Consider the following 57,671-nt stretch of genomic DNA (forward strand, 5'->3'; position numbering starts at 1 on the left):
TGAATACATCGATTACTACAACCATGATCGAATCAAGATGGGGCTGGCCGGCCTGAGTCCCGTGGCATACAGGAATCAGGCCGCAGCAGCCTAATCAAAGATTGTCCAACAAATGGGGCGCACCTCACCCTGTGGGAGCGGGTTTACCCGCGAAGAGGCCCGCTCAATCAACACAAGAACAACAAGAGACCGCCCATGCCCCAGCCAAGCTACTCCCAGGGCAATCAGGACAAACCCCTGCTTACCCAGTGCATCGGCGACGCCTTCGACACCACCGTCGCACGCTTCCCCGACCGCGAAGCCCTGGTAGTCCGCCACCAGGCCCTGCGCTACAGCTGGCGGCAACTGGCCGCAGCCGTCGACCAGCACGCCCGCGCGCTGATGGCGCTGGGCGTGCAGCCCGGTGACCGCCTCGGCATCTGGGCGCCCAACTGCGCAGAGTGGTGCATTACCCAGTTCGCCAGCGCCAAGGTCGGCGCAATCCTGGTCAACATCAACCCGGCCTACCGCTCCAGCGAACTGGACTACGCCCTTGGCCAGTCCGGCTGCCGCTGGGTGATCTGCGCCGACGCATTCAAGACCTCCGATTACCACGCCATGCTGCTGGGCCTGGTCCCGGGCCTGGCCAGCGGCCAGCCGGGCAACCTGATCTGCGAGCGCTTCCCCGAGCTGCGCGGCGTGGTCAGCCTGGCCGCCGCGCCACCGCCGGGCTTCCTCGCCTGGCACGGCCTGCAAGCCCGAGCTCACGCCGTCAGTCGTGAAGCCTTGGCCGAGCGCCAGGCACAATTGCGCGGCGACGACCCGATCAACATCCAGTACACCTCGGGCACCACCGGTTTCCCCAAAGGCGCCACCCTCAGCCACAGCAACATCCTCAACAACGGCTACATGGTCGGTGAAAGCCTGGGCCTTACCGAGCATGACCGGCTGGTGGTACCGGTGCCGTTGTACCACTGCTTCGGCATGGTCATGGCCAACCTCGGCTGCATGACTCACGGCAGCACCCTGATCTACCCCAATGACGCCTTCGACCCGCTGGCGACCCTGCGTGCGGTGGCGGAAGAAAAGGCCACTGCGTTGTATGGCGTGCCGACCATGTTCATCGCCGAACTGGACCACCCGCAGCGTGGCGAGTTCGACCTGTCGAGCCTGCGCACCGGGATCATGGCCGGTGCCACCTGCCCGATCGAAGTGATGCGCCGGGTTATCGGCGAGATGCACATGGCCGAGGTGCAGATTGCCTACGGCATGACCGAGACCAGCCCGGTGTCGTTACAGACCGGCGCCAGCGACGACCTGGAGCGCCGCGTGACCAGCGTCGGGCGTACCCAGCCGCGGCTGGAGAACCAGGTGATCGATGCTGACGGCAACACTGTGCCGCGTGGCGAGATCGGCGAGCTGTGCACGCGGGGTTACAGCGTGATGCTGGGCTACTGGAACAACCCCAAGGCCACGGCCGAAAGCATCGATGAAGAAGGCTGGATGCACACCGGCGACCTGGCGGTGATGGATGAGCAGGGCTATGTGCGCATTGTCGGGCGCAGCAAGGACATGATCATTCGCGGCGGCGAGAACATCTACCCGCGCGAACTGGAGGAGTTCTTCTTCACCCATCCGGCGGTGGCCGATGTGCAGGTGATTGGCGTGCCGTGCAGCAAGTATGGCGAAGAGATCGTGGCCTGGGTGCGGCTGCACCCGGGGCATACGGCCAGCGCGGAAGAACTGCGCGAGTGGGCGAAGGCGCGGATTGCGCATTTCAAGGTGCCCCGGTACTTCCGCTTTGTCGATGAGTTCCCGATGACGGTGACCGGCAAGGTGCAGAAGTTCCGCATGCGCGAGATCAGTGTCGAGGAGCTGTCTGCCGGGTGATGTGTTGCCTGTACCGACCACTTCGCGGGTAAACCCGCTCCCACAGGTACTGCACAGGCCTCAAGAGCAGTGGAGAACCTGTGGGAGCGGGCATGCCCGCGAAGAGGCCAACACAGGCAGTAGATGACCTCAGCCTTGCAACAACTCCGGGCTGTTGAAGTTGCTCAACCTGCGATCATTGTCGGCACATGCCAGCCCCTGCACGGCCTCACGCAGCAAGGCCTTCTGCAAACTCCGCTCACCCGCCGCCCAGGCCTGCTCCAGCACCGGCAATACCCGGCGTGGCAGCACACTGAACATTGGCTGCCAGTACCCACTCTGGCGCACCATGGCCGCACTGTCACTGGCCACCGCCAAGCGCAGCAGGTCCTCGATCAACTCCCGGTCAACCAGCGGCGCATCACAGGCCAGCAGCACCACCCATTCATGCCGCGCCACCTTGAGCCCGGCAATCACCCCCGCCAGCGGCCCGGGGTAGTCAGCCTCGGCATCGCCCACCAACTGGTCGGCATACGCCCGGTAGGCCTCCTGATTACGGTTGCAGGAAATCACCAGATCATCGCTGAGTGGCCGTACCACGCGTTGCACATGCGCCACCAGCGGTTCGCCCTGCCAGTCGAGCAGGCCCTTGTCACGGCCGCCCATGCGCTGGCCGCGGCCACCGGCGAGAATGAGGATGGAGCAGGAGGGCAGGGCATCAGGCATGAAAAAGGGTTCCGGGCAGTCATTGCCGGGAACCCTCCCATTTCACGCGGGGCTTGTCCAGTCAGCTTTCGCGGGTCACGGTCTGCGTGTCGGCATTACCCGCCTGGTATCGCTTGGCAAGGCGCATCACCACCACGAAGAACACCGGCACGAACACCACCGCCAGGGTGGCGCTGAGCATGCCGCCGATCACGCCGGTGCCGATCGCCTGCTGGCTGGCCGAACTGGCGCCGCTGGCGATGGCCAATGGCACTACGCCCAGAATGAACGCCAGCGAGGTCATCACGATCGGCCGCAGGCGCAGGCGCGCGGCCTGCACGGCGGCATCGACGGCATCGACACCCTGGTCGGTCAGGCTCTTGGCGAACTCGATGATCAGGATGGCGTTCTTCGCCGACAGGCCGATCAGGGTGATCAGGCCGACCTTGAAGAACACGTCGTTGGGCATGCCGCGCAGGGTCACCGCCAGCACCGCACCGAGCACGCCGAGCGGCACTACCAGCAGTACTGCCGTGGGGATCGACCAGCTTTCGTACAGCGCTGCCAGGCACAGGAACACCACCAGCAACGACAGCGCCATCAGCATCGGTGCCTGGCTGCCGGACAGCCGTTCCTGCAGCGACAGGCCAGTCCATTCCAGGCCGGCGCCGGCCGGCAGCTGAGCTACCAGGCGCTCGATTTCGGCCATGGCTTCGCCCGAACTGTAGCCGGCCGCCGGCTCGCCGGAAATCGACACCGCCGGGTAGCCGTTGTAGCGGGTCAGTTGCACCGGGCCGCTGACCCACCTGGCCTGGACGAATGCGCCCAGTGGCACCATCTTGCCGCTGTCGTTGCGCACGTGAATCTTCAGCAGGTCTTCGACCTGACTGCGCTGGTCGCCTTCGGCCTGCACCACCACCCGCTGCATACGGCCCTGGTTGGGGAAGTCGTTGACGTAGCTGGAACCTACGGCCACGTCCAGCACCGTGCCGATATCGGCAAACGACACGCCCAGGGCATTGGCCTGGCGGCGGTCGATTTCCAGCTGCACCTGCGGGCTTTCCGCCAGCGAGGCTTCGCGCACGTTGGTCAGCACCTTGCTCTTGGTGGCATTGGCCAGCAGCTCGTCGCGGGCGGCCATCAGCTCGGCATGGCCCATGCCGCCGCGGTCCTGCAGGCGGAACTCGAAGCCGGTCGACTCGCCAAGGCCATCGATCGGCGGCGGCAGCACAGCGTAGGCCACGGCGTCCTTGAGCTGGGTGAAGGCCATGGTTGCGCGGTCGGCGATCGACTGGGCGCTATCGTCGGCACCGCGTTCGGACCAGTCCTTGAGCGTGGTGAAGGCCAGTGCCGCATTCTGCCCGCTACCGGAGAAGCTGAAACCCAGGATCAAGGTGGTGTTGCCCACGCCCGGTTCCTCGGCGTTGTGCGCCTCGATCTGTGCCGCCACCTGTTCGGTGCGCATGCGGCTGGCACCTGGCGGCAGCTGGATGTCGGTGATGGTGTAGCCCTGGTCTTCGGTGGGCAGGAACGCCGTGGGCAGCTGGCTGAAGCCATAGCCCAGCACCGCCAGCAGCAGCGCGTATACCAGCAGGTAGCGGCCGCTGCGCTTGAGCGCCTGCATCACCCAGCGCTGGTAGCCGTTGCTCATGCCTTCGAAGCGGCGGTTGAACCAGCCGAAGAAGCCCTTGCGTTCATGGTGCTCGCCCCTGGCCACGGGTTTGAGCAGGGTGGCGCATAGCGCCGGGGTCAGGCTGAGCGCCAGGAACGCAGAGAACAGGATCGATACGGCCATCGACAGCGAGAACTGCTGGTAGATCACCCCCACCGAGCCTTGCATGAAGGCCATGGGCAGGAACACCGCCACCAGCACCAGGGTAATACCGACGATCGCGCCGCTGATCTGGCCCATGGCCTTGCGCGTGGCCTGCTTGGGCGGCAGGCCTTCCTCGGCCATGATCCGCTCGACGTTTTCCACCACCACGATGGCATCGTCGACCAGGATGCCGATGGCCAGCACCATGCCGAACAGGGTCAGCACGTTGACCGAGAAGCCCATGGCGAGCATCACGGCGAAGGTCCCCATCAGCGCCACCGGCACCACCAGCGTCGGGATCAGGGTGTAGCGCAGGTTCTGCAGGAACAGGAACATCACCGCGAACACCAGCAGCATGGCTTCGAACAAGGTGTTGATGACCTGCTCGATCGACACTTTGACGAATGGCGAGGTGTCGTAGGGAATGTCGTACTTGACGCCTTCCGGGAAGTAGCGCGCCAGGTCCTGCATCTTCGCCCGCACCAGGGTGGCGGTTTCCATGGCGTTGGCGCCCGGCGACAGCTGCACGCTGAAGGCGGTGGCCGGCTTGCCGTTCAGGCGCGTGCCGTACTGGTATTCCTGGGCACCGATCTCGACCCGGGCGACATCGCCGATGGTCACCGTGGAACCGTCCGGGTTGGCGCGCAGGACAATCGCAGCGAACTCCTCGGGGCTGCTCAGCTGGCCCTTGACCACCACGTTGGCGGTGATTTCCTGGGTGCTACGGCTGGGCAGGTCACCAATGCTGCCGGGGGCCACCTGGGCGTTCTGCGCGGCGATGGCCTCGGCCACGTCGTTGGGCGTAAGGTTGAAGCCGATCAGCTTGCGCGGGTCGATCCAGATGCGCATGGCACGTTCCGAACCGTACAGCTGGGCCTTGCCGACGCCCTTGAGGCGGCGGATCTCGTCCATCACGTTGCGCGCGAGGATATCCGACAGGGCGGTTTCGTCGAGCTTGCCGTCTTCGGAGGTGAGGGTGGCCAGCAGCAGGAAGCCGGTGGAGACCTTTTCCACCTGCAGGCCCTGCTGGGTCACCGGGCGTGGCAGGCGCGACTCGACCACCTTCAGGCGGTTCTGCACGTCAACCTGGGCCAGGTCCGGGTTGGTGCCCGGGGCAAAGGTGGCGGTGATGGTGGCGCTGCCCAGGCTGCTCTGCGACTCGAAGTACAGCAGGTTGTCGGCACCGTTGAGCTCCTGCTCGATCAGGCTGACCACGCTCTCGTCCATGGTCGCCGCCGAAGCGCCCGGGTACACGGCGTAGATCTCCACCTGCGGCGGGGCCACGTTGGGGTACTGGGCCACCGGCAGCTGCGGGATGGCCAGGGCACCGGCCAGCAGGATGAACAGGGCGACCACCCAGGCGAATACCGGGCGGTCGATGAAGAATTGCGGCATGAGTCAGGCCCTCACTGGCCAGTGTGCTGTGCGATGGGCGGTGCCCCTGATGCGTTGTCGACCTGCACCTGGTCACCGGCCTTGACGTGTTGCAGGCCCTCGACCACTACCTGCTCGCCGGGGGCCAGGCCTTCGCTGACGATCCAGCGGTCGCCCTGGGCGCTGCCCAGTACGACCTGGCGGTCGCTGACCCGGGCCTGCGGGTCGACCACCAGCACCTTGGGCACGCCGGCGCTGTCGCGCAGGATGGCGCGCTGCGGCACGCTCAGGCCCTTAGGCTGAACAGCCTGCTCCAGGCGCACGCGCACGTAGCTGCCGGGCAGCAGGTCGAGGTCCGGGTTGGGGAACTCGCTGCGCAGGGTGATCTGGTTGGTGCTGGGGTCGACGCTGATGTCGGAGAACAGCAGCTTGCCCGGCAGCGGGTAGGTGCTGCCGTCGTCCTGGATCAGCGTGGCACGGGCCTGGCCGTCACCGACCTGCTGCAGCTCGCCTGCACGCAAGGCGCGGCGCAGGGCGTTGAGTTCGCGAGTCGACTGGGTGACATCGGCGTGGATCGGGTCCAGTTGCTGGATGGTCGCCAGCGGCGTGGTCTCGTTCTGCCCGACCAGCGCACCTTCGGTGACCTGGGCGCGGCCGATACGGCCGGAAATCGGCGCGGTCACGGTGGCGTAGCCGAGGTTGAGGCGGGCGCGCTCCAGGGCGGCCTTGGCCTCGGCCACTGCGGCATCGGCCTGCAGGTAGCTGGCCTTGGCGTTGTCGTATTCCTGGCGGCTGACGGCCTTGTCGTCGACCAGCTCGCGGTAGCGCTGCTCTTGCAGGCGCGCCTGGTACAGGGTGGCCTCGGCCTTGGCCAGGGTGGCGCGGGCACTGTCATGGTCGGCCTTGAACGGTGCCGGGTCGATCAGGAACAGCACATCGCCCTGCTTGACGTCGCTGCCTTCGCGGTACACCCGCTTGAGCACCACGCCCGCGACCCGCGCGCGCACTTCGGCGGTGCGCGGCGCGAGGATGCGACCGCTCAGCTCACTGCTGATGGCCAGTGGCTGCAGTTGCAGGGTTTCCACCCGCACTTGCGGGGTGGGGGCTTGCTCATCCTGTTCGGCGCTGTCGTCGCAGCCGGCCAGGGACAGGCTCAGAAACGCCAGAAGCGCCAATGGGCGCAGGCGTGGGGGGAGGGTAGTAGACATACGGATCTTCCGATGATGACCGCCTGTATGCTACGGCAGGCGTTCCTTGGGTGGCTGTTAATACCTGTAGGACGAGTGTGAAAAAGTGTGAAGAACAATCCTGTCTACCTGTAGTGTTCTATATCCTGAGTATTCCTGTGCCGGCCTCTTCGCGGGTAAACCCGCTCCCACAGGGACCGCACAGCATCTGGAACCTGTGTGGTCCCTGTGGGAGCGGGTTTACCCGCGAAGAGGCCGGCAAGGCCTACCTCAACCCAGATTCCCAAGCGCCTATGCCGAATATTTTCCTGGTCGAAGACGACAGCGCCCTGTCCGAGCTGATCGCCAGTTACCTGCAACGCAACGACTTCCATGTTCAGGTGATCGCCCGTGGCGATCATGTGCTGGACGAGTATCGTCGGCAAAAGCCTGACCTGGTCATCCTCGACCTGATGCTGCCGGGCATCGATGGCTTGCAGCTGTGCCGCCTGCTGCGCCAGGAGTCGCAGGGCCTGCCGATCCTGATGCTGACCGCCCGCGATGACAGCCACGACCAGGTCCTGGGCCTGGAAATGGGCGCTGACGACTACGTGACCAAGCCCTGCGAGCCGCGTGTGCTGCTGGCCCGCGTGCGCACCCTGCTGCGCCGCAGCAGCGTCAACGAGCCGCGCCTGGACAACGACCTGATCCTGATCGGTGGACTGCGCATCGACCTGGCCGAGCGCACCGTGAGCTGGCGCGGCGAAGAGGTGGAGCTGTCCAGCGGCGAGTACAACCTGCTGGTGGTACTGGCGCGCAATGCTGGCGAAGTGCTGAACCGCGACCGCATCCTGCAGCAGCTGCGTGGTATCGAGTTCAACGGCACTGACCGCTCGGTGGATGTAGCCATCTCCAAGCTGCGGCGCAAGTTCGACGATAACGCCGGCGAAGCGCGCAAGATCAAGACCGTGTGGGGCAAGGGCTACCTGTTCAGCCGCGTCGAGTGGGAGTGCTGACCGCCCATGCTGAAGATACTGGTGCGGCTGTACCTGGTGATCATCGTCGCCTATGCCGGTGCGCTGTTGTTCATCCCTGACACCATCGTCGGCCTGTTCCAGGACCGCTTCATGGCTTACAACCTGGACCAGGCCAAGGGCGTGCAGTCGTTGATCGTGCGCCAGTTCCGCCAGGCCCCGCGCGAGCAGTGGCCGGCAGTGGAGCAGGAGCTGGCCAGTGATTTCGCGCCGCTGGAACTGCAGCTGCTGCGCATGGACCAGGCCGACTTGAGCGAGGATGAGCAGGCGCGCCTGGAGCACGGCCTGTACGCCGTGCGCATTGCCGAATGGGGTTATTACGAGACGGTGCTGGCGCCGCTGGACAAGGAATGGCTGGTGCGCCTGCACTCACCGCCAGACCCGCTGGACATCAACGTGCTGTCGTGGGGCGTGACCGTACTGATCGGTGCGGCCATGCTCGGCTGCCTGCTGCTGTGGGTATGGCCGCACTGGCGCGACCTGGAGCGCCTCAAGGAAACCGCCCGGCGCCTGGGCCAGGGGCAGATGGCCGAGCGTACGCACATTTCGCCGCACTCCAACATCGGTGAGCTGGCCGGGGTGTTCGACACCATGGCCAGTGACCTGGAGCGCCACGTCAACCAGCAGCGCGAGCTGCTCAATGCGGTGTCGCACGAGCTGCGCACGCCGCTGACCCGGCTGGACTTCGGCCTGGTGCTGCTGTTCGACGAAGTGCCGCCGGCCAGCCGCAAACGCCTGCTGGGGCTGGTGGGGCATGTGCGGGAGCTGGATGAGCTGGTGCTGGAGCTGTTGTCCTACAGCCGGCTGTACAACGCCGACCAGGCCCGCGAGCGGGTCGAGGTGTCGTTGCTGGAGCTGGTCGACAGCGTGCTCGGTGGCTTTGCCGAGGAACTCGATGGCCGGGGTATCCAGTGGGAGGTGCGGGCCGAGGGTGATTTGCCGCGTTTTGTGCTGGACCCGCGGCTGACGGCACGGGCGGTGCAGAACCTGGTGCGCAATGCCATGCGTTACTGCGACGAGAGCCTGTTGCTGCGCTTGCGCCTGGAAGAGGATGGTGCCTGCCTGGTAACGGTCGAGGATGACGGGATTGGTATTCCGGTGGAGGAGCGCGAACGGATTTTCCAGCCGTTCTACCGCCTGGACCGTAGCCGCGACCGCAATACCGGCGGGTTTGGCCTGGGGTTGGCGATCAGCCGGCGGGCGATCGAGGGGCAAGGCGGCACCTTGACCGTGGCGCAGTCGGCGCTGGGTGGGGCACAGTTCCGGATTCGCTTGCCTGCCGGGTGATGGGTTGCCTGTGCCGGCCCTTTCGCGGGTAAACCCGCTCCCACAAGGACCGCACAGATTTCAACCACTGTGGCGCACTTGTGGGAGCGGGTTTACCCGCGAAAGGGCCGGGCCTGCTAACCCTGCTCTGCCAGCTGGCTGGACCACAGCACAAAGCGGTCCTTGCCGCTGTGCTTGGCCTCGTACAGCGCCTGGTCGGCGCGCACCAGCGCCGTTGTCAGGCTGTCGCCCTGGTCCACCCGGGCCAGGCCGATGCTGATAGTCACCGGGTGCTCGCCAACGTCCTCGCGCACCCGTTGGCACAACGCCGCCACCCGTTGCTCGGCGCCTTGCTGGTCCAGCCCGTGGAAAAAGATCGCGAACTCCTCACCGCCCAGTCGGGCAAACTCGTAACCGGCCATGCTCGCTTTGATATGCAGGGCCACGCGCTTGAGCACTTCATCGCCCACGTCATGGCCGAAACGATCATTTACCCGTTTGAAGTTGTCGATGTCGATCATCGCCAGGTACTGCTCGGCCGTTGCCAGGCGCATCTGGCGGCCGGCCTGGGCCATGAACGAGCGGCGGTTGGGGATTTCGGTCAGGGCGTCGACATAGGCCTGTTCCAGCAGCACCTTGGACAGATAGAAGTTGTGCAGCTTGGCCTTGCGCATCTGCAGGTAGCTGTAGATGACCAGGCCGCTGAGGAACACCGCGTAGCTGAACAGCATGGCGCCTTCGAGCGCGTCCGCTTCGATACGGGTGTGGTAGAACGGGTTAAGCACCAACCAGGTGATGGCCATGGCACAGAAGAACGACCAGCGCCGAACCGGGAGCACCGACACCGCATACAGCACGGTGGAGACCCCGAGTACCAGCCACACCGGGCGCAGGGTCACCGGGATGCCATCGATCACCAGGCGCATGCCCACAGTGATGGTGGCGATGAACAGCAGGTTGAGCACGTCGAAGTGATGGCTGCGACGGGTAAAGCGCAACACCACGGTGAGGCTGATGAGCAGGGTGATGAACAGATAGGACAGCCAGGTGAAACCCTGGCCGCCGAGGAAGCTGACGATCAGGTCGAAGACCAGCCAGATCAGGATGCTGACGCTGAATACCAGCAGGCAGAACGGGCGCATGGCTTCGAATTCGTGCTGGCGGAATTCGGCGCGCAGGGCGGCGGGGGCGACCTGTTTGCGAACGTGGGCTTCGATGGTCTTGAACATCGCTGGGCTCCTGAGAGTACTGCTTTACCAGGCCTGGCCCTTTCGCGGGTAAACCCGCTCCCACAGGCCTCCCACAGCACTGGAAATCTGTGCGGTCCCTGTGGGAGCGGGTTTACCCGCGAAGAGGCCGGGCCTGGAGACTCAATTGGTGGGCAGAACACCCCGGGCCCATGGCCGGTAACGCAGGTCGAACACCGCCTCGGCATGGCACCCGCCGGTCAGCTTCGGTTGGGAAGGCTCAGCCCGAAACGCCTGCCCTGGCGCGCTCACCTGGCGGAACGCCTCGCGTACCACGCCCACCCGGCACGGCAAGGCCTGTTCGTAACCCTGACTTACCAGCACGGGCAGGCGCCTGGTCCCGGCGCCATCCTGCCACCACACAGTCAAGCCCAGCCCGGCCAGTTGATCCAGCCAGGCGGCATTGACTCGCGGCGACAGTTTGCCGGCGCTGAAGGCACTGATGTGCAATGGCTTGTCCAGCTGCCGGTTGAAGGCCTGCAACTGGCTGTGCAGGGCATCACGGCGTTCGGCCTCGCGAAAATGATGGTCGTCCAGCTCCATGGGCAGGTACCAGCCGTCCACCGGCAACTGCCACCCCTGGCGCAGTTGCTGGTACTGGCTGAGCGAGCGCCCCAGCTGCGCTTTCCAGTAGCTGTTCAGGCCTTCGCCATCCAGCTCGTCGAGGCGCTGGTAGTAGGCCGGGTCCATGTACAGCCCCAGCACCAGTTGCAGCCCCTGGGCACGCGCGCTGCGCAGGCTGTTGGCCAGCCAGCCCTGGGCGCCGCCGAAATCGCTGTCGCCATAGGCGCTCCATTGCACGATCAAGGTCTTGCCGCCCTGGGCCACGGTGGCGTGCCACAGTTGCTGCCACTGGGCGGGGGTGACATTGGCATCGCGGTTGAGGGGTTGGTAGAACAGGCGCTGATCGGCGCTGGCCGGCAGGCACAGAGCAAGCAGGCAGAGGGCCAGGAACGTACGCATCAGAAGGTCATCTCCGCACCGACCAGCACGCCGTTGGCGCGCTCGTATAGATTGCCGCCCAGCGATTGCTGGTACTCGGCACGCACTTTCAGCGAACCGCGGTAGGCGTTGTAGCGATCGTCATCGAACCACCATTGCCAGCGCACACCAACCCCGGCCCGGGTGTCCTGGCGCCAGTCGTTGCTCGGGTCCTGGCTGGAAAACTCGACAAAGCCATAGGGCATGATGGTTTGCGGTGAGCTGCCCGGCAGCTTCCAGGCGTGGCCCTGTTGGTAGCGCGACAGCCAGGCGTGGTCGCCGGCACGGGTCCACCAGGCGGCGTCGAGGTAGAGGAAGCGCTCGTTCCAGTCGTCTTCATCGACGCGCCAATCGTTGCGCCAGTCGCCCTGGTCGAGAAACGAGGCGGTGGCACGCAACAGCAGGTCGTTGCTCGATTCGGCGTGGTGACGCAAATCGCCCCAGTTGCCACCGACCTTGGCCGGGCTCAGCAACTGGCCCAGGCTCAGGCCGCGGTAGTGCTCTTCGTCGATCTGTCGCTGGTGGTACAGCTCGGCATACAGGTTGAGGTTGGCCTGGCCGAGTGGCTTGTAGCGCAGGCCGACGCCGGTACCCATGCTTTGCGCATAGTCGGTGCGGCTTTGCCCACCGAACAGCACCCGGCCATACACCGACAGGGTGCTGCCGTTGCGGCTGGGCTCTTCGCCCAGGGCGTGGTCCCACATGGCCAGTTGCACGTTCTGCGATTGCGCGCGGCGCGAAGTGCCGCTGCGCTGGCCATTGTCGAGGAACTTGTCGTTGGTCGAGGTGCCGGCCGGCGACCAGGTGCTGGCCAGGGTGATGGTGTCGCGTCGCGACAGGCTTTCGTGGGCGCGGCGCTGGCGGTACTTGCGGGCCTCCAGGCTGCCGTATTCGTCGTCGCCGTCGACCAGGTCCTGCTCCACATCGAGGATGCGGCGCAGTTCCCGGCGCGCCGAAGCGCTGTCTTCGGCTTCGTCATAGCGCAGGGCCAGCGTTTCGCCAAGGCGGTAGTCCTCGGGGAAGTCGTGGGTGGCGCGTTCCAGGTAGGGGATCGACTGGCGGCGCTGGACCTTGTCCGTCGAGCCGGCCAGGCGCATGCCGTAGTCGGCGCGGTAGCGTGGCTGGTCGGGTGCCAGGCGCACGGCTTCGGCCAGCCAGGCGCTGCTCTGGGCACTGTCGCCGGCCAGTAGCGCGGTGCTGGAGGCGGCGTAGTAGTGGTCGGCCCGCGGGTTGTGCGCCAGGGCCTGGCGCTGGAAGCCCAGCGCGGCCTGGTAATCGCCCTGGCGCTGGGCGATGGCGGCACCCAGGGCCCAGTCGTCGGCGCCATTGTGCGCGGCAGCGTCCCAATAGCGCCGGGCCGCTTGCGCGTCGCCAGCGTTCAGCGCGCCACGGGCGGCGGTGAGGCGGGCGTTGTCGGTCCAGGCGCTGTCGGGCAAGCTGCGCCAGATGGGCAGGGCGGCCTCGGAATCCCCGGCTGCCTCGAGGGCGTACGCCAGTGGCAGGCGGTTGCCGCTGTCGCCCAGGCGCTCGGCGGCCTGGTAGTAGACCACCGCTTCGCCGGGCTGGTCGGGCATGGCGCAGCGGCCCAGGGCGCGGTACTGGCCAGGTTCGCTCGGGGTAGCCGGTACGGCCTGGCGCACGGCATCGCACTGGCCAGCCTCGGCCAGGCGGCCGAGCAGCTGGGCACGAGTACCGGCGTCGACCCGAGGGATCAGGCTGAGCATGCGGCGGCTGTCCAGCGGCCCGTCGTTACGCGCATACAGGTTGCCCAGGCGCTGCAGCAGTGACGGCGCAAGGCGGCCCTGGTGACGGTCGTAGGCTTGCTCCAGCAGTTGCCGGGCGTGTTCGCCGTGGCCCTGTTGCGTCAGCAGGAAGGTGGCCTGCTCCAGCGCGGCCAGGTCGCCGCTCTGCCGATAGCGTTGCTCCCATTCGGCGGCGGTGCGTGGTTGAGGGGGCTGTGGCGGGTCGCCGTACAGGCGTTGCCTGAGCACGGCGTAGGCCCTTGGGTCGGTGCTGGCGGTGCAGCCCTTGAACTGCTCGCGCGCCAGCTCCGGGTCGCGGCGCGACAGCCAGTCGACGGTTTCCAGGCAGGGGCGTTGCAGTTGGTTGCTCAGGCGCTGTACCAAGGGGGCGTCGTGGCCTTCGCGGGCCAGCTCCCACAGTTGCTGGCGCTGCTCTGGCTGGTTCAGCTGCGCGGCCGGCAGTGCTTGCAGCCAACGCTGGGCCTGCTGGTTCTGGCCGACAGCGATGGCGCGGTTGGCCATGGCCAGGCGGGCCTGGTTGGCTGCTTCAGGGGAAGGGGCGCTGGGCAGCAGCGCGTTCAGCCCTTTTTCATCCACCTGCTGGATATAGGCATTGGCCAGGCGCTGCCAGTCCTGCGCGGGCAACTGGCCTTGGTCGGCCAGCGGCTGCAGCTGTTCGATGGTTTCCTTCCAGTTGCGCAGTTGTTCGGCGAAGTTGGCCCGGGCCAGGCGCAGCACCTGGCCGTCCCTCTGTGGTGGCAACTGGTTGAGCCAGTCCAGCGCCTTGGCGGCGCCACCGAATTTCGCCAGGCTCAGGCTGTAGGCCTGCCACAGGCGCACCCGATTGGTGCCATCGCTGGTGGCCAGCCATTGTTCCACCTGGCTGGCCGGCGGCGGGTCCTGTTCGATCCAGGTCAGGCGCAGTTCAAGCAGGGCGTTGGCGTATTCGGGGCTGCCGTCCAGCTGTTCGGCCAGGGCTTCGGCCTCCTTGTAGCGGCGCTGGTGAGCCAGGGCCTCCACCAGCAGCGTGCGGGCTTCGTCGTTGTTCGGTACCCGGCCCAGCACGTGGCGGGTCAGGCGTTCGACCTCGGCCCAGTTGTCCTTCTTCGCTTCGCGGTAGCTGCGCTCCATGAACGGGTAGCTGGTGAACCGCTGGAAGTCGGTCATCGGCGCCGAAGCCGAGGCGGGCAGGGCGGCGGAGCATAGCAACAGGCCAGTGAAGGTGAGGGAAAAGCGCGGCTTCATGCCACCTCCCGGGTCAGGTCAAAGGCGGCCTGCTGTTCGCTGGCCTGTTCGGTCAGGGCCTGCTGCAGCACCTGCTCGGTGATGATGCCGCGAGCGATCAGGTGCTCGCCGAGGCTCTGGTGTTCCGGGTCGAAGTCGATCAGCGCCTGGTTGAACAGGGTGACCGGGACCATGCCGCGCACCTGCAGCAGCGCGCCGAGCATTACCTGGTGGTGGCTGACCCGCTCCAGCAGCGCTTCGTCATCCTGGTGGCGTGCGAGGATGGCCAGCATCTCGCGGGTTTCCGGCTTCTGCCAAGGGCTTGGGTAGTGGTAGCGCAGGCCCAGGGTCACCCGGCCCTGGGGCGCCAGGCGGGCGCTGACCGGGCGCTTCAGGTGGCGGCTGATTACCCCCAGCGACACCTGGCTCACCGGGCTTTCGCTGGCCAGCACCAGCGTGTCGCCGTCTTCGGCCACTGGCAGCACGCCATAGTGCGTCGCCAGCTTGCGCGGCAGTTTGGCGATGAGTTGCGGGTCGAGCTTGAACGGGTTGAGCGGTGCCCAGGGCAGGTCCAGTTGCTCGGCCAGGGTGGCCACCAACTGTTCGCTGTTCAGCCAGCCGCGCAGCAGCAGCTCGCGGCCCAGGCGCCGGCGTACCGGGCTGGTGATCGCCTGTTGCAGCTGTTCGTCGCTGATCAGACCCTTGGCCACCAGGCGCTGGCCCAGCGGCGTGCGAGCGGGGGCGGCGATGGCGGGGAATTCGTGGGTGGTCTTGTCCCAGGCCACACGCCGCGAGTCGCCCATTTCCATCACCTGGCGCAGGGCACGCAGGTTGGCGAAGAAGTTGACGAAGTTGCTCCACATCATCCGCGGCGCCGACAGCAAGCCTTCGCCGATGCCATAGAAGCGGGTGACGAACCAGGCGCGCTGGAACAGGCGGTTGAACAGCATCAGCCCGTTCAGCCACAGCAAAGTGGTCAGCAGCCAGCTGTCGCTGAGGATCGACATGAAGCGCCACGACTCTGGCGCAATCACCGTGACCAGCCACATGGCCAGCAACACCAGCAGCAACAGGTTGACCAGGAAACTCAGCAGGTAGGCGAACAGGCCGCGGCGGTCACGCCAGAGGAAGTAGTTGAGCGCGCCCTTGCGGCTCCAGCCCAGGTTGCTGGTGCCCTGGAAGACGATGCCGACAATCCACCGCGACTTCTGCCGTATGGCATGCTGCCAGTCGCGCGGGAAGTGCTCGCGCACGCAGATCACCTGGGCGAATTCACGGCTCATGCCCGGGCGCCATTCCTGCTTCAGGGTCAGCGCCGGGTCGGTGATGGAATAGCGGGCAAAAATGCACTTCATGCCCTTTTGCTTCAGGCGAAAACCGATGTCGTAGTCTTCGGTGAGGCTCTGCACGTCGAAGGCGATGCCGTCGCCGTCCTCGAGCAGCGCACTGATGGCGCGGCGGCTGAAGCAGGTGCCGACCCCGGCGCTGGGCACCTGGCCGGTCAGTGCCTCGCGCACGATCACGTCCTTGCCGTGGTTTTCGGCGAACTCGTCGACATAGTGGCCGGCGGTGAAACCTTTCCATTCCGGTGCATAGGGGTACACGGGGATCTGGATCATGTCCTTGTTCGGCAACAGGTAGTTGAACAGGCGCAGTTCCATGGGCGAGATCACATCTTCGGCGTCGTGCAGGATGAAGCCGGCGAACTCGATGCCGGCGTCCTGCTGGAAGCGCAGCAGCGCGTCGATGATGTTGTTCAGGCAGTCGGCCTTGCTGGTAGGGCCGGGGCGGGCGCAGACCACCTTGTGCACGTTGGGGTAGTGCAGGCACACCGCGTCGACATCGGCCTGGGTTTGCGGGTCGTTGGGGTAGGTACCGACGAAGATCTGGTAGTTCTCGTAGTCGATGGTCGAGGCAGCCAGGCGCGCCATCTCACCGACCACGCCCACTTCGTTCCAGGCTGGGACCATGATGGCCAGAGGCTTCTCCGGTACCTCGTACAGGCGTTTTTCGTCGGCTTTCTCGTACTTGTCGTAGATGCGAAAACGCCGGATAAGCTTGCGGCCCCAGTAGCACAGGTCGATGAACAGGTCATCCAGGCCCAGCAGGAACATCAGCGAGGCCAGGACGATCGCGAGGATCTTCAGGCCGAACAGCACGTAGGTGAGAAAATCGATGAATGCCAGGCTCATGTGGCGGACACCGGCAGGAAGGGGTGGGCCATCGTCTTTATCCTCGTTCGATTCCCTGGACGAAGTTGTACGACTTGTCGCCGTTTGTACTGGATAGATACAAGCAGCCGAACGCAGGCTTGTCCAAATTTCTGGCTTTTTCTTGTGGGCCACTTCTTGTAGCTTTACAGGTCGTTGAACCAGGGAGCTGAACATGCAAGGCAAGGCACGCAAGATTGTCCAGGCCATTCTTTACGAAGCCATCGCCGTCGCCTGCGTGGCGCCCGCGCTGGAGCTGGCGTTCGGTGCCGGCATGGCGCAGTCGACCGTGCTGTCGGTGCTGATGTCGGGCATCGCGATGAGCTGGAACATGGGCTACAACTGGGTGTTCGAGCGCTGGGAAGCGCGCCAGCTCCAGCGCGAGCGCACGTTCCTGCGGCGCCTGCTGCATGCGCTGGGCTTCGAGGGCGGGCTGGTGCTGATCCTGCTGCCGCTGGTGGCGTACTGGCTGGATGTCAGCTTGTGGGCGGCGTTGCTGACCAACCTGGCGTTGTTCATGTTCTTCTTCGTTTACGCGTTTGTCTTCCAGTGGGGCTTCGACAAGGTGTTCGATGTGCCGCTTTCGGCGCAGCAGGCGAAGTGTTGACTTTGTGCCGCACTACCGGCTAAGTTCCTACCCCATGAATACTTTCCCGCACGTCAACGCCATTATTATTACCGCCATTATCAGCTTGGCGGGCTAGCGCGTACGTGCACCGAACCCGCCCTGGAGGCGGGTTTTTCTCTCTGACTCCTGGGCAACGTGAACACAGCCAAGGAGTCACCGATGACCAGCTTCGTCAGCCCTCGCTCTACCGTCACCCCTCAGCAACTGCTGTCGGAGCAGGTGCGGCGCATTCTTGCCGCCCCGGTGTACGACCTGGCCATCGAAACGCCCCTTCAGGCTGCGCCCGCGTTGTCTGCAAGCCTGGGCAACCAGGTGTTGCTCAAGCGGGAGGACCTGCAGCCTACCTTCTCGTTCAAGATCCGCGGTGCCTACACCCGCTTGTCACGCCTGAGTACCGTGCAGCGCGAGCGCGGGGTGATCACCGCCTCTGCGGGCAACCATGCCCAGGGCGTGGCCCTGGCGGCATCCCACCTGGGCATGAAGGCCACCATCGTCATGCCGACCACCACGCCGTCGCTGAAGGTGGAAGGGGTACGTTCGCGCGGTGGCCATGTAGTGCTGCACGGTGAGAGCTTCCCCCATGCCTTGGCCCACGCGCTGAAACTGGCCGACAGCGAAGGCGCCACCTTCGTGCCACCGTTCGACGACCCGGATGTGATCGCCGGGCAGGGCACCGTGGCCATGGAGATCCTGCGCCAGCGCCCGGGGGCGCTGGATGCCATCTTCGTACCGGTGGGTGGTGGTGGGCTGATTGCTGGCATTGCCGCCTATGTGAAGTACCTGCGCCCTGAGGTGAAGGTGATCGGCGTCGAGCCGGAGGACTCCAACTGCCTGCAGGCTGCCATGGCCGCCGGTGAGCGGGTGATCCTGCCGCAGGTCGGCACCTTCGCCGATGGTGTGGCGGTGGCGCAGATCGGCGCCCATTGCTTCGAGTTGTGCCGGCACTTCGTTGACGAGGTGGTCACCGTGAGCAGCGACGAGCTGTGCGCGGCGATCAAGGACATCTATGACGACACCCGCTCGATCACCGAGCCGTCCGGCGCCCTGGCCGTGGCCGGGATCAAGAAGTACGTGGCGCGCGACGGCGTGCAGGGGCAGACCCTGGTGGCCATCGACTCCGGGGCCAATGTCAACTTCGACCGCCTGCGCCATGTGGCTGAGCGTGCCGAACTGGGCGAGCAGCGCGAGGCGATCATCGCTGTCACCATCCCGGAACAGCCGGGCAGCTTCCGCGCCTTCTGCCAGGCCCTGGGCAAGCGACAGATCACCGAGTTCAACTACCGCTATTACCCTGGCAAGGAGGCGCGCCTGTTCGTGGGTGTGCAGACACACCCGCTGCACGACCCACGCGAGCAGTTGCTGGCCAGCCTGCGCGAGCAGGGCTACAGCGTACTGGACCTGACCGACAACGAACTGGCCAAACTGCATGTACGGCATACTGTGGGCGGCCATGCCGCGCCCGGGGCTGACGAGCGGGTGCTGCGCTTCGAATTCCCCGAGCGGCCCGGGGCGTTGCTGGGCTTTCTGGAGCGGCTTGGCAAGCGTTGGAACATCAGCCTGTTCCATTACCGCAACCATGGTGCGGCAGAGGCCCGGGTTTTCGCCGCGCTGGAAGTGCCGCGGGATGAGTTGACGGGGTTGCCGTTGGCGCTGGATGAGATGGGGTACCGCTACTGGGATGAGACCGACAACCCGGCGTACAAGCTGTTCCTGGGGTGATTTCGGTACACCACGGGATTTATAGCGCCTGTCAGATCGAGCGCCGCGCGGGCGGCGCTCGATCTGACAGGCGCTATAAAGATCAAGGCGAGCCCACGGCCCTCAGCGCTCGCGCATGAAGAAGCCTGCTACGAACTTGCGGAAGGTTTCCAGGCTCTTGAAGTCGGCGTAGCGCTTGAAATTCTCGGTATCCGGTTCGGGCCCGATGGGTTGCTCCAGCAACGACACCGACAATACCCGGTCCTGGTCCGAGGTCATCACCAGTTCATCCATCACCTGGCCACCGATCACCGGGCGGCGCATTTGCACTTTCACACCCTTGCTGGCCATCCAGTCGACCAGCGATACCAGGGCCTTGAGCGGCTCGCGCTCTTCGTCGCGATATACCGGGAACAGGTGGGCGCGGGACAGCACCGGCACGCTGGCCACATGAATCAGCTCGTAGAAATGGCTGCCGGCACTGGTCGGCGAGTACAGCGCCAAGGCCAGTAACGGCCCGGCGGTGCGGTTGCCGCCCCAGTACAGGTGGTGGCCCTGGAAGTCGAAGCCGTCTTCACTGCGGTTGTTGAACAGCTTGCGCCCTTTTATCTGGTCCACGCAGTCCAGCAGCAGGCCGTGGCGGCGATGGTTGCCGAACACCGTGGCTTCGCGCAGGCGGGACTTGAGCATCATCATGTGCTTCATGTCCAGGCGGGTTTCCAGATAGTTGCTGGCGGGGACCCGTTCCAGCAGCGGATAGCGGCTGGCCACGCTGCGCAACTCGGCAAATTGCCCGGTCAGGTCCTTTTTCAGGTGCGTGGCATACAGGTTGAGGCCGCTGGTTTCGATCCAGGTCAGCAGCAGTGACAGCAGGCGCTGTTGTTCACGGCGTTCGCTGCCATCGCCGCCGCCACTGGTGGTGCCGCTGCGGAAGTCGCCGATCAGGCGCAACGGTGTGTCGGGCGGTAGCCAGGCAGCGGGTGGCGCGGGGTCGTTTTCGCGTTCGGCCGCTTCTCGCTCGTCCTTGGTGAACGGGCAGCCGGGCGCGTGCTCGGCAGTACCCGGGTTGTTCTTGAGAAACAGCGTACCGGTGTTGCCGTTGAGGGTGACATTGAGCACCGGCAAGGCATCGCTGCGGCAGTCGCAGGCTAGCCACTGGTTGGCGTTGCGTACCTTCATCAGCAGCTGGTTGGCCTGTAGCAGGCGTGGGCCGGTGAGGCTGCCGGTGGCAAAGCCGACCAGCAGCTCCTCTTCTGCGGGGGTCAGGCTACGGACCTGTGCGGCGGTTTTGTCGATGATTCGCATGAAGCAGCTCCCAGCTACGAGCTCCAAGCTTCAAGCAAAGTCGCGCCGCTTTCAACTTACCGCTCAGTTGCACTGAACATTTTCGCCGCGCGGGCGCGGATCTCGTCGGGGGTCAGGTCCTCCTTGTGGGTGGAAACGAACCAGATGTTGCCGAACGGGTCTTTCAGGGTGCCGCTGCGGTCGCCGTAGAACTGGTCCGTCACCGCACTCAGCTGGGTGGCGCCGGCCGCCAGGGCCTGGGCGTAGACCTTGTCGCAGTCCTCGACATACAGGTGCAGGCCAACGCCTGCGCCGCTGAGCTTCTGGCTGGCGGTGAGACCGCCCTCCATGTCGCAGGGGTCGCCAAGCATCAGCGACGAGTCGCCGATCTTCAGCTCGGCATGGCCGACGCGGCCCCCCGGGGCGTCGAGGCGGAACATCTCGACGGCAGCGAAGGCCTTCTTGTAGAACTCGATGGCCTTGGCGGCGTCATTGATGGCCAGGTAGGGGGTGAGGCTGTGCTGGCCTTCGGGAATGGGTTTGGCTGCCATGTTCGACTCTCCTTGGAAGTGGGCGCCGGTGGGCGCCCTGTTGCTTAGAGTCGTTTGCGCGGATGGAAAATCGACAGCGCTGATAGATCGATTCTCTATAAACGCGGCTGTCAGAAGATGTAGTCGGTGGTCAGGAAGCTCGACTGCCGGTTGCGAATGATCTCGCTGATCAGTTCCTTGTTGGCCTCCTGGAAGCGCGTTGCGACCAACGTGCGGATCGAGAACACACGCAGGGCGTCGTGTACCGACAGGGTGCCTTCGGCGCTGTTCTTGCGGCCGTTGAACGGATAGGTGTCGGGGCCGCGCTGGCATTGCGCGTTGATGTTGATGCGCCCGACCTGGTTGGCGAAGATGTCGACCAGGCTGCCGATGGTTGCCGGGTCATTGCCGAACAGGCTCAGTTGCTGGCCGTAGTCGGAGTCCAGCACATAGTCGATCACTGTCTGCAGGTCGCGGTATGGCACCACTGGCACCAACGGGCCGAACTGCTCTTCGTGGTAGACGCGCATGTCCGGCTTTACCGGGTACAGCACGGCCGGGTAGAAGAACGAGCCACGGCTGTGCCCGCCGCCTTCGTTGAGCACGCGTGCGCCCTTGGCGGTGGCATCGGCGACCAGGCCGTCAAGGTAGTCGACCTTGCCGGGCTCGGGCAGCGGTGTCAGCGCTACGCCAGGCTCCCATGGCATGCCGGGCTTGAGCGCGGCCAGCTTGCGCTGGAACTTGTCGAGGAAGGCATCGACGACGTCCTCGTGGACGAACAGGATTTTCAGTGCCGTGCAGCGCTGGCCATTGAACGACAGCGCACCGGTGACTGCCTCTTCGACGGCGTTGTCGAGGTCCACCTGGGGCAGCACAATGCCCGGGTTCTTGGCATCCAGGCCCAGCGCGGCGCGCAGGCGGTGCGGGCGCGGGTGCAGTTTTTTCAGGTCGCTGGCGGCCTTGTGCGTGCCGATGAAGGCGAACACATCGACCTTGCCGCTGGCCATCAGCGCGCTCACCGTTTCCCGGCCACGGCCATAGATGACGTTGATCACCCCCGGCGGGAAGCTGTCACGGAAAGCTTCGAGCAATGGTCGAATCAGCAGCACGCCGAACTTGGCCGGCTTGAACACCACGGTGTTGCCCATGATCAGCGCCGGGATCAGCGTAGTGAAGGTTTCGTTCAGCGGGTAGTTGTATGGCCCCATGCACAGGGCCACACCCAGCGGCGCACGGCGGACCTGGCCCAGCGTGCCCTGTTCCAGCTCGAAGCGGCTGGAGCGGCGGTCAAGGTCCTTGAGGGCATTGATGGTGTCGACGATGTAGTCACAGGTGCGGTCGAATTCCTTTTCCGAATCCTTGAGGTTCTTGCCGATCTCCCACATCAGCAGCTTGACCACGGCCTGGCGCTGTTCACGCATGCGCGCCAGGAAGGTTTCGACGTGCTGGATGCGCTCGGCCACGCGCATGTTTGGCCAGGCGCCGCGGCCTTTGTCGTAGGCTTGCACAGCAGCATCGAGTGCGCTGAGCGCGGTGTCGGCATCGAGCAGTGGGGCACTGCCCAGCACCACTTGGCGTTCTTCATTGCCTTCCTTGAGCCAGACCGGGCTGCGCACCGTGGCCAGGGGCCCGTCCCAGCGCCTGAGTTCACCGTTCACCAGGTAGTCGCGTTGTTCAAGGGGGGCTTCCAGGCGCCAGGTTTCCGGGATGTTCTCGGCGCTTGGGAAGAGTGAATCGAGCAGACGGTCCATGGGTACTGCACCTCACATTGCTGGGCGGGTTTCGAGCCAGGTGAATCGCTTCAGCTGCGAGCATGCACCGGCCGCCGGAAAAACACCAGTCTGGCTTAACATCGGTGCAAGTGCCTGCCTGTCGGACAGGCAGGCATCCGGGTCAATGTCAAAGCGGTAGGTTGAACAGGTCGTAGGGTGGGTGCGTCAACCATTGCTGGCGCAGGACGGGGTCTGCGTCGATCAAGGTCAGGCGCCGCCAGAACTCTGTATGGGCAAACCGCGGGTAGGACAGGAACGGTTCAAGTTCGAGCAAGGGCCTGAGGTCGCGGCGGTACTGCAGCGGTAACCGTTGCCACAGGGCCATTTCGGCCGGGCCGGTTCGTTCGAAGAATTCCAGGTAGTCGCCTGCGCACACCAGCAGGTCCACCTGGTGCACGGCGTTGTAGGCCTCGATCTGCGCAAGCACGGGTGCGCCCAGCCAGTCGCTTTCCAGGCGCAGGGCCTCTGCAACGGGCCGTGGCACGTTGAAACCGTCTGGCAGCCGCAGCAGCTGGTTGTCGCCAATGTCCAGGATGAGGGGCTCGAGCACCTGGTCAAGGCCTTGCGGCAATTCGCTGAGCGCACAGTCGTTCAGGAACAGTGTTTTCAGGTAGGCCAGCCCGCGCAGGTCCGGGGCCTGCAGTAGCGGGTTGCCCGACAGGTCCAGTACTGCAAGCCCGGAGCAGCGGTTCAGCGCTTGCTGGGCCTGGGCATCCCAGGTAATGCGGTTGCCTTCCAGGTCCAGCCAGGTGAGGTGCTCAGGCCTGACCAGGCGGGGCACGGCGTCGAATCGGCAGTCGGTCAGCAGCAGGCGCTTGAGGTTGGGGAAACGTTCATAGAATTCGGCCGGCAACTGGCTGAGCGAACGATTGTTGCTGAGTGACAGGTGCTCCACATGGGTGAAGTCATCCGGCAGGGCCAGGCTGGCCAAGGCCTGGTTGTCCAGTTCCAGGTCGGAAAGGTCCAGGCTGTGCAGGTGGCCACCCCCTTCAAGCGCTACGGTCGACAGCCGCCGCCAGGCGTTGAGGATGGGGCGGATGGCCAGGTGCCGTTGGTGAGGGCGTTGCGGATCGGGCCGGGCCCATTCCTGCAGGTCGCGGCGCAGGGTATCCAGGCGCTGCTGCAGGTCGCGCAGGCGTTGTGTGGGTGAGCGAATGTCGTCGACGTACGGGTTGTCCTCCTCGTTGCCGAGCCAGTTTTCGAACTCCTGGTCGGTGGCGTTCGGGAACAAGCGGCGATAGGCCCCGGCCAGCGAGCCTGCCAGGCGCGGCTGCGGCGGTTCGGGGGCGAGCGGCCGACCGCCGAGCAAGCGGCCCATGGGCTTGCGCAGCAGCGCCCGGTGCCCCCAGAGCCGCTGGGCCAATGTCTCCCTGTGCTTGTCGACCCAACCCAGTACACGCTGGCGTAGCGAGCTGCCATCGGCCGTCGGGATCCCCAGCCTGTCGCGTTGCGAGCGAGACAGTGCCTGCTCTACGGCGCGGCAGAGGTCCGGATCTCGCGGCGCTGGTGCAGGGCGCTCGCCCCGGTCGACCTCATAGCCTTCGGCCGATTTGATCACGCGGCGCAGGGTGGTGGCCTGGTCGCTGCCGACATGCTCCAGCCGAGGGCCATCGGGGCTGGCGCCGTGCAGCTCCAGGCGCAGGTCTGCAGGCCAGTCGGGCATCGCATCCAGTGCGCTGAACAGCAGGCGTTCGCTGTCGCTGCTGGCCCGGGCTGGCTGCAGCAGGCCTTCCAGCGCGCGTACCAGGGGCAGCTCACTGTGCACCTGCTCCAGCGACTGGCGAACCTGTGTGGGCAACTGACCGTGCTGTTGCCACGCGAGCGATTCGGCCTCGCCCAGCGGTGCCAGCAAACGCCAGGCCAGGGCAGGGGAGAGCCGCGGATAGGCGTCGAGCAGCTTCTGCATTGACGGAGTGTTGGCCGCACTGCCGTTGTAGCGTTCCTCGAACTGGCCCGGCGGGGCCTTGTCGGCCAACGCCTCTACCTCAGCCTGTGCCGCCATGCGCTGCAGGGCATCGAGCAACAGCGGCGGCGTTGGCAGGCCTTCCAGGTGCACCCGGCGCAAGCGCGCTGCGTCGATGCCACAGAGTCGGCCGGCCTGCGCCAGCTGTTCTGGCGTGTACGCGGCATAGGCCTCGCCAAGACGGCGCACCAGCTTCGCGAATGGCCACTGGCCGGGCTGTTCATGCTGGCCACGCCAGGCGCCTTGGGCATTGTGCACCAGCGGTGGCTGCCAGGCATCGGGCTTCTCGGGGTGAATGGCCCGCCATTGCTGCAGGTGGTTGTCGAAGCGTTGCTCGAACAATTGGCCGTCCATGCGGATGAAGCGCCGGCCCTCGTACAGGTACTGGCCAAGTGCATTGGGCTGCAGGTTTTCCGGCAGTGTCACGCTACTGCGGTAGGGGGTGAGGTCTTCATTCCATAGCCGGTAGCGTCCGTCGTTGCCGCGTATTTGCTGCAGGTTTTCCATCAACGGGCTGTTGAACAGCTTGGGTATCACCTTGCCCGCGGCCACGAAACCACCGATCACGGCCAGGTTCAGGCCGACCGCCTCCAGGTGGCGCAGCGCCAGGTGGCGGTCGCCTTCATCCCAGGCCTCGTAGCCCTCGAAGGCCTCGCCGAGCAGCTGGCAGGCAGTGACGGCCAGCATCAGGGTGCCTGCACCTGGAATGAAGAACGCGGCGATATTGAGCGCATCCAGGCCAAGGCTTTCCCATTCCTCCTGGCGCCTGGCCCGCGCGTTGGCATCGGCGGTCGCTGTCGGGACCGCCAGCAGGCTGGCTTCGTGCTTGAGGCGGGCCAGGTGCAGGTCCTGGTAGTGGCCAAAAGGCTCGGCCGTGATGGCCACGCGGGTAGGGCGCAGGTCCGCCTGCGCCGCGCGCTGCCAAGGGCGGTCGTAGGCAGTGCTGCCCGTGGCGTCGAGATTTTGTTGCAGCAGGTCGAGAAAGTGCGTGCGCTCGTCCTGCCTGATGTAGGCCGTGAAGGCCTGGCGGGCATCGGGTTCCAGCAGCAAGGTCGCCAGCGTATCGTGTACCGCGTCCAGGTTGTTGCATTGACGCAGGGCCGGGTCATGGCCGGGCAAATACAGCACCAGACCCGCACGGCCGGCATCGATCAGCATGACTTCGTGCAGGTCTGTGCCGAACAGCGCCAGTTGCCAGCACCTCACTGCGCCGCTCTGCAACAGCTGTTCGACCTGATCGCGCGCGTTGCCGTCAAGCAGGTGCCGCAGACAGGCAAGGTCGGCTGCCAGGCGCAGGCGGTCTTTTTGCACCCTGATGGCCAATGCCCGGGTAGCGGGTCGTGCGAAGTGTTCTTCCAGGTGGGCCTGGTAAGCGTTACCCAGGTCCAGGTCACGGCACAGTGTGGCGAAAGCGGCGGGCGCGAGGGGCAGCCGTTCCACCTGATAACGCTCAGACTCCAGCGCAACGCGCGCCAAGGGTACTTGCATGCCGAGGGGGAAGGCGCCGTGTACCCGCATCGGCGTGACCTGAATGTTGTCGCTCAGGGCAATGGCACTTTCCGGGGAGAACGCCTCGTCGTCAGCGAAGTTCTGCAGGGCAGCCTGTAGCAGGTTGTCACGACGATGGCGGTAGAGATAGCGCAGGACGGTCCAGTGCCAGCTGCGCTCCACCCGCAGCAGTTGGGTATTGCGCAGCGGTGCGTGAAAGCCTTGTTCAGCAAGGCGTGCGCGCAGCAATGGCTCGGCAAATTCAGTGATCTGTTTCAGGCCTTTGAGTGAGCAGGCCAAGGCTGCTTGCGCCTGCATCAGCCGCGCCTGACTGGCGTGCACTGCCTGGCGCAGGCCGGGGGCTGCGTTGGCGAACCAGTCCTGCGCCTGCCACGGGGCGACCTGTGTTTGCTTCAACGCGGCCCACTGGTTGGGTGTCGCCTGGCGTGCCCAGTGCGGCAATTGCGCCTGGAGCAAAGATTGATGGGGGTTGGATGGCATCTTGATGCTCCTTCTATGCAAAGAAGGCATCAAACGTTATTTCTCTATAGCCAAGTGGTAATGGGATAGCGCGGATGGGATATACCGATAGAAAAGTGCTTGTTGGGTGAGCCTTTCCTGCAGGAAATTTGACGTCATGAAACTTTGCAAAACTTCCCGGCGCATTCATGAAATGCAATCAAAATGCCACTTGCTAAAGTGTTTGTGCGCACCTTAAATTGTTAGTTGACATGGGGTTACTGGATAATTCCTGAATATCAATAGGATACGTGCTTCTTGCTGAATTGTTGTCCTTTTCCGATAGACCTTGGTACACATCGAAGGACCTCGAAGAAGAAATGAAAGCGACCTTGACGGCAGTGGCGCGAAAACTCATCTCGCCCTCAATACGCTACGAAATGAGACAGCTGGCCAGCAAGGGGCTTGAAGTGATGGCGCGTGCCTGTTTCTGGCGGTGGGAAGTTGCCAGGTTTCGGCTGCAGCAGGAAAGCCCGTACGAAATTTTATATATCGGCCGAAAGCAGCAGCGGGAAATGGCCAAGCTGCTGATTGCCGGCAAGGGCCAGGGCAATGCTGCAGTAATTGACAGCGCAAGCGCGACGATTGCGCCCAACCACGTGGTGGTGGTCAGCGAAATGCCGACGTCGGGGGCATTGTCGGTGCCGCATTACCTGAGCGCCGTGGTGCCGCTCGGGCGCTCGCTGGAGGACATCACGGCGCGCTACGACAGCGAGTTGCGGCGCAGCATCCGCAAGAACCGCCCGTTGTACCAGATGCGCCAGGCCCTCTCGGACGACGAGATCGCCATGGCCGACCGCGACCTGCTGCGCCCCTATGCCAGCGCCAGGCAGGGTATCCATGCCGCGCAGTTTCCCACTGAAGAAGTGTTTCGCATTGCCAGGGGCGTCGGCCGGCTCGACTTGATCACCTTGGGCGATGAAGTGATCGGCTGCCACCTTGGCTGTGAAGTGGTACGCGCGGGCAAGCGTTATTGGAGCACGTTGCGTTTCGGCTATTGCGAGGCGGTGTTTACCGATGCACGGAAGTTGCGTGAGGTGAACTCGATCACCACTTTCATGGCCCTTGAGTGGGCGTTGATGCAGGGCTTCGATTATTACGACATCGGTCTTTGCCTGGCGCGCCCGGATGACGGTTTGTTGAAATGGAAGCGCCGTCGCGGTGGCGATATCGATTCGCTGGGTAACCATGCCTGTCTGTTTGTCCGCTTACCCAGAACCGGCACGGCAAAGTTCCTCTGGGACACGCCGATGTTCGCGCTCGAAGGCGACAAACTCACGCTGCATCTGGGGTTGCCCGAGGGCCCGAGTGACGAGGAAGTTGCCAGCCGCTACCAGGAAATGGTGTTTGGTGGCCTGCACAAGATTTATTTCTATGGTGGCAACGGGGCGGGCGAACCGTTCGTGGAAAGCTTGCGTCGCCGTTACGCCAACCTGCAGTCACCGCCCACCATGGAAAGGGTCATGTGCAACTGAACGGATGCCAGGGAGGCGTTGATCTGGCGCCTCGCGCCAGGCTTTTGACCTTGTCACCAAGGGAGGACGCTTCATGGGAAGCGACATCTCGCAGTTCAGTCCAGCGCCCGCAGACAGGCAGCACACCTGGACCTTGGCCGCCTACCGTTATATGGCGCGCAAACGGCTGGGCGGGAACAGCACCATCGACCTCAAGAGCATCGCGGCCAAGAGCTGGGACATTGCCCCTGGTGAAGTCACGGTCTCGCCCCCGGCCTTTTACCTGCCAGGCCAACTGGAGCGGGTGACGGGCTGGGAAGGCAAGCGTTTCTATCCCTACGTGCACCCTGCACGCACCATGGAGGGCGGTATCAGCACGCTGCAAGGGCCAACCCGCGGTTACCTGATCAAGGAGGTGTGGCTGGTCGACGGGGCCTTGTACAAGGGCAACGCCAGCCACTGGCTGTCGCTGAAGCCGGGCCTCCTGCCGACCATCATGGTGGACAATGAAATCGACCGTGCGGCCATCTATTGCACGCAAAATGGCAATACGTGGTTCGGTACCTGGTTGATGGAGGATTGCCCGACCTACGCGCTGGCCTGTAACGAAGGCATACCGGTAACCACCGCGCCCTCGGCCAGATTCCCGCTGTTTACCCAGGCGCCGGCCTATGAAGACTGGCTGGAGATGAACCCGCTGCGCCTGCGCAGTGCGTTTTTCCGCGAGCTGGTGTTGTTCGATGACCTGGCCAACAACCGCAGTCGGCATTCCCGCTACCGGGCCATGGGCGACAAGTTGCTGTCGCATGTGCTGTATGCCCCACACCCTGGGGTGTTTCTGCTGCGTGGTGGCGATGGTGACCTGCGCCTGTTGCGCAATGAGCTGGCGTTGGCCGAGCACTTGCGCGCCACCCGCGGCTTTCGCATCGTCGACCCGCTGAAGACCGATGTACCAAGTATCGTCGCGGCCTGCGCCGGGGCACGGGTGGTCATTGGTGTAGAGGGTAGCCAGCTGGTGCATGGGGTGAATGTATTGCAGGCCGGCGGTTGCCTGCTGACCTTGCAGCCGCCAAACCGGTTTGTCAGCTACTACAAGTACCTGACGGACCGTGACCTCCAGCATTTCGGCTTTGTGGTCGGGATACCCGAAGGCGATGGTTTCACGATCGATATTGGCGAAGTGGAGCGGACGTTGGACCTGTTTCCGCGATAAGCGTGTAGTATCCGGGCGCATGGCAGCTGCGAGCGGGGTGAGGGATGATCGAGGTATCACGGTTCTGGCGCGACCCGGCGCTGCCCTTCGTCGAAGCCCGGCGGGTAGGGGACGGGCGGCAGGTGTGCTACGCCGCGCATTCCCATGAGAGCTTTTCCATCGGGGTGATCACGGGTGGGCACAGCACCTACCTCAACGGTGACCAGCGTATCAAGGTGGAGGCCGGTACCACGGTGCTGATGAACCCAGGTGTGGTGCATGCCTGCAACCCCATCGCCGGGGAGCCGTGGTCCTACCTGATGTTGTTTGTCGATATGCCTTGGTTGCAAGCGCTGGGGTTTGCCTTGCCGGCCCAGACCTGGAGTAGCTCGCCGGCGTTGTACCGGTGCCTGTTGCAGGCCTTTGCCGACCTGTTCGACGCCAGCGTGCCAGACCGGGAAGCCCGCCTGGCGGCGCTGTTTGGCGCACTGCCGGATTTGCTTGACGGTAATGTTGGCGTGAACGACGAGGGCAACCCGCGGCTGGACGCGGCGGCAGCGTTCATACGCGCCCACCGTAGCGATCCGCTGAGCCTGGACGACATCTGCGCGGCCTGCGGCCTGTCGCGCTCGTACCTGATTCGTGCGTTCCGCCAACGCTTCGGGCTGACGCCGCATGGCTACCTGCTCGATCAGCGCGTGCAACTGGCCAGGGCGCAACTGCGCCTGGGCCGGGCAATTGCCGAGGTTGCACATGAGGCCGGGTTTGCCGACCAGGCGCACCTGCAGCGGGCCTTCAAACAGCACCTGGCGGCGACGCCGGGGCATTACCGCAACGCATTCGGTTGAATTGCCCTGTTGGCCGTCATGGCCCTATCGCCGGCAAGCCAGCTCCCACAGGTACTGCACAGGTCTTGAGGGCAGCGCGGCCGGGGGGGGGGGCTGGCTTGCCAGCGACAGGCCGGTGTGCAGCCAGCCTTAAATGACCAGGTAAACCGCGCTGCCCACCAGCAAGGCCGCCAAGCCCCGATTCAGCAGGCGCATGTGCCGTGGGTTGCCCAGGTACTGACGAACCACGCTTCCGGCCCACGCCCAGCTGGCCACCGAAATGAAGCAGATCGGCCCGTAGATCCAGGTAAACAGCCACAGCAACTGCTGCTCACCGCCGGTGTAGGCACCCACCCCGGCCACCGCTGCCAGCCATGCCTTGGGGTTGAGCCATTGCATCGCCGCGCCGTGCCAGGCCGAAGGGGCCTGGGTGGGATGTGCGCTGCCGAGCTGCCCGTCGTCGCTGGCCAGCTTCCATGCCATGTACAGCAGGAACGCCACGCCGCCCCAGTGCAACAGCAGGCCCAGCAAAGGCCAGCGCAGCAGCAGTTGATGCAGGCCAAGCCCGACCAGCACCAGCAGCAGGCAGAAGCCCAGCGTGGCACCGGCCACATGCGCAAGGCTGGCACGCAGGCCATGGCGGGCACCGCTGCCCAGCGCGACGATGTTGACCGGGCCGGGGGAGATCGAGGCCGCCAGTGCGAAAGCGGCCATGGACAGGGACAGGCTCATGAGGGTGATCCGTGTGGTTGAGGGGGGCCTCCATGCTCGGGTATCGGCAGCCTGTGGTATTGAAGAAAAGTACCCACTCCGGACCAATGCATTTCCCTGTGGGAGATTGCCCAGCCCTTTGGGCTGCGCTGTCGCACAGATAACTGAATTCGCAAGCGATCCTCGTACTCTGTGGGAGCGGCTTTAGCCGCGAAGAATCCAACGCGGTGCATGGCACCGGCTGCGCCGGTGTTCGCGGCTAAAGCCGCTCCCACAGGGGCCCCGCTAATTCAATGAGTTATGTGCAGTTCTATGAGAGCGTGGCTCCGAGATGTTGTTACAGGTTTTGTAATAGTTTTGCGCTATCAGGGAATGCTGCAGCGCTTGTAGGATCATTCTTCCTATTTGCTATCAAGGTCTATATGAGCACCTTCGCGGAGCCCCCCAGTCCCCGGCCTTTACGGCCTTCCTTCTCCCGTCCACGTGACGCTGCCCTCGTGAGTACCCGCTAATGGAATGGCTAGCCGACCCCACGGCCTGGCTGGGCCTGTTGACGCTGATCGTCCTCGAGCTGGTGCTGGGTATCGACAACCTGGTGTTCATCGCCATCCTTGCCGACAAGCTGCCGCCGCACCAGCGCGACCGCGCGCGGGTCATTGGCCTGAGCCTGGCGTTGATCATGCGCCTGGGCCTGTTGGCCAGTATCTCGTGGATGGTCACCCTGACCGCGCCGTTGTTCGAGGTGTTCGACAAGAGCTTCTCGGGCCGTGACCTGATCATGCTGTTCGGTGGTGTTTTCCTGCTGTTCAAGGCCACCATGGAGCTGCATGAACGCCTGGAAGGCCACGTCGCCCAGGCCAGCGGTGTGGTGCGCCACGCTGCGTTCTGGCCGATTGTCGCGCAGATCGTGGTGCTCGATGCGGTGTTCTCGCTGGACGCGGTGATCACCGCGGTGGGCATGGTCGAGCAGTTGTCGGTGATGATGATCGCGGTAACCTTCTCGATCGGCATCATGATCGTTGCCAGCAAGCCGCTGACCCGCTTCGTCAACGCCCACCCCACGGTGATCATGCTGTGCCTGGGCTTCCTGATGATGATCGGCTTCAGCCTGACCGCCGAAGGCCTGGGCTTCCATATCCCCAAAGGCTACCTGTATGCGGCCATCGGCTTCTCGATCCTGATCGAGCTGTTCAACCAGCTGGCCCGTGCCCGCCGCAAGCGCAGCCTGCAGCAGCACCGACCACTGCGTGAGCGCACCGCGCATGCGGTGCTGCGCCTGCTGGGTGGCCGCCGGGTCGAGGCTGACGAGGTGGGCGAGGAAATCGCCGACCTGGTCGAAGGTGGTGAGGAGCAGGTGTTGTTCGACCGCCGCGAACGGGTAATGATCAGTGGCGTGCTGAACCTGGCCGAGCGGCCGATCCGCACAGTGATGACCGCCCGCGCCGAGGTCGATGTGATCGATCTGGCGCAGCCGGGCGACGCCGTTGCCCAGGCCCTGGCCCATTCGCCGTACTCGCGCCTGCCGTTGATCCGCGATGGCCGCGTGGACGAGCCACTGGGCTTCGTGCACAAGAAGGAACTGCTCAAGGAACTGCTGTCAGGCAGCCAGCCCGACCTGGAGGGCATGGCGCGGGTACCGCTGAACCTGCTGGAGAGCTTCAGTATCCTCAACGCCCTTGAGCAGATGCGAGCCCAGTCGACGCACATCGCCTTCGTCGTCAACGAGTTCGGTGACTTCACCGGCCTGCTGACGATGACCGACATTCTCGAATCGATTGCCGGTGAGCTGCCGGATGCCAGCGAGGTCGAAGGCCCGGGTATCGTCCCGGAAGGTGAAGGTTTTGTGGTCAGCGGTGCGTTGAACCTGAGCCAGGTACAAGCGCGTACCGGCTTCAGCGCCCGCGCCACCGAGGACTACCAGACCCTCGCGGGCCTGGTGATGAGCCTGCTCGACCGCCTGCCAATGGTCGGTGACCGCCTGGCCTGGAATGGCTGGACGCTGACCGTGGAAGCGGTCGAGGAGCGGCGAGTGCGCCAGGTTCGGCTTACACCGAACGGCGGCGTTGACGCAGCAGGTGTTTGAAACCTTCGATCACCAGCACCAGCACCGCGGCCCAGATCGGCAGGTAGGTCAGCCACTGGTCCGGGCCGATGGTTTCGCCCAGCAGCAGCGCCACGCCGACCAGTAGCACCGGTTCGACGTAGCTGAGCAGGCCGAACAGGCTGAACGGCAGCAAGCGGCTGGCCAGCACGTAGGCGATCAGGGCCGATGCACTGATCGCCCCGAGGATCGGGATCAACGCATACAACCCGGGGTGTGCCTGCAGATCGGCAGGAGAAAGCGGGCCTTGGATCACGAAGTACAACGCCCAGGGCAACAGCAGGCACATGTCGCACCACAGGCCACCCAGGTGCTCGGTGCGGCAGCGCTTGCGCAACACGAAGTAGATCGGGTAACCGATCGTCACCACCAGGGTTTCCCAGGCGAAACTGCCATGCTGGTACAGCTCGTGGCCCACGCCCAGCGCAGCGCAGGCCACGGCCACCTTCTGCAGGCGTGACAGGCGCTCGCCATACACCAGCCGCCCGGTCAGGACCATGGCCAGCGGCAGCAGGAAGTAGCCCATCGACACTTCCAGGCTGCGCCCGTGCAGGGGGGCCCAGAGGAACAGCCATAGCTGCACGCCCATCAGCCACGATGTGCCGACCATGCCCAGCAACAGCAGCGGCGTGCGTCTTGCCCGAGCGAGCAGTTCGCCCACCCGTTTCCAGTCTTTCGAGACAAGCATGAACAGGGTCAGGCAGGGCAGCGTCAACAGGGTGCGCCAGCCAAAGATCTCCTCGCCATCGAGCGGCGTGAGCAGAGAGGTATAGAAGTACATCACGGCGAACAGACAGGACGCCATGACCGACGAGAGAATGCCTTTTGACACGAATGCCTCGAATAGGGAATTGAGCGGGTGGATCAGCCGCGCATGATCTCAGGGGGCGCGGCTTGCGGCAACCGCGATGCAGCCGGGCGTGCCGCCAGCGCCTCGAGGAACTGGGCAGCCGGCATGGGCCTGGCGAACAGGTAGCCCTGCTGGAAGTCCACCTCGTGACGGGCCAGGTAATCGCGCTGTGCTTCGGTTTCCACGCCTTCGGCAACGATGCCCAGGCCCAGCTTGGCCGACAGCTCGATGATGGTCTCGAGGATGTGTACCGACAGTGCGTCGGCACCGATCATGGCAACGAAGCTCTGGTCGATCTTCAGGTAGTCGACCTTGAACTGGCGCAGGTAGTTGAGGCTTGACTGACCGGTGCCGAAATCGTCCAGGGCGATCTTCACACCCATGGCGTTGAGCTTCTCGAACAGTTCCAGGGCCACCGGTGTGGCCTCGATCAGCTTGCGCTCGGTCAGCTCCAGGGTGAGCACCACCCGGCCTGGCGGGAAGTGCTGGAGGAACGTGCGGCAGTCGTCCAGCAGGCTGAAGTCGCGGCAGTGGTCGGCAGTGATGTTGATGCCGATATGGAAACCGTCTTCCAGCAGCCCGGCATAGGGTGCAAGGTTCTGCGCGGTGTGCATCATCAGCGCACGGGTCATGGCGACGATCTGGCCACTGTGTTCGGCATAGGGGATGAACAGGTCGGGGCGTACCAGTCCTTCGCGCGGGTGGTTCCAGCGCATCAGTACTTCGGCGCCGGCCCAGCGGTAATCACCCTTGCGCACCACCGGCTGGAAATACGGCAGGAACTCGTCGGCTTCCAGGGCCCGTTGCAGTTCGGCGCGCGGGGAGGTGGCGCGACGAACCTGCCAGCGGCACACCAGGGCGGCCACCGCACCCAGTACCAGCAGCAAGCCGAACAGGGCAGGGTAATGGCTGCGCCACAGCAGCCCCTGCTGGTCGGCGCCATAACCGCCATGCACGCTGAACGGGTAGCGTGTCGAGCCCAGCAGCACATTTGCGCTGGCTGCCGCAGGTGGCACACCTTTGTGCACGATGCCATCCTTGCCCATCCAGGCATCACCCACGCGGATCTGCAGGACTTCATCGGGGCCGATCAGGCGCAGTGCCGTCAGCAGGTGTTCGCCATCCACCGTACTGATCGCGCCGCGGTCGCCGTCGCTGGCCCGATAAACCAGCAGCGGGTGGCCAGGGGTGACCGAGTTGCCGTCCATCAGCCACAGCTTGCCGTCGACGTAGTCGCCGGGGTTGACCGGCTCGTCGAATGCGCCGAACAGCGAGGTGCAATAAAGGGCGTTGTGCCGGAACAGGTTGGTCGAGCGCACGAAGGCGTTGCGCGTGACCTGGGCGCGCAGCATGAGCTGAGCCTCGTCGCACGGGCTGTCGACAAGCGGCAGCAGGGCATTGGCAGCGCTGGACAGGTTGTCGAGAATGCGCTCGACGTGCTCCACCACCTGGCGGGCGGTGGCCTGGCTGCTGGCCTGCATTTCGCGCTCGATCTGCCAGTTCATCACGGCCAGGCCGCACGCCACCGGCAGCACGCCGACGACCCAGGGCAACAGGGTGCGCCAGCCGAGGCCGGCGCGGCGTTTGACGGTAAGGGGCATGCTGACCTGATCTGTAGAAAGGATTACGAGAGGATAGCCGCTTGTCGGAACCCATGAGCAACTAAAACGCGACAAACCATTTTACGCAATGTAGAATCGATTTACGAATACAACAATAAGGTCCTTCGATACCGAAGGATCAAGCCCGCCGAGAATGGGTCCACATGACATACCATGGGTTCAAGCTGATAATAGGTGACTTCCTCGCCCGCAGCGTGCGGGGTATCCCGTGCTCACCACCATTTACGTCCCACATCCCACGCAATCAATAATTTTCGCTGCAGATGAGGACACGAACATGGCTGATATCTTCGACAATCCAATGGGCCTGATGGGCTTCGAATTCATCGAACTGGCTTCGCCGACCCCTGGCGTACTCGAGCCGGTATTCCAGATGCTGGGCTTCACCAAGGTGGCTACCCACCGTTCCAAGGATGTGCACCTGTATCGCCAGGGCGACATCAACCTGATCCTGAACAACGAACCCAAGAGCATCGCCTCGTACTTCGCCGCCGAACACGGCCCGTCGGTATGCGGCATGGCGTTCCGCGTGCGCAACGCCCACGAGGCCTATGCCCGCGCCCTGGAACTGGGCGCCCAACCGGTGGAAATCGAAACCGGCCCGATGGAGCTGCGCCTGCCGGCGATCAAGGGCATCGGCGGTGCGCCGCTGTACCTGATCGACCGTTTCGAGGAAGGCAGCTCGATCTATGACATCGACTTCAAGTTCATCGAGGGTGTGGACCGCAACCCGGTGGGTGCCGGCCTGAAGATCATCGACCACCTCACCCACAACGTTTATCGCGGGCGCATGTCGTACTGGGCGGGCTTCTACGAGAAGCTGTTCAACTTCCGTGAAATCCGCTACTTCGACATCAAGGGTGAGTACACCGGCCTGACTTCGCGCGCCATGACCGCACCGGATGGCATGATCCGCATCCCGCTGAACGAAGAGTCGTCCAAGGGCTCCGGGCAGATCGAAGAGTTCCTGATGCAGTTCAACGGCGAAGGTATCCAGCACGTCGCCTTCCTGACCGATGACCTGCTCAAGACCTGGGACGCCCTCAAGGGCTTCGGCATGCGCTTCATGACTGCACCGCCGCAAACCTACTACGAGATGCTCGAAGAGCGCCTGCCAGGTCACGGCGAGCCGGTAGACCAGCTGAAAGCGCGCGGCATTCTCCTTGATGGCGCCTCGCAGCCTGACGACAAGCGCCTGCTGCTGCAGATCTTCTCAGAAACACTGCTCGGCCCGGTGTTCTTCGAGTTCATCCAGCGCAAGGGTGATGACGGCTTTGGCGAGGGCAACTTCAAGGCCCTGTTCGAGTCCATCGAGCGCGACCAGGTGCGCCGTGGTGTGCTGAGCACCGACTGATCCCCTTGGAGTACCGCCGCCGTCATGCATGGTTGGCGGCGGTACCACGCCGGTTGACCCGCGCCCTGAACAGGGTCAGATAGACAATCGAGCCTGTCACGATCCCCACCAGCATCAGCGAAGGCATGATTTGCAGCATCGACTGGCGGGCTTCCCGAGCGGTATAGCCTTGGGCGTAGCCACCCTTGACCTGATATCCATATTTGGCCGAATGCGCGCTTGCAGTGAACTCGGACTGAGAGGGACGTTGCCTGTCGCGGCTGTCTCCGTGGCTCCAGATGTACCGGTCGCCAAACGCCAGCAGCAGTGTCAAGCCGTCCTGAAAAGCGTCCAGCTCGTTGCGCAGTTGCATGGCATAGGCGGTCACTATGACACCGTTGTCCTTGCCACCCAGGTAAAAGTTGACCAGCAATTTGTTGGCCACTGACCCTGGGCCGTAGGCCAGTTCGACCTGGCGGCCGGACAGGGCAAAGGCCGACAACTCAGCCAGTGAATCCGAGGTGGTGCTGCAGTAGGCCTGGTCGTCCTTGAGCAGGGACAGCGAACGCACCATGGAGCGGCTGGCCACCTGGTCCCGCAACGTGCCGATGACGTCATTGCAAGGTTTGCCCGCAAGGGGCAGGGCCTGAAGAGCGGTTTCGTGCATGCGGTCCAGCGCTTGATCAACGCTGAAAACTGCCTCCTGGACCGAAATGTTCGCGTTTTCCGCGAGTTTCGTTTCCAGTTGGAACACCATCACCAGCAACCCTGAAACCACGGGCACCAGGCCCAAGGCGATGAGCAGCAGCAGTTCCAGCAAGCTGCGCCCGGCGTGCATGATTTTCGACATAGGCCAATTGCTCTCCGGTCCGAAACTGTTCGTGGTGAACAGTTGAACCCTGAGCCTATGTATTCAATGACCGGCCGGCTGTAGGCCGGGTGCAGTGCGCGTTATGGGAAATCCGAAAGCCCGGCGTAGGCCGCTAGCGGCCCTTGAGTTTCGCGAGCACTTTCTCGGCCAGCAATCCTGTGGAGGCAGGGTTCTGCCCGGTGATCAGCCGACCATCGGCAACCACATACGGCTGCCACGGGTCATCATGCTTGCTGTAGTTACCGCCGCGGGCGCCCAGCTCGTTTTCCGTCAGGAAAGGGACCACCTTGTCCAGTTCCACCAGCTTTTCCTCGGTATTGGAGAAACCGGTCACCTGACGGTCCTTCAGCAACAGGCTGTTATCGCTGAGCTTGATGTTCAGCAGGCCGACAACACCATGGCAGACCGCAGCGACAATGCCCTTGTTCTCGTAGACCCGGCGTGCCAGCTCTTGCAGCGGCTGATTGTCGGCAAAGTCATACATTACCCCGTGCCCGCCGGTGTAGTAGATGACGCTGTATTCTTCGGCTTTCACCTGGCCAGGGCTCAAGGTGTTGCCCAGGCGGCTCATGAAGCGCTTGTCGTCATACCACTGCCAGTCCAGGTCGGGGGCCATTTGCAGGCTGTGCGGGTCGACGGGTACGTAGCCGCCCTGCGGGCTGACATAATCGACCGTGTAGTCGGCCTTTTCGACTTTTTCGACAAAGTGCACGGCTTCCCCCAGCCACAACCCGGTAGCCCGCTTGAGGGTCGGATACTTGGCTGTATTGGTCAGCACCACCAGCATTTTCTTGCTCATGACCACGCTCCCGTCGGCAACCTGAATGGGCCGTTGCTCCCTGGCCCGAGGGAAAACCTAATGAGCATAGCTGTCAGGTGCGAGTACGCCATTATTGCGTGGCGTGTGTTGTGCTAACGTGAACGGCATCCACGGGCGCGCCCGTGCGCTTTCCTGAACCCTGCTGGAGTCATGATAGTGGTCGCAAACGGTACGCCGCGCGAGCCTGCGCCGCAGGTTATCCTGCAAGCGCCTGTGTTGGCGCCGGACATGATGGCCGAGCGGATTGCACGCTTCGACTGGGGGCGCACATCGCTCGGGCCATTGCCGCGCTGGCCGGCATCGTTGCGCATTGCCGTCGACATGATGCACTTGTCACCGTTCCCGTGTGCTGTGGTCTGGGGGCCGGACCTTAGCGTGGTCCACAACGATGCCTACCGGGCGTTGCGGCCGGTTGCCCTGGATGCATTGGGCCTGGCCTTCGATGCGCTGTGGAGCGATGTATGGCCGGCGATGGGGCCTTGGGTATTCAAGGCGCTTGAAGGGCACTCGAGTTTTGTCGAGGACCCACCACTGCGTATTGCCTGCGGCGAAGGCATGGACCCGTTTTGGTGTGCGTTCGGTTATGCGCCGCTTCGTGATGAGCTGGGTAGCGTGGCGGGCTTTCTGCACACGGTGATCGAGACCACCGCGAGCATTGAGGCTTACCACCATTGGCGCGAGCAGGCGCAAGGCTTCGAGCGACAGATCGAACAGCATGTGGCCGAGCGCGAGCAGTTCTGGCAGTTGTCGCGTGATGCGATGATGACGGTTACTCCCGAGCTGAAGGTGCATGCCGCTAACCCCGCCTGGTACCGCATTCTGGGTTGGGCCGAGGAGCAGGTACGGGACGTTCCGGTACTGGAACTGGTGCATCCGGCGGATCGCGCCGAAGTACAGGTGGCCGTGTCCGGGTTCCTGCAGTACAGCAACACCGAGCAGTTGGAGACCCGCCTGCGTCATCGCGATGGCCATTACCACTGGTTTCGCTGGAGCGCGCGCTTCGATGGCACCCTGCTGACTGCGGTTGGCCGGGACATCACCGAGGACCGTGAAGAGGCTGCTCGTCAATCCGAAGCCCTGATGCGCAACAACGAACGCCTGGAGGTGGTTGGCCAGTTGGCCGGCGGCGTGGGCCATGAAATGAACAACTTGCTGTCCGGTATCGGTGGCAGCCTCGAATTGCTGCAACGGCGCCTGCAGGAAGGGCGACTGGAGCGGGTAGAGGCCTATGTCGCGGTGGCACGTGACTCGGTGCAGCGCGCCATGGAGCTGACCCATCGCTTGCTGGCGTTTTCTCGTCATCAGCCTTTGGCTCCCAAACCGCTGGACTTCAACCGGCAATTGCGGCTGAGCGAACCCCTGTTGCTGCGTACGCTGGGCGCCGAAATGCGTTTGCACTGGCAGCTGGATGTTACGCCGTGGGCGGTGAACCTCGATGTTTCCCAGCTTGAAAATGCCTTGATCAATCTTTGCGCCAATGCCCGTGAAGCGTGCCTGGAACGTGGCAATGTCACGCTGCGTACCGTCAACAAGCGGTTGAAGACGTGTTTTCCGGATGAGGACGGCCTGCCGCCAGGCGACTACGTTGCCTTGCAGGTGGAGGATGATGGCCATGGCATGTCGGCGGTAGACATTGCCAGGGCCTTTGAGCCGTTCTTTACCACCAAGCCCATCGGGCGTGGCTCAGGGCTTGGCTTGTCGATGGTGTATGGCTTCGTCGGCCAGTCGGGGGGGTACGCCTGGATCGAGTCGGCGCCAAACCAGGGCACCAAGGTTTCCATGCTTTTTCCAAGGTGGCATGACCCGGTACCCGAGGCGCCCGCGCTGGCGCCGCGCTCGCACCGCATGGCCGGGGGGGAACGCCTGTTGCTGGTCGATGACGAGCTCGGTTTGCGTGCGGTGATGCGCGAGTACCTGACCGAGCGTGGTTTCGAAGTCACTGAGGCGGGCGACGCCAATAGTGCGCTGGAGCGCTTCCGCCATGGCGGCCCGTTCGATCTGGTGATCACCGACATCGGCTTGCCGGGTGGTTTCAGTGGTCGCCAGGTGGCCAAGGCCATGCGCATGCAGCTGCCGCAGCAGAAGATCCTGTTCATCACCGGTTACGCGGATCAGCCGATCGAAGCGCAGTTGCTCGAACAGCCGGGCACGGCATTGATGAACAAGCCGTTCTCGCTGGCAGACCTTGCCGACCAGGCGTTACGCATGCTTGAGGCGTAATACGTTTCAGGGCTTGCCCAGAATGTGGGTCACCTGCGCCTGCAGTTGCTTGAGTTCGAAGGGCTTGCAAATCAGGTGCATGCCCGCCTCCAGGAAGCCCTCGCGGGCCATTGCCGTTTCCGCGTAACCGGTAATGAACAGCACCGGCAAGCGGGGGCGCAGGCTGCGCGCAATCTTGGCCAACTGGCGGCCATTCATGCCGGGCAAGCCGACATCGCTAACCAGCAAATCCACCGGTTGTGTCGAGCGCAGCACCTTCAGGCCCTCGTTGGCGTCGGCGGCACTGTGGCAGGCGAGGCCATCCTCGCGCAGGGCCTGGCACAGCAATTGGCGGACATGCGGGTCGTCCTCGACCACCAGCACGTGATGGCCCCGGCTACCTTCCACGGGCTGTGCGGGTTGCGTGGGTTGCACGGGTTTGCCCGGTGGCTGGGCCTTGCCGGCGTGGCGTGGAAGGTACAGGTCCACCCGGGTACCTTGGCCGATCTGGCTGTGCAAGGTGACATGGCCGTGGGACTGCTTGCTGAAGCCGTACACCATCGACAGGCCCAGGCCGATGCCCTGGCCAATCGCCTTGGTGCTGAAGAACGGCTCGAAGGCATGCTCCAGCGTGCTTTGCGCCATGCCTTGGCCGTCATCGATGATGCGCAGGTGCACATAGTCACCGGCGCACAGGGCGCCACCGGCAAATTGCCCGGTGCCGATGTGCTGGTTAGTGGCCTCGATGCGCAGCTGGCCGCCATTGGGCATGGCTTCGCAGGCATTGAGCAGCACGTTGTCGAGGGCTTCCTGCAACTGCTGGGCATCGGCTTCGACAGACCACAGGCCCTTGGCGATGTGCACCTGCAGGGTCACGGCCGGGCTCAGGCAGGCCTTCAGGCGCTTTGCCTGAAGCAGGCCGTGCAGATCGACCTGCTGGCTGTGCAGCGATTGCCGGGAAGAGAAGGCCAGCAGGCGGTGGGTCAGGTGGGTGGCGCGTGACACCGCCTCTCGGCCCATGCGCAGCACGGTGTCCAGGCCATCGCTGCGGCCCTGGCGCAGGCGCCGGTCGATCAGCTCGAAGCTGCCGCCAATGCTGGTGAGCAGGTTGTTGAAGTCATGGGCGACCCCCCCGGCCAGTTGGCCGATGGCTTCCATCTTGCGTGTCTGGTGGCGGGCGAACTCGCTGCGCTCGTGGTCTTCGCCCGCAGGCGCGGTCTGGGCGTCCAGACGTTGCTGCAGGTCAAGCAACTGGTCGCGCGCCAGGTACTGCCGGCGCCGGTTGCGCAGGGCTGACTGGGCCATGTGCAGCAGTTGGGCGTTTTCGAACGGGGCAACCAGCAGTACCAGGTTGCCCACCGGATGGTTGGTCGAGCCCATGGCCGCTTGCTTGCCCTGGCTGAGCAGCACGATGGGCAGGTCCGACCAGCTCGGTTGCTGGTCGATGAATGCCTGCAGCAATGCGCTTGGGCCCTGGTTGAACACTTGCTCGTCAATGATCGCCAGGCCTGCGCCTTCGGCCAGGCAGGCTTGCAGGTTGGCCAGGTCGATCGCGCACAGGCTGTCGATGCCGGCGCAAGCGAGCAGGCGAGCAGTATCCGCGGCTAAAGGCGGGGGTGCCAGGATCAGCACGCGTTCGTCCAGCGCCAACGAACTGGCCAAAACGATTCTCCTGCAAGGTGGTCTGATATCCACTGGACCTTGGGCGCAGTCCCAGGGTTCAACAAATTTCGGGCGTTGCCTACAGGCCCTGTTGCAGCACGGGATCGTCCGGGTTCTGCCGCTCCAGCTCGGCCAGTAGCACCTGCACGTTCTGCAACTGGCCGGTTTCCTTCCAGTACTGGATCAGCAACACCCGTGCCCGGCGATTGGCCGGCTGGCGGCTTAGCACGGTTTCCAGTTGCTTTTGCGCGGCGTCGAGTTGTTCCAGTTCATGCAGAGTGACTGCCAGTGTATAGCGGTAGTCGGTGTTGTCCGGGTCCAGCTCGACGGCTCGGGACAGGGCCAGCAAGGCGTATTCGCGCTGTTCGTGGCGGATCAGCCAGAGCCCCAGTTCGTACTGCAGAAAGGCTGAATCGGGGCTCAGCGCCAAGGCTTTGCCCAGCACCTGGCGCGAAGCGTCGTGATGACCCTGGCGCTCAAGCAGGCGTACCTGGGTAGCCAATGCGTCGAGGTTGCCGGGGGCGACGGCCAGCGCTCGTTGCAGGGCGTTGGCGGCCTGGGTGAAGTCGTTTTCGTGCAGGTACAGGCGCGCCAGGTGCACCTGGGCGTCGGCATCCTCGGGTTGTTGCTCCAGGGCCTGCTGGTATTGCTCCAAGGCAACCTGTAGCGGGCCGAAATACAGGCCTATGTCATCGGGGGCAAGGCCGAGCAGGGCATCTACCGCGGCAAAGCGTACGCTTTGCTCGTCGTCGTCCAGCAGCGGGCCGAGTACCAGGCTGCGCTGCGCTGCCGGCAGCAGGCGACGGATACCGGCAATGGCAGCACGGCGCACCAGCGGGTCGGCATGCTCCAGGTCCTGACGGGCGAGTTTCAATGCCTGCGGTGAGGGGTAGTTGGGCAACTCGGCGTACAGCGCCGCGCGGCGGATGGCGGGCAAGTCGGTGCGTTGCAACTGTTGGTACAGCACCCGGGCGGCACCGGGCTGGCCGTCATGGGCCTGACGCAGGGCCTTGGCGTAGCTGTGTGCAGGCAGGGTTGGCGGTGCTGACGGGGCGTCGCGCCACAGGTAGCCGAACAGGGCCGATACCAGGATCAACAGCAGCAGGGCGATCAGGTAGCGGTTGCGTCTGGGCATCGGACGATCCGTGGCGGCGGGAAGGGCAGAGCTTGGGCTAGCTGGGGGGTAAATGCAACCGAGTGAGGGTTGCGTGGCGCCTGCCTCGGGTTTTGCGGTGGGGCATAAATCGAGCGCCGCCCGCGCGGCGCACGGTCTCACAGGCAATGAAAATATTGTGGCGAACACCCACCCCGAAACACACTTCCAAAAACATAAAAAAGCCCCGCGGACCAAGGCCTGCGGGGCAAACGGTTGGGGGAGGAGCCAACCAAAGGAGTCGTTGAAACGGGGGTATCAGTGCGCGCTGGCGACAGTCTCCGGTTGCCAGCCGCCACCCAGGGCCTTGTAGATCGAGACGATGCCGCGGTACAGCTCGACCTCACCCTGGGCTTGCGCATCTTCAGCGCTCAGCCGCTCACGCTCGGCATCGAGCAGCACCAGGTAGTCCACCGTGCCCTCGCGATAGCGAATCGAGGCCAGTTCCGCCGCCTTGCGGCTGGCGTCGCTCTGGCGCATCAACGACAACAGCCGCTGCTGGGTCTTGTCGTAATCGCTGAAGGCGTTGGCCGATTCTTCCAGGGCCAGCAATACCTGCTGTTCATAGTTGGCCAGCGCCCCTTCGGCATCGGCCTTGGCACCGCGCAGGCGGGCGCGCACGCTGCCCAGGTCGAAGGCGGCCCAGGTGATGCTTGGGCCCAGCGCCCAGGCATTGGCTGCCGAGGAGCCTATCTGCGAGCCGCGGGCGGCAGTAAAGCCAAGGAAGCCGCTGAGGCTGACACGGGGGAACAGGTCGGCGGTGGCCACGCCAACATTGGCGGTGGCGGCTGCCAGCTGGCGTTCGGCGCTGCGGATGTCCGGGCGGCGCCGCAGCAGTTCACCCGGGTCACCCACCGGCAGCGCCTTGGCAATCGCCGGCAGGGCTTTGGGCGACAGGTCGACGCCAAGTGCATCCGGGCGCTGACCGAGCAGGGTGGCGATGCGGTGCCGCGCGCGTGCCTGTTCCGCCTGCAATTGCGGTACGGTGGCTTCAACACCGGCCAGGCGCGCATCGGCACGCACCACGTCGAGATCGTTGCCCACGCCGGCATCGCGCAGGGTTTCGGTGATGGCCCGCGATTCTTGCTGGGTCTTGAGGTTGGCCAGGGCGATCTTCTCGCGTAACTGCGCGCCGCGCAGCTGGCCATAGGCATCGACCAGCTCGGCGATCAGGCTGACCTGCAACTGCTGCAGGTCGGCCGCTGCCACCGCTTCCTGGGCTTCGCTGGCTTCGATCTGGCGCTGGATGCGGCCAAACAGGTCAAGCTCCCAGGCCATGTCCAGGCCCAGGTCGTAGCGCTCGCTGTTCACCCGTTGCGTGGTCTGGCCGGGGATCTGGCCCTTGCCGATGTCGCTGCTGGCGCGGCTGGTGACCACCGGGAACTGATCGTTCTCGGCGTCTTCACGGATCGAACGGGCCGATTTCAGGCGGGCGAAGGCCACGCGCAGGTCCCGGTTGCCGTCCAGCGAAGCCTGCACCAGCTGGTTCAGCACCGGGTCGTCGAACTGCCTCCACCACAGGCTTTCGAAGCGGCTACGGTCGTAGGCCTTGGCCTGTACATCGCTGGCCAGCTGCGCGGGCTCGGTGGCCGGCGCCTGGTAGTCCGGGCCTACCGCGCAGGCCGCCAGGGCCAACGCCAGCAGGCTCGGGGTCAAGGGTTTGAGCAGGTTCATGCATGGTTCTCCAGCACTTGAACGTGTTCGGCCTTGCGGGCCTGGCGACGCTCGACGAAACGGCGAATCAGGAAGAAGAACACCGGGGTCAGGAACAGGCCGAACACGGTCACGCCGATCATCCCCGAGAACACCGCCACACCCATGGCATGGCGCATTTCCGAGCCTGCGCCGGAGCTGAACACCAACGGAACCACACCCATGATGAAGGCGATCGAGGTCATCAGGATCGGCCGCAGGCGCAGGCGGCAGGCTTCCAGTACCGCAGCCAGCGGGTCGAGCCCCTTGGCCTGTTCGTCCTTGGCGAACTCGACGATCAGGATGGCGTTCTTGCACGCCAGGCCTACCAGTACGATCAGGCCGATCTGGGTGAAGATGTTGTTGTCACCACCCGACACGATCACCCCGGTGATGGCCGACAGCAGGGTCATCGGCACGATCAGGATCACCGCCAGCGGCAGGCTCCAGCTTTCGTACTGGGCAGCAAGCACCAGGAAGGCCAGCAGCACGCACAGCGGGAACACGAACAGCGCGGTGTTGCCCGAGAGGATCTGCTGGTAGGTCAGGTCGGTCCACTCGAAGGTCATGCCGTTGGGCAGTTCCTCTTTCAGCAGCTTCTCGATTGCAGCTTCCGCCTGGCCGGAGCTGTAGCCCGGTGCCGCGGCGCCGTTGATCTCGGCGGTGATGAAGCCGTTGTAGTGCATCACCCGGTCCGGCCCGGAGGTGTCGCTGACCTTGAGGAAGGTCGCCAGCGGGATCATTTCGCCAAGGTTGTTGCGCACCTTCAGCTGGCCGATCTGCTCGGCATCGAGGCGGAACTGCTGCTCGGCCTGGACGTTGACCTGGTAGGTGCGGCCAAAGCGGTTGAAGTCGTTGGTGTACAGCGAGCCCAGGTAGACCTGCAGGGTGTCGAAGATGTCGGTGATCGCCACGCCATGGGTCTTGGCCTTTTCCCGGTCGATGGCGGCATCGACCTGCGGCACGTTGACCTGGTAGCTGGTGAACAGGCCCGCCAGCTCCGGCACGTTGTGGCTCTTGGCGATGATGTTCTGGGTTTCCTTGTACAGCGCTTCGTAGCCCAGGTTGCCGCGGTCTTCGATCTGCAGGCGGAAGCCGCCGATGGTGCCCAGGCCTTGTACCGGCGGGGGCGGGAAGATCGCGATGTAGGCGTCCTGGATGTCGGCGAACTGGGCATTCAGTGCAGCTGCGATGGCCGCCGCCGACTGGCTCGGGTCCTTGCGCTCGTCGAACGGCTTGAGCGGGGTGAACACGATGCCGCTGTTGGGGCTGTTGGTGAAACCGTTGATCGACAGGCCAGGGAAGGCTACCGAGTCGGCCACACCAGGCTGCTTCAGGGCGATTTCGCTCATGCGCTTGATCACCGCTTCGGTGCGGTCGAGGCTGGCTGCGTCAGGCAGCTGGGCGAACGCCACCAGGTACTGCTTGTCCTGGGCCGGTACGAAACCGGTCGGGGTGGACGAGAAGCCCAGGTAGGTCAGGCCCATCAGGCCGGCATACACGAACAGGGCGATGCCGCTGGAGCGGATGACCCGGCGCACGCCACCGACGTAACGGTTGGAGGCGCGGTCGAAGAAGCGGTTGAACGGGGCGAACAGCCAGCTGCCCAGCAGTTTTTCCAGGAACCGCGAGAAACGGTCTTTCGGCGCGTGGTGGTCCTTCAACAGTACGGCAGCCAGGGCTGGCGACAGGGTCAGGGAGTTGAACGCCGAGATGACCGTGGAAATGGCGATGGTCAGGGCGAACTGCTTGTAGAACTGCCCGGTCAGGCCGGAAATGAACGCAGCAGGCACGAACACGGCGCACAGCACCAGGGCGGTGGCGATGATCGGCCCGGTCACTTCGCCCATGGCCTTTTGCGTGGCTTCCAGCGGTTTCAGGCCCAGGCCGATGTTGCGCTCGACGTTTTCCACCACGACGATCGCGTCGTCCACCACGATACCGATGGCCAGGACCAGGCCGAACAATGACAGCGCGTTGAGCGAGAAGCCGAACAGGTGCATCACGGCAAAGGTACCGATCAGCGATACCGGTACGGCCATCAGCGGGATGATCGAGGCGCGCCAGGTCTGCAGGAACAGGATGACCACCAGCACCACCAGCACCAGCGCTTCGAACAGGGTGTGCACCACGGCCTCGATGGAGCCACGGACGAACACGGTCGGGTCATAGACGATGCTGTAGTCCATGCCCTCGGGGAAGTCCTTCTTCAGCTCGGCCATTTTCGCCCGTACTTCGTCGGAGATCTCGATGGCGTTGGAGCCTGGGCGCTGGAAGATCGGAATGGCCACTGCCGGCTGGTTGTTCAGCAGCGAACGCAGGGCGTACTGGCTGGAGCCTAGCTCGACCCGGGCGATGTCCTTCAGGCGGGTGATTTCGCCATCGGCACCGGCGCGGATGATGATGTTCTCGAACTCTTCCTCATTGACCAGGCGGCCCTGGGTGTTGATCGACAGCTGGAAGCTGGTCGAGCCCGGGGCGGGCGGGGCGCCCAGCTGGCCAGCCGCCACCTGGCGGTTCTGCTCGCGGATGGCAGCTACCACATCACTGGCGGTGAGGTTGCGCGAAGCGGTCTTGTTCGGGTCCAGCCATACACGCAGCGAGTAGTCGCCCATGCCGAACAACTGCACATCACCCACGCCGCCCAGGCGCGCCAGCTCGTCCTTGATGTTGAGGATGGCGTAGTTGGACAGATAGAGCATGTCGTAGCGGTTGTCCGGCGAGGTCAGGTGCACGACCATGGTCAGGTCGGGCGAGGCCTTGTCGACGGTGATACCGATGCGGGTCACTTCCTCGGGCAGCTTGGGCTGGGTCCGGGTGACGCGGTTCTGCACCTGCACCTGGGCGTTGTCCAGGTCGGTACCCAGGGCGAAGGTGATGGTCAGGGTCAGCTTGCCGTCAGCGGTGGACTGGGAGGACATGTACAACATGTTCTCCACACCGGTGATGGCCTGTTCCAGCGGCGCGGCGACGGTTTCGCCGATGACCTTGGGGTTGGCGCCGGGGAAGTTGGCGCGCACCACCACGGTGGGCGGCACCACTTCGGGGTATTCGCTGATCGGCAGCTGGAACAGCGAGATCGAACCCGCGATCAGCAGCACCAGCGACAGCACCGCGGCGAAGATCGGCCGGGTAATGAAGAATTTCGAGAAGTTCATCGGTGTGGTCCCTTAACCGCGTGGCGCCTGGGCGCTGGCGACTTTCACGTTGTTGCCCGCCACCTTCGGCGCCGGGTTGCTGGCCTCCAGGGCCTGGCGCTGCTGGGCGAGGGCGGCGAGGGTCTGTTCGCTGGCCATCGGTGTCTCTTCCGGGGTGACCGGTGAGCCAGGGCGCACGCGCTGCAGGCCCTTGACCACAATGCGGTCGTCCTTGCCCAGGCCGCTGCGCACGATGCGCAGGCCTTCCAGCTTCGGCCCCAGCTCCACGGCGCGGTAGGCGGCCTTGTTGTCCTTGTCCATGACCAGCACGAACTTCTTGCCAAGGTCGGTGCCTACGGCTTCGTCGTTGATCAGTACGGCCTGGTACTGGGCGCTGCCCACCAGTTTCAGGCGTGCGTACAGGCCCGGGGTGAACTGGCCGTCGCTGTTGTCGAACACCGCACGGCCACGGATGGTGCCGGTGCGCGGGTTGACCTGGTTGTCGACGAAGTTCATCTGGCCCAGGTGCGGGTTGCCGGTTTCGTTGGTCAGGCCCAGGTACACCGGGGTGCTCTGGCCACGCTGGCCCTCGCGGGCCAGCTGGGTGTACTTGAGGTACACGCGCTCGTCGGCGTCGAAGTAGGCGTAGACCTTGTCGGTGGAAACCACGCTGGTCAGCGGGGTGACATCGGCGGTAACGATGTTGCCGGCGGTGAACTGTGCGCGGCTGACACGGCCGCTGATGGGGGCGGTAACGCGGGTGAAGCTGAGGTTCAGGCGTGCCAGGTCGAGCTGGGCCTGGATCGCGTCGACCCCGGCGCGGGCTTCGGCGGCGGCGCTGCTACGCGATTCGGCCAGTTCTGCGGAAATGGCGTTGCTGTCACGCAGGCGTTCGCCACGGCGGGCTTCGTTGGCGCTGCGGATGGCGGTGGCCTTGGCCTGCTGCAGTTGGGCTTCGAGGCGGCGGACCTCTGCCTGGAACGGGCGTGGGTCGATCTGGAACAGCAGGTCGCCTTTCTTGACCTGGGCGCCTTCAGTGAAGGCTACCAGGTCGATCTGGCCGGAGACCCGTGGCCGTACCTCGACGGTTTCCGGGGCTTCGAGGCGGCCGGTGAACTCATCCCATTCGTTGATCGGTTGCTCGATCACCTTGGCCACACTGACCTTCGGCGCGGCGGGAGCCTGCACCGCGTCGGGGGTTCGACCGCAAGCGCTGATCACCACCACTGCCAGGGCAGCGAGGGGGAAGCGCAAGGGTTTGAGTGATTGTTCCATGGAGAACTCCGCCAATGTATTAGTAGTGGGCGGAGTGTGAGTGTGTTGCGCGTGATGCACGAATCGAACGGGCCGAAGGTTATTATCACGATGAATGATATGTGTGGATCAATCATCGATCTTGGGCATGTGTCGGGCCCAGGCCTTGCGCCGTGTAACCTGTGCGCGCGGCAGCCTGGGGCCTGGCGCTTCAGTGAATGCTCGAGGCCAGTTCGAAGATCGGCATGTACATCAGGATCACGATCAGGCCGATCAGCAGGCCGATGAAGGTCATCAGCAGCGGTTCGAACAGCTTGACGAACCATTCCACCCAGCGGCCGATTTCCTGGTCATGGAAGTCGGCGCAGCGCTCCAGCATCTCGCCCAGGTTGCCGGACTGCTCGCCGGCCCGCAGCAGGCGCAGCGATACCGGCGTGACCAGTTGCCCGGCCTCCAGCGCGTCGGACAGCGGCAACCCTTCGCCGACCCGCTGGCTGGCCTGCTCCAGGCCCTGGGCTGAGGCACTGCCGAGCAAACCACGGGCCATGCCCATGGCGGTGAGGATGGGGATGCCACCTTGCAGCAGGATGCCCAGCGAGCGGTAGAAGCGCGCCAGTTCGTACATCATCAGGCGTTGGTGCAGTGCCGGCAGGCGCCGGACCTGGCAGGAAGCCCAGCGCCGCACCCGTGGCTGGCGGCGCAGCAGCCACAGCGCCGTGACCGCGCCAAGGCTGCCCAGCGCCAGCGGCAGCTGCTGGGCATGCAGGAACAGGCCGATCTGCATCAGTAACCGTGACAGCCAGGGCAGTTCGGAGCCCATGCCCTCGAATACCTGGCTGAAACGCGGCACCACGTAGCCAAGCAGGAACAGCACCACGCCACCGCCCACCAGCAATAGCAGCAACGGGTAGACCGAGGCACCCACCAGTTTCTGCCGTACCAGGTCCAGGCGCTGGCGGTAGCTGATGTAGCGGGCGAGGGCGTCGCCGAGCGCGCCGGTACGCTCACTGGACTGCACCAGCGCCACGTACAGCGGTGGGAACACCCGTGGCTGCTGGCCCAGGGCCTGGGACAGCGAGCGGCCTTCGTACAGTTGGCGGACCAGCTCGGCGAGCACTTTGCGCGTTGCGGCTGCGGGTGCCTTTTCCGCCAGGCTCTCCAGCGCATCGATCAGCGGCAGGCCGGCGTTGAGCAGGGTCGAAAGTTCCTGGCTGAACAGTACCAGGTCAAAACTTGCCTCGCGGCGCCAGGCCATGCCGCGCAAGGCGCCGCCGTGGCCACGCAGGCTGAGCACGCGCAGGCCCTGGTCCTCGACCTGGCGGCGGGCCTGGTCGGCGTCCTCGGCGTCGATCTGCAACTGCACCACACCCTGCCTGCCCAGGGCCTTGAGGCTGTAGCGCATGGCCGCTCCCCCTATTGCCAGCTGGTGATTTCGGCGTTTTCCCCATCGCCACCGGGCTGGCCATCCTTGCCCATCGACAGCAGGTCGTACTCGCCGCCATTTTCGCCGGGTTGCCGGTAGATGTACGGGCGGCCCCACGGGTCCTGCGGCACGGCCTTCTGCAAATACGGGCCGGTCCAGCGGGCTTCGCCACTGGGGGCAACCACCAGGGCCTGCAGGCCTTGCTCACTGCTGGGGTAGTGGCCGACTTCCAGGCGGTACAGGTCCAGGGCCTTGCTCAGCCCCTCTATTTGCGCCCGCGCCACCTTGGCCTCGGAGCGACCGAGCTGGCTGAAGTACTTGGGCGCGACGATACCGGCCAGCAGGCCGAGCACTACCAGCACCACTAGGAGTTCAAGCAGGGTGAAACCATGTTGGGGGTTGGTTCTGCGCTGCATGGTGAAGCCCTCCGCTGCATGGGGACAAGCTTTTGCAGGCCCCATGCAACAGCCGTGCACGCCTGCCTCGGGGCCTTGCAGCATGCGGTACGGAAAGCGGCACAGTGCTTGCGTCGTGGTCATTGACCGCGGATTTTCCGGGGCATATTCCCCAACATTGGGGGACCACGAAGAGGCGACCGACATGCGTGGACTCATTCTCGGTTTGATCTGGCTGGTGGCAGGTGCTGCCCAGGCCGATGTGTACATTTCCATCGATGCCAAAGGCAGCTACATACTGACCAACGTCCATCGACCCGGGCGCCTCTATGAAACGGTGATCAGCGAGCCGAAGACCCTGGCCGGCCCCGCCAATGCGCAGCTTATAACCGGCCGTCCGTACGCCAAGCTGGTCGCCGCCGCGGCGCGCACCTACGATGTGCCCCCGGCGTTGCTGCATGCGGTGATCAAGGCCGAGTCCGGCTACAACCCCAAAGCCCGTTCACCGGCGGGCGCGGTGGGGTTGATGCAACTGATGCCGGATACCGCCCGCGAGATGGGCGTGGAAAACCGCCTGGACCCGGAAGACAACGTGCAAGGCGGGGCCCGCTACCTCAAGCGCATGCTCAACTTGTTCGACAATGACATCACCTTGGCCGTGGCGGCCTACAATGCCGGTCCTGACGCGGTACTGCGCCGTGGCGGGGTACCGCCGTTCGCCGAGACCCGGCGCTATGTGCCCAATGTGCTGCGGGAGTACCGCAGGTTGCAGGGGGTGGTGGGTGATTAGTCTTTGCAACTTTCCCTGTGGGAGCGCGCCAGCATCTGGGTTTTCTACCTGGCAGGCGCACTCGCAAAAAAAGAGAAGGAAACAATACCCTTCGGCGGATGCCGCCAAGCTAACCCGATGGTTTCCCCAACTATGGGCTATAACCTTCTGAAGGTGCCCAGTTGTGGAGTCCGCCATGGACATCGCCCCTCGTTCCGACACTATGGAAGTACTTGCCGGTAGCGAGTTGGCCACCCCACGCAAGCCGTTCAACCTGCTGCGCTGGTACGCCTGGGTCAGTCTGGCCATCATCCTCTCGGTGGCGGCCGGGCTGGGGCTGATTTCCAGCCGTTTCATCATCGACGAGAGCATCGAGCGCGATGCTTTGCTCACCGCACAGTTCATCACCTCCATCGCCGATGCCGAAGTGCGCCATGTGTCGATCCCAAATGTGCGCACCATGGGTGAACTGCTCGATCCGCGCACCGACCGCGCCAACCTGCTTGATGTCGACCCGGACGCCCGGCGCAGGGCGCGTGGCGAGTTCCTCGACCACATCGCCCACCTGCCCGACATGCTGCTGGCCAACATCTATGCCCCGGACCGGACGGTGATCTGGTCCAGCAACCCGGCGCTGGTTGGCAAGCTGATCGAAGGCGACGAAGACCTGGAGCAGGCCTTCGAGTACAAGATGCGAGTCTCGGCCAGCTACCACAACTTCGAACAGGCCCGCGCCGAGCAGAAGTTCGTCAGCCCACCTGAGCAGTTGTTCATCGAGAACTACATTCCGCTGTTCGATGCTGATGGTGAGCAGGTCACGGCGATGGTCGAGATCTACAAGGAGCCCCATGACCTGATCGAGCGCATCGAGCATGGCCTGATCCTGATCTGGCTGGCGATCACCGTCGGCGCCGGCCTGGTCTTCGTCGGCCTGTACGGCATCATGCACCGCGCCGCGCGTCTGCTGGCGGTGCAGCAGAAGCGATTGATCAACAACGAAACCTACGAGGCACTGGGTGAGGTGTCCTCGGCGGTGGCCCATAGCCTGCGCAACCCGCTGGCCAGCATCCGCTCCAGTGCCGAACTGGCCCAGGCGTTCGACGATGGCCCGGCGCAGCGCAATGTCAACGACATCATCAGCCAGGTCGACCGCATGTCGCAGTGGATTCGCCAGATGTTGCAGTCATTGCGCCCGCTCAACGATGAGGCAGTGGCGGTGGATTTGCCGCTGGCATTGCAGGAAAGCCTGCAGACCTATGCGGTGCCGCTTGCGCGCAGCGGCGTGAGCCTGGACCTGCAACCGTTACCCGCGGTGCAGGTACTGGGGCACCCGGCGTTACTGCGGCAGATTTTCAGCAGCCTGATCGCCAACGCCCTGGAGTCGATGGAGCAGGGTGGGCGGTTGCGGGTCGAGGTGGTGCGCCATGACCGGCGTAGCCTGACCCTGCGCCTGTCCGACAACGGCAAAGGCATGAACGAAGAGCAGCAGCGCATGGCCTTCCGGCCTTTCTTCACCACCAAGCAGGGAGGGTTGGGTGTAGGCCTGGTGTTGGTGAAGCGCATCATGGAACGTTTCGGCGGCACCGTCCGGCTCAGCAGCAGTGAAGGCCATGGCACCCGGGTTTTGTTGAGTTTCCGGTTGTTCAAAACTCATGATTTACATTAATTAATACATATATCTTATTGATTATAAAGAAATTATGTTTTTTGGGTAAAAACCCCCAAATGTGGGGGTTGTTCCTCCATGTCAATTTATGAGTTGTTTGCAAATGATTGAAAAATAACAATAAAAAGGATTTGTCAGATGGCTGGCGGAGTTCTTGCAATGGACCAGGCAGAGCGCAACACACGACAAAATGGCAGCTGCGGCTGCACGGGTGGAGTGCTATCAATTGGCTACTGTTCGTAGCCTTGATGCATTTCTGAACGGACGCCCTGCGCGGGAAGCATGCGATGCAGATGCTGGAAAACAAAGTTCCCGACAACGCCAGTACTACCGCCACCGGTGTGGCCGTGCCCTTGCGCGAATTCAATCTGCTGCGCTGGTTTTCGGTCATCAGCCTGCTGATCATCGCTTCGGTGGCGGGCGGGCTGGGTTATGTGTCGACACGTTTCGTGGTACGCGACAGCGTCGAGCGCGATGCCATGCTCACCGCCCAGTTCATTCAGGCTATGGCCCAGGCCGAGGTGCGCCATTCGCAGCTGCCGCCGGGCACCACCATGGGCGAGTTGCTTGACGCGCGCCTGGACCAGCAGCACTTGCAGTTCACCCCGGCGCTGGCCGAATCGACCCGGGTCGAGTTCCTCGACCATGTCGAGCACCTGCCGGACATCTTGCTGGCCAACGTCTATGCCCGCGACCGCACCATCGTCTGGTCGACCAACCCGGAGCTGATCGGCGAGCGCATCGAGGCCGATGGCGACCTCGACCGCGCCTTCCGCTCGCGCAAGGCGGTGTCGGCCAGCTACCACCAGGCCGAGGATGATCGCGAAGAGCAGAAGTTCCAGCGTGAGCCACGCTATCTGTTCATCGAGAACTACATCCCGCTGTTCGACAGCCAGGGTGAGCAGGTGCTGGCCATGGTGGAAATCTACAAGGAGCCGCAGGACCTGGTCCGGCGCATCCAGCGCGGCTACGTGCTGATCTGGGCCTCGACCCTGGTGGGCGGGGCGCTGATCTACTTCGGCCTGTTCTGGATCGTGCGCCGCGCGGCGCAGTTGCTGCACTTGCAGCAGGACCGGCTGGTGGCCAGTGAAACCTATGTGGCCCTGGGCGAGATGTCCTCGGCGGTGGCGCATAGCTTGCGCAACCCGCTGGCCAACATTCGCTCCAGCGCCGAGCTGGCCCAGGAAATCGCCAACCCCGCGGCGCAGAAGAACATCACCGACATCATCAGCCAGGTCGACCGCATGTCGCGTTGGGTGCGGGACCTGCTGGTGTCGTTGCGCCCGACCAGTGACGAGGCCGAGGCCGTAGACCTGGTGACGGCCATAGAGGATACCCACCTGGCCTTCGCCCAGCAGATCGAACGCAACGGCGTGCGTTTCTGCTACGAAGGGCCCGGGTCACAATGGGTGGCCAGCCAGCCGCTACAGCTCACGCAAATTCTCAACACCCTGTTCTCCAATGCCCTGGAAGCCATGCCCGAAGGCGGCATGTTGCGCGCCCAGGTCAATGCGCAGGATGGGCAGCGTGCCGAATTCGTCCTTAGCGATACCGGCAAGGGCATGAGCCAACAGCAGGAACGGATGGTGTTCAAGCCGTTCTACACCACCAAGCAGGGCGGCCTCGGCGTAGGCCTGGCCCTGGTCAAACGCATCATGGAACGTTTTGGCGGCTCGGTCAGCCTGAGCAGCCGCGAAGAGGAAGGAACCCGCGTAAGCCTCACATTCAATATCGCAGCGGGAGGGGACCATGGAGCACAGCATCCTGGTAGTCGAGGATGATGAAATTCTCGCCGACAACATTCGCACCTACCTCAGCCTCAAGGGCTTCGAGGTCACCGTATGCAACAGCGCGGAGCTGGCGCTGGAGCAGATCAAGCGGGCCCAGCCCGATGCGGTGCTGACCGACAACTCGCTGCCGGGCATGAGCGGGCACGACCTGCTGCGCACCTTGGTGGCGCAGGTACCGAACCTGAAAGTGATCATGATGACCGGCTATGGCAATGTCGAAGATGCCGTGCAGGCAATGAAGGAGGGTGCCTTCCATTACCTGAGCAAGCCGGTGGTGCTGGCCGAGCTCAAGCTGACCCTGGACAAGGCGCTGGCCGCTGAACGCATGGAGCGCACGTTGTCGTTCTACCAGGAGCGCGAGGCGCAGAAGTCCGGTTTGCAGGCGTTGATCGGCGAATCACCGGCGATGCTCACCCTCAAGCACACCCTGCGCCAGGTGCTGGATGCCGAGCGGCGCATGGCCAGCGACGACTTGCCACCGGTGCTGATCGAAGGCGAAACCGGTACCGGTAAAGAGCTGGTGGCCCGCGCCTTGCACTTCGATGGGTCGCGCAGCAAGGGGCCGTTCATCGAGTTCAACTGCGCCTCGATCCCGGCCAACCTGCTGGAGGCCGAACTGTTCGGCCACGAGAAGGGCGCCTTTACCGATGCCAAGGAGCGCCGGGTGGGCCTGGTGGAAGCTGCCGATGGCGGCACGTTGTTCCTCGACGAGATTGGCGAGATGGACCTGGTGCTGCAGGCCAAGCTGCTCAAGTTGCTGGAAGACCGCAGCATCCGCCGGATCGGCGCGGTGAAGGAGCGCAAGGTCGACCTGCGGGTGATCAGTGCTACCAACTGCAACCTGGAGCAGATGGTGCAGCAGGGCAAGTTCCGCCGCGACCTGTTCTTCCGCCTGCGCATCATTGCCCTGAAGGTGCCGCGCCTGTATTCCCGCGGGCAGGACGTGCTGCTTCTGGCGCGGCATTTCCTGGCCCATCATGGGCGGCGTTATGGCAAACCGAACCTGCGCTTTTGCGCCGAGGCGGAAAAGCTGATGCTCGGTTACAGCTGGCCAGGCAATGTGCGCGAACTGCGCAACATGCTGGAGCAGACCGTGCTGCTGGCACCGAACGAGGTGGTACAGGCGCATCAGCTGAACCTGTGCATGACCCTGATCGACGAGCCGCTGGTGCAGCAGGCGGCGCCTGCGGTGTTCGAAATGCCCCGGCACGAACCGGAGCTCGGCACCAGCCTGCCGGACATGGAGCGCGATCTGGTCTGCAAGACCCTGGACCGCACGGACTGGAACGTGACCAAGTCGGCGCGCATGCTCGGGCTGTCGCGGGACATGCTGCGTTACCGGATCGAGAAGCTGGGGCTGACCAGGCCGGACAAGCGCCAGTGGTGAGCATCGGCTAAAGGGGCGTACAGGGCTGCGCATAACCCATTGAACCAGCAGGGCCCCTGTGGGAGCGGCTTTAGCCGCGAACACCGGCGCAGCCGGTGCCATGCACCGCGTTGGATTCTTCGCGGCTAAAGCCGCTCCCACAGGGGCCGCGAAACATTCAGGATCATTGATCAACGCTGGGTATCGGCTGCTCCCTGCCGCCCGGTACCTTCCGAGCCACTGCCATCCATCCCCGGCAAATCCCGGTTGTCATTCTGTTCAGCTGGCGGGCTGTCCGGGTCGTTGCCCTTTATGCGTGGGTCGGTATCCCGCGGCATGGGCTTTTCGATCGGGTTGAGGGTGCTGTCCGCGCCCGGCTTGGGCGCCGGGTTGTGCGGGTCGTCGGGGTAGGTGGGGCCGGTGCCGGCAGCCAGGGCCAGCGGCGTGGCGAGCAGGGCAATCAGCAGGATGCTTGAGCGGGGCATGGCAGGCTCCTTTGCTTCTGGTAGGGCTGATACTTACCTTCGGCCCTACCCGAAGCTTCAAGGTGCCATTACCCCGATCAACGGTTACACCACCAGCGACAGCAACATGATGAAGATGATGCCGACGATCGACAGGATGGTCTCCATCATGCTCCAGGTCTTGAAGGTTTCCGCCACGGTCATGTTGAAGTACTGCTTCACCAGCCAGAAGCCGGCGTCGTTGACATGGGACAGGATCAAGGAACCTGCGCCGGTGGCCAGCACCAGCAGTTCACGGTTGACCCCCGGCACCAGGTCGATCACCGGTGCGACGATGCCCGCGCCGGTGATGGTGGCGACCGTGGCGGAACCGGTGGCGATGCGGATTACCGCCGCTACCAGCCAGGCCAGCATGATCGGCGAAA

At 64.2% G+C, this 57,671-nt stretch carries 41 protein-coding genes (1 of these 41 running past the window's edge); 16 read left to right on the forward strand and 25 right to left on the reverse strand.

The annotated features are described in order from the left end of the window. Both J5M71_RS12390 and J5M71_RS12395 read left to right on the forward strand, forming a co-directional pair. The coding region (locus tag J5M71_RS12390; RefSeq protein WP_182275356.1) for an IS3 family transposase at positions 1 to 94 on the forward strand (94 nt) is incomplete at its 5' end. A 101-nt stretch (positions 95 to 195) separates the two neighbouring features. Next, on the forward strand, positions 196 to 1,869 hold the full coding sequence (locus tag J5M71_RS12395) for a fatty acid CoA ligase family protein (RefSeq protein WP_207832529.1): 1,674 nt from the start codon (positions 196 to 198) through the stop codon (positions 1,867 to 1,869). A 129-nt stretch (positions 1,870 to 1,998) separates the two neighbouring features. Here J5M71_RS12395 and mobA read toward each other — a convergent pair whose 3' ends face one another. From mobA to J5M71_RS12410, 3 genes are all read right to left on the reverse strand, one after another. Further along, on the reverse strand, positions 1,999 to 2,574 hold the full coding sequence (mobA, locus tag J5M71_RS12400) for a molybdenum cofactor guanylyltransferase MobA (protein WP_207832530.1): 576 nt from the start codon (positions 2,572 to 2,574) through the stop codon (positions 1,999 to 2,001). A gap of 61 nt (positions 2,575 to 2,635) precedes the next feature. Next, positions 2,636 to 5,764 (reverse strand): efflux RND transporter permease subunit, encoded by a 3,129-nt coding sequence (locus J5M71_RS12405; RefSeq protein ID WP_207832531.1) that lies wholly within the window; start codon positions 5,762 to 5,764, stop codon positions 2,636 to 2,638. Between the two features lie 11 nt (positions 5,765 to 5,775). After that, positions 5,776 to 6,951 carry an efflux RND transporter periplasmic adaptor subunit gene (locus tag J5M71_RS12410; RefSeq protein ID WP_207832532.1) on the reverse strand — a complete coding sequence of 392 codons (1,176 nt, stop codon included), beginning with the start codon at positions 6,949 to 6,951 and terminating at the stop codon, positions 5,776 to 5,778. Between the two features lie 272 nt (positions 6,952 to 7,223). Here J5M71_RS12410 and J5M71_RS12415 point away from each other — a divergent pair, with 272 nt between their 5' ends. Together J5M71_RS12415 and J5M71_RS12420 are read left to right on the forward strand one after the other, a co-directional pair. Continuing rightward, complete coding sequence (locus J5M71_RS12415; protein WP_003259958.1) at positions 7,224 to 7,925, forward strand: response regulator transcription factor; 702 nt, start codon at positions 7,224 to 7,226, stop codon at positions 7,923 to 7,925. Positions 7,926 to 7,931: 6 nt separating this feature from the next. Beyond that, positions 7,932 to 9,230, forward strand: coding sequence for an ATP-binding protein (locus J5M71_RS12420; protein ID WP_207832533.1), 1,299 nt, complete (start codon positions 7,932 to 7,934; stop codon positions 9,228 to 9,230). Between the two features lie 116 nt (positions 9,231 to 9,346). Here J5M71_RS12420 and J5M71_RS12425 read toward each other — a convergent pair whose 3' ends face one another. The 4 genes from J5M71_RS12425 to nrfB all read right to left on the reverse strand — a co-directional run bounded on the left by J5M71_RS12425 (position 9,347) and on the right by nrfB (position 16,595). Next, on the reverse strand, positions 9,347 to 10,438 hold the full coding sequence (locus J5M71_RS12425; protein WP_207832537.1) for a GGDEF domain-containing protein: 1,092 nt from the start codon (positions 10,436 to 10,438) through the stop codon (positions 9,347 to 9,349). A gap of 141 nt (positions 10,439 to 10,579) precedes the next feature. After that, the gene (locus J5M71_RS12430; protein ID WP_207832540.1) at positions 10,580 to 11,419 is read right to left on the reverse strand and encodes a DUF4434 family protein; all 840 of its coding nucleotides are present in this window, start codon (positions 11,417 to 11,419) and stop codon (positions 10,580 to 10,582) included. Next, a complete protein-coding gene (locus J5M71_RS12435) occupies positions 11,419 to 14,424 on the reverse strand; it encodes a phage receptor (protein ID WP_207832542.1) in 3,006 nt (1,001 codons plus the stop codon). The genes J5M71_RS12430 and J5M71_RS12435 overlap by 1 nt, the downstream gene beginning before the upstream one ends. Next, the gene (gene nrfB, locus J5M71_RS12440; RefSeq protein ID WP_207832544.1) at positions 14,421 to 16,595 is read right to left on the reverse strand and encodes a cyclic di-3',5'-guanylate-activated glycosyltransferase NrfB; all 2,175 of its coding nucleotides are present in this window, start codon (positions 16,593 to 16,595) and stop codon (positions 14,421 to 14,423) included. Before nrfB ends, J5M71_RS12435 begins: the two co-directional genes overlap by 4 nt. A gap of 193 nt (positions 16,596 to 16,788) precedes the next feature. Between nrfB and J5M71_RS12445 the strand changes: the two genes are divergently transcribed. Both J5M71_RS12445 and ilvA read left to right on the forward strand, forming a co-directional pair. Further along, positions 16,789 to 17,220 carry a PACE efflux transporter gene (locus J5M71_RS12445; RefSeq protein WP_207832546.1) on the forward strand — a complete coding sequence of 144 codons (432 nt, stop codon included), beginning with the start codon at positions 16,789 to 16,791 and terminating at the stop codon, positions 17,218 to 17,220. A gap of 180 nt (positions 17,221 to 17,400) precedes the next feature. Then, positions 17,401 to 18,960, forward strand: coding sequence for a threonine ammonia-lyase, biosynthetic (gene ilvA / locus J5M71_RS12450; RefSeq protein ID WP_207832548.1), 1,560 nt, complete (start codon positions 17,401 to 17,403; stop codon positions 18,958 to 18,960). 102 nt (positions 18,961 to 19,062) lie between these two features. Here ilvA and J5M71_RS12455 read toward each other — a convergent pair whose 3' ends face one another. From J5M71_RS12455 to J5M71_RS12470, 4 genes are all read right to left on the reverse strand, one after another. After that, entirely contained in the window at positions 19,063 to 20,244 is a 1,182-nt protein-coding gene (locus tag J5M71_RS12455) for a hypothetical protein (protein WP_207832550.1), read from the reverse strand. Positions 20,245 to 20,300: 56 nt separating this feature from the next. Then, positions 20,301 to 20,774 (reverse strand): VOC family protein, encoded by a 474-nt coding sequence (locus J5M71_RS12460; RefSeq protein WP_207832552.1) that lies wholly within the window; start codon positions 20,772 to 20,774, stop codon positions 20,301 to 20,303. Positions 20,775 to 20,884: 110 nt separating this feature from the next. Beyond that, positions 20,885 to 22,504, reverse strand: coding sequence for an NADP-dependent glyceraldehyde-3-phosphate dehydrogenase (locus J5M71_RS12465; protein ID WP_207832554.1), 1,620 nt, complete (start codon positions 22,502 to 22,504; stop codon positions 20,885 to 20,887). A gap of 148 nt (positions 22,505 to 22,652) precedes the next feature. Beyond that, complete coding sequence (locus tag J5M71_RS12470; protein ID WP_207832556.1) at positions 22,653 to 26,477, reverse strand: leucine-rich repeat domain-containing protein; 3,825 nt, start codon at positions 26,475 to 26,477, stop codon at positions 22,653 to 22,655. A 338-nt stretch (positions 26,478 to 26,815) separates the two neighbouring features. Between J5M71_RS12470 and J5M71_RS12475 the strand changes: the two genes are divergently transcribed. The 3 genes from J5M71_RS12475 (at position 26,816) to J5M71_RS12485 (ending at position 29,989) form a co-directional block, all read left to right on the forward strand. Continuing rightward, the gene (locus J5M71_RS12475) at positions 26,816 to 27,970 is read left to right on the forward strand and encodes a hypothetical protein (protein ID WP_207832558.1); all 1,155 of its coding nucleotides are present in this window, start codon (positions 26,816 to 26,818) and stop codon (positions 27,968 to 27,970) included. A gap of 73 nt (positions 27,971 to 28,043) precedes the next feature. Further along, positions 28,044 to 29,162, forward strand: a complete 1,119-nt coding sequence (locus J5M71_RS12480) for a glycosyltransferase family 61 protein (RefSeq protein WP_207832561.1) — start codon at positions 28,044 to 28,046, stop codon at positions 29,160 to 29,162. A gap of 44 nt (positions 29,163 to 29,206) precedes the next feature. Next, positions 29,207 to 29,989: an AraC family transcriptional regulator gene (locus J5M71_RS12485; RefSeq protein WP_063914234.1), complete on the forward strand. Its 783-nt coding sequence runs from the start codon at positions 29,207 to 29,209 to the stop codon at positions 29,987 to 29,989. Between the two features lie 129 nt (positions 29,990 to 30,118). Here J5M71_RS12485 and J5M71_RS12490 read toward each other — a convergent pair whose 3' ends face one another. Then, on the reverse strand, positions 30,119 to 30,700 hold the full coding sequence (locus J5M71_RS12490; protein ID WP_063914233.1) for a LysE family translocator: 582 nt from the start codon (positions 30,698 to 30,700) through the stop codon (positions 30,119 to 30,121). A 490-nt stretch (positions 30,701 to 31,190) separates the two neighbouring features. On the opposite strand from J5M71_RS12490, the gene J5M71_RS12495 reads away from it, so the two are divergent. After that, a complete protein-coding gene (locus J5M71_RS12495) occupies positions 31,191 to 32,762 on the forward strand; it encodes a TerC family protein (RefSeq protein WP_207832563.1) in 1,572 nt (523 codons plus the stop codon). Here J5M71_RS12495 and rarD read toward each other — a convergent pair. Together rarD and J5M71_RS12505 are read right to left on the reverse strand one after the other, a co-directional pair. Beyond that, on the reverse strand, positions 32,725 to 33,612 hold the full coding sequence (rarD, locus tag J5M71_RS12500) for an EamA family transporter RarD (protein WP_207832565.1): 888 nt from the start codon (positions 33,610 to 33,612) through the stop codon (positions 32,725 to 32,727). The two genes, J5M71_RS12495 and rarD, sit on opposite strands and share 38 nt — an antisense overlap. A gap of 32 nt (positions 33,613 to 33,644) precedes the next feature. Further along, on the reverse strand, positions 33,645 to 35,231 hold the full coding sequence (locus J5M71_RS12505) for an EAL domain-containing protein (protein WP_207832567.1): 1,587 nt from the start codon (positions 35,229 to 35,231) through the stop codon (positions 33,645 to 33,647). Positions 35,232 to 35,529: 298 nt separating this feature from the next. Here J5M71_RS12505 and hppD point away from each other — a divergent pair, with 298 nt between their 5' ends. Further along, positions 35,530 to 36,606 carry a 4-hydroxyphenylpyruvate dioxygenase gene (gene hppD / locus J5M71_RS12510; protein ID WP_025339331.1) on the forward strand — a complete coding sequence of 359 codons (1,077 nt, stop codon included), beginning with the start codon at positions 35,530 to 35,532 and terminating at the stop codon, positions 36,604 to 36,606. Positions 36,607 to 36,628: 22 nt separating this feature from the next. On the opposite strand, the gene J5M71_RS12515 is transcribed toward hppD, so the two are convergent. Then, positions 36,629 to 37,435 carry a CSS-motif domain-containing protein gene (locus tag J5M71_RS12515; protein WP_207832569.1) on the reverse strand — a complete coding sequence of 269 codons (807 nt, stop codon included), beginning with the start codon at positions 37,433 to 37,435 and terminating at the stop codon, positions 36,629 to 36,631. Positions 37,436 to 37,568: 133 nt separating this feature from the next. Continuing rightward, positions 37,569 to 38,255: a type 1 glutamine amidotransferase domain-containing protein gene (locus J5M71_RS12520; protein ID WP_207832570.1), complete on the reverse strand. Its 687-nt coding sequence runs from the start codon at positions 38,253 to 38,255 to the stop codon at positions 37,569 to 37,571. A 171-nt stretch (positions 38,256 to 38,426) separates the two neighbouring features. Between J5M71_RS12520 and J5M71_RS12525 the strand changes: the two genes are divergently transcribed. Then, entirely contained in the window at positions 38,427 to 40,496 is a 2,070-nt protein-coding gene (locus J5M71_RS12525) for an ATP-binding protein (RefSeq protein WP_207832571.1), read from the forward strand. 6 nt (positions 40,497 to 40,502) lie between these two features. On the opposite strand, the gene J5M71_RS12530 is transcribed toward J5M71_RS12525, so the two are convergent. The 7 genes from J5M71_RS12530 to gspG all read right to left on the reverse strand — a co-directional run bounded on the left by J5M71_RS12530 (position 40,503) and on the right by gspG (position 51,212). After that, positions 40,503 to 42,137: a response regulator gene (locus J5M71_RS12530; protein ID WP_207832572.1), complete on the reverse strand. Its 1,635-nt coding sequence runs from the start codon at positions 42,135 to 42,137 to the stop codon at positions 40,503 to 40,505. Positions 42,138 to 42,216: 79 nt separating this feature from the next. Beyond that, positions 42,217 to 43,272: a tetratricopeptide repeat protein gene (locus tag J5M71_RS12535; RefSeq protein ID WP_207832573.1), complete on the reverse strand. Its 1,056-nt coding sequence runs from the start codon at positions 43,270 to 43,272 to the stop codon at positions 42,217 to 42,219. Between the two features lie 276 nt (positions 43,273 to 43,548). Then, positions 43,549 to 44,964 carry a TolC family protein gene (locus J5M71_RS12540; protein ID WP_207832574.1) on the reverse strand — a complete coding sequence of 472 codons (1,416 nt, stop codon included), beginning with the start codon at positions 44,962 to 44,964 and terminating at the stop codon, positions 43,549 to 43,551. Beyond that, complete coding sequence (locus tag J5M71_RS12545; RefSeq protein WP_207832575.1) at positions 44,961 to 48,140, reverse strand: efflux RND transporter permease subunit; 3,180 nt, start codon at positions 48,138 to 48,140, stop codon at positions 44,961 to 44,963. Before J5M71_RS12545 ends, J5M71_RS12540 begins: the two co-directional genes overlap by 4 nt. 12 nt (positions 48,141 to 48,152) lie before the next feature. Continuing rightward, on the reverse strand, positions 48,153 to 49,394 hold the full coding sequence (mexE, locus tag J5M71_RS12550; RefSeq protein ID WP_046614310.1) for a multidrug efflux RND transporter periplasmic adaptor subunit MexE: 1,242 nt from the start codon (positions 49,392 to 49,394) through the stop codon (positions 48,153 to 48,155). Between the two features lie 190 nt (positions 49,395 to 49,584). Then, positions 49,585 to 50,775: a type II secretion system F family protein gene (locus J5M71_RS12555; protein ID WP_207832576.1), complete on the reverse strand. Its 1,191-nt coding sequence runs from the start codon at positions 50,773 to 50,775 to the stop codon at positions 49,585 to 49,587. A gap of 11 nt (positions 50,776 to 50,786) precedes the next feature. After that, a complete protein-coding gene (gene gspG, locus J5M71_RS12560) occupies positions 50,787 to 51,212 on the reverse strand; it encodes a type II secretion system major pseudopilin GspG (protein WP_207832579.1) in 426 nt (141 codons plus the stop codon). 184 nt (positions 51,213 to 51,396) lie between these two features. Between gspG and J5M71_RS12565 the strand changes: the two genes are divergently transcribed. The 4 genes from J5M71_RS12565 (at position 51,397) to J5M71_RS12580 (ending at position 56,803) form a co-directional block, all read left to right on the forward strand. Then, on the forward strand, positions 51,397 to 51,981 hold the full coding sequence (locus tag J5M71_RS12565; RefSeq protein WP_207832581.1) for a lytic transglycosylase domain-containing protein: 585 nt from the start codon (positions 51,397 to 51,399) through the stop codon (positions 51,979 to 51,981). A gap of 175 nt (positions 51,982 to 52,156) precedes the next feature. Continuing rightward, positions 52,157 to 53,626: a HAMP domain-containing sensor histidine kinase gene (locus J5M71_RS12570; protein ID WP_207832582.1), complete on the forward strand. Its 1,470-nt coding sequence runs from the start codon at positions 52,157 to 52,159 to the stop codon at positions 53,624 to 53,626. 287 nt (positions 53,627 to 53,913) lie between these two features. Then, positions 53,914 to 55,407 (forward strand): HAMP domain-containing sensor histidine kinase, encoded by a 1,494-nt coding sequence (locus tag J5M71_RS12575; RefSeq protein WP_207832583.1) that lies wholly within the window; start codon positions 53,914 to 53,916, stop codon positions 55,405 to 55,407. After that, the gene (locus J5M71_RS12580) at positions 55,376 to 56,803 is read left to right on the forward strand and encodes a sigma-54 dependent transcriptional regulator (RefSeq protein WP_207832584.1); all 1,428 of its coding nucleotides are present in this window, start codon (positions 55,376 to 55,378) and stop codon (positions 56,801 to 56,803) included. Before J5M71_RS12575 ends, J5M71_RS12580 begins: the two co-directional genes overlap by 32 nt. Positions 56,804 to 56,973: 170 nt before the next feature. Here J5M71_RS12580 and J5M71_RS12585 read toward each other — a convergent pair whose 3' ends face one another. Beyond that, positions 56,974 to 57,267, reverse strand: coding sequence for a hypothetical protein (locus tag J5M71_RS12585; protein WP_207832585.1), 294 nt, complete (start codon positions 57,265 to 57,267; stop codon positions 56,974 to 56,976). 84 nt (positions 57,268 to 57,351) lie between these two features. Further along, positions 57,352 to 57,671: the 3' end of a GntP family permease gene (locus J5M71_RS12590; protein WP_063914215.1), read on the reverse strand. 1,033 nt of this gene lie beyond the right edge of the window; only the last 320 of its 1,353 coding nucleotides appear in the window; its start codon lies beyond the right edge, outside the window; its stop codon occupies positions 57,352 to 57,354.

Origin of the sequence: Pseudomonas sp. 43(2021), from assembly GCF_017490805.1 — a bacterium.
Lineage (GTDB): Bacteria > Pseudomonadota > Gammaproteobacteria > Pseudomonadales > Pseudomonadaceae > Aquipseudomonas.

What these genes read in the sequence shown, in the direction of transcription:
- J5M71_RS12570 (WP_207832582.1), top strand. Translation starts at nt 52,157, where the DNA reads ATGGACATCGCCCCTCGTTCCGACACTATGGAAGTACTTGCCGGTAGC.
- J5M71_RS12540 (WP_207832574.1), bottom strand. Translation starts at nt 44,964, where the DNA reads ATGAACCTGCTCAAACCCTTGACCCCGAGCCTGCTGGCGTTGGCCCTG.
- gspG (WP_207832579.1), bottom strand. Translation starts at nt 51,212, where the DNA reads ATGCAGCGCAGAACCAACCCCCAACATGGTTTCACCCTGCTTGAACTC.
- J5M71_RS12435 (WP_207832542.1), bottom strand. Translation starts at nt 14,424, where the DNA reads ATGAAGCCGCGCTTTTCCCTCACCTTCACTGGCCTGTTGCTATGCTCC.
- J5M71_RS12505 (WP_207832567.1), bottom strand. Translation starts at nt 35,231, where the DNA reads ATGCCCCTTACCGTCAAACGCCGCGCCGGCCTCGGCTGGCGCACCCTG.
- J5M71_RS12425 (WP_207832537.1), bottom strand. Translation starts at nt 10,438, where the DNA reads ATGTTCAAGACCATCGAAGCCCACGTTCGCAAACAGGTCGCCCCCGCC.
- mexE (WP_046614310.1), bottom strand. Translation starts at nt 49,394, where the DNA reads ATGGAACAATCACTCAAACCCTTGCGCTTCCCCCTCGCTGCCCTGGCA.
- ilvA (WP_207832548.1), top strand. Translation starts at nt 17,401, where the DNA reads ATGACCAGCTTCGTCAGCCCTCGCTCTACCGTCACCCCTCAGCAACTG.
- J5M71_RS12410 (WP_207832532.1), bottom strand. Translation starts at nt 6,951, where the DNA reads ATGTCTACTACCCTCCCCCCACGCCTGCGCCCATTGGCGCTTCTGGCG.
- J5M71_RS12580 (WP_207832584.1), top strand. Translation starts at nt 55,376, where the DNA reads ATGGAGCACAGCATCCTGGTAGTCGAGGATGATGAAATTCTCGCCGAC.
- J5M71_RS12460 (WP_207832552.1), bottom strand. Translation starts at nt 20,774, where the DNA reads ATGGCAGCCAAACCCATTCCCGAAGGCCAGCACAGCCTCACCCCCTAC.
- J5M71_RS12520 (WP_207832570.1), bottom strand. Translation starts at nt 38,255, where the DNA reads ATGAGCAAGAAAATGCTGGTGGTGCTGACCAATACAGCCAAGTATCCG.
- J5M71_RS12405 (WP_207832531.1), bottom strand. Translation starts at nt 5,764, where the DNA reads ATGCCGCAATTCTTCATCGACCGCCCGGTATTCGCCTGGGTGGTCGCC.
- J5M71_RS12490 (WP_063914233.1), bottom strand. Translation starts at nt 30,700, where the DNA reads ATGAGCCTGTCCCTGTCCATGGCCGCTTTCGCACTGGCGGCCTCGATC.
- J5M71_RS12415 (WP_003259958.1), top strand. Translation starts at nt 7,224, where the DNA reads ATGCCGAATATTTTCCTGGTCGAAGACGACAGCGCCCTGTCCGAGCTG.
- J5M71_RS12470 (WP_207832556.1), bottom strand. Translation starts at nt 26,477, where the DNA reads ATGCCATCCAACCCCCATCAATCTTTGCTCCAGGCGCAATTGCCGCAC.
- J5M71_RS12555 (WP_207832576.1), bottom strand. Translation starts at nt 50,775, where the DNA reads ATGCGCTACAGCCTCAAGGCCCTGGGCAGGCAGGGTGTGGTGCAGTTG.
- J5M71_RS12445 (WP_207832546.1), top strand. Translation starts at nt 16,789, where the DNA reads ATGCAAGGCAAGGCACGCAAGATTGTCCAGGCCATTCTTTACGAAGCC.
- J5M71_RS12515 (WP_207832569.1), bottom strand. Translation starts at nt 37,435, where the DNA reads ATGTCGAAAATCATGCACGCCGGGCGCAGCTTGCTGGAACTGCTGCTG.
- J5M71_RS12480 (WP_207832561.1), top strand. Translation starts at nt 28,044, where the DNA reads ATGGGAAGCGACATCTCGCAGTTCAGTCCAGCGCCCGCAGACAGGCAG.
- J5M71_RS12545 (WP_207832575.1), bottom strand. Translation starts at nt 48,140, where the DNA reads ATGAACTTCTCGAAATTCTTCATTACCCGGCCGATCTTCGCCGCGGTG.
- J5M71_RS12495 (WP_207832563.1), top strand. Translation starts at nt 31,191, where the DNA reads ATGGAATGGCTAGCCGACCCCACGGCCTGGCTGGGCCTGTTGACGCTG.
- J5M71_RS12535 (WP_207832573.1), bottom strand. Translation starts at nt 43,272, where the DNA reads ATGCCCAGACGCAACCGCTACCTGATCGCCCTGCTGCTGTTGATCCTG.
- J5M71_RS12475 (WP_207832558.1), top strand. Translation starts at nt 26,816, where the DNA reads ATGAAAGCGACCTTGACGGCAGTGGCGCGAAAACTCATCTCGCCCTCA.
- J5M71_RS12485 (WP_063914234.1), top strand. Translation starts at nt 29,207, where the DNA reads ATGATCGAGGTATCACGGTTCTGGCGCGACCCGGCGCTGCCCTTCGTC.
- J5M71_RS12585 (WP_207832585.1), bottom strand. Translation starts at nt 57,267, where the DNA reads ATGCCCCGCTCAAGCATCCTGCTGATTGCCCTGCTCGCCACGCCGCTG.
- mobA (WP_207832530.1), bottom strand. Translation starts at nt 2,574, where the DNA reads ATGCCTGATGCCCTGCCCTCCTGCTCCATCCTCATTCTCGCCGGTGGC.
- J5M71_RS12575 (WP_207832583.1), top strand. Translation starts at nt 53,914, where the DNA reads ATGCAGATGCTGGAAAACAAAGTTCCCGACAACGCCAGTACTACCGCC.
- J5M71_RS12455 (WP_207832550.1), bottom strand. Translation starts at nt 20,244, where the DNA reads ATGCGAATCATCGACAAAACCGCCGCACAGGTCCGTAGCCTGACCCCC.
- J5M71_RS12465 (WP_207832554.1), bottom strand. Translation starts at nt 22,504, where the DNA reads ATGGACCGTCTGCTCGATTCACTCTTCCCAAGCGCCGAGAACATCCCG.
- J5M71_RS12565 (WP_207832581.1), top strand. Translation starts at nt 51,397, where the DNA reads ATGCGTGGACTCATTCTCGGTTTGATCTGGCTGGTGGCAGGTGCTGCC.
- hppD (WP_025339331.1), top strand. Translation starts at nt 35,530, where the DNA reads ATGGCTGATATCTTCGACAATCCAATGGGCCTGATGGGCTTCGAATTC.
- J5M71_RS12525 (WP_207832571.1), top strand. Translation starts at nt 38,427, where the DNA reads ATGATAGTGGTCGCAAACGGTACGCCGCGCGAGCCTGCGCCGCAGGTT.
- J5M71_RS12420 (WP_207832533.1), top strand. Translation starts at nt 7,932, where the DNA reads ATGCTGAAGATACTGGTGCGGCTGTACCTGGTGATCATCGTCGCCTAT.
- nrfB (WP_207832544.1), bottom strand. Translation starts at nt 16,595, where the DNA reads ATGAGCCTGGCATTCATCGATTTTCTCACCTACGTGCTGTTCGGCCTG.
- J5M71_RS12430 (WP_207832540.1), bottom strand. Translation starts at nt 11,419, where the DNA reads ATGCGTACGTTCCTGGCCCTCTGCCTGCTTGCTCTGTGCCTGCCGGCC.
- J5M71_RS12395 (WP_207832529.1), top strand. Translation starts at nt 196, where the DNA reads ATGCCCCAGCCAAGCTACTCCCAGGGCAATCAGGACAAACCCCTGCTT.